At 41.5% G+C, this 57,671-nt stretch carries 52 protein-coding genes and 1 pseudogene (1 of these 53 running past the window's edge); 21 read left to right on the top strand and 32 right to left on the bottom strand.

Annotated features, from left to right (window positions below; translation table 11 throughout):
- Window positions 1-79, bottom strand: partial view of a MacB family efflux pump subunit gene (locus tag A1QC_RS07685; RefSeq protein WP_017025127.1) — the start only. Its footprint begins 1,883 nt before the window's first position; only the first 79 of its 1,962 coding nucleotides appear in the window; the start codon lies at window positions 77-79; its stop codon lies off the left edge, out of view.
- Between the two features lie 2 nt (window positions 80-81).
- Window positions 82-1,266 (bottom strand): efflux RND transporter periplasmic adaptor subunit, encoded by a 1,185-nt coding sequence (locus tag A1QC_RS07680; protein WP_017025126.1) that lies wholly within the window; start codon window positions 1,264-1,266, stop codon window positions 82-84.
- A 157-nt stretch (window positions 1,267-1,423) separates the two neighbouring features.
- Here A1QC_RS07680 and A1QC_RS07675 point away from each other — a divergent pair, with 157 nt between their 5' ends.
- From A1QC_RS07675 to A1QC_RS07665, 3 genes are all read left to right on the top strand, one after another.
- Entirely contained in the window at window positions 1,424-2,260 is an 837-nt protein-coding gene (locus A1QC_RS07675) for a helix-turn-helix domain-containing protein (RefSeq protein WP_026025815.1), read from the top strand.
- Between the two features lie 153 nt (window positions 2,261-2,413).
- Window positions 2,414-2,998, top strand: coding sequence for a GNAT family N-acetyltransferase (locus A1QC_RS07670; RefSeq protein WP_017025124.1), 585 nt, complete (start codon window positions 2,414-2,416; stop codon window positions 2,996-2,998).
- Between the two features lie 292 nt (window positions 2,999-3,290).
- Window positions 3,291-3,812 carry a hypothetical protein gene (locus A1QC_RS07665; RefSeq protein WP_141705985.1) on the top strand — a complete coding sequence of 174 codons (522 nt, stop codon included), beginning with the start codon at window positions 3,291-3,293 and terminating at the stop codon, window positions 3,810-3,812.
- Between the two features lie 58 nt (window positions 3,813-3,870).
- Here A1QC_RS07665 and mglC read toward each other — a convergent pair whose 3' ends face one another.
- The 10 genes from mglC to cpdB all read right to left on the bottom strand — a co-directional run bounded on the left by mglC (window position 3,871) and on the right by cpdB (window position 14,339).
- Window positions 3,871-4,878, bottom strand: a complete 1,008-nt coding sequence (gene mglC, locus A1QC_RS07660; protein WP_017025122.1) for a galactose/methyl galactoside ABC transporter permease MglC — start codon at window positions 4,876-4,878, stop codon at window positions 3,871-3,873.
- Window positions 4,879-4,888: 10 nt separating this feature from the next.
- Window positions 4,889-6,397, bottom strand: a complete 1,509-nt coding sequence (gene mglA, locus A1QC_RS07655; protein ID WP_017025121.1) for a galactose/methyl galactoside ABC transporter ATP-binding protein MglA — start codon at window positions 6,395-6,397, stop codon at window positions 4,889-4,891.
- A 167-nt stretch (window positions 6,398-6,564) separates the two neighbouring features.
- Window positions 6,565-7,539, bottom strand: a complete 975-nt coding sequence (gene mglB, locus A1QC_RS07650) for a galactose/glucose ABC transporter substrate-binding protein MglB (RefSeq protein WP_017025120.1) — start codon at window positions 7,537-7,539, stop codon at window positions 6,565-6,567.
- A gap of 304 nt (window positions 7,540-7,843) precedes the next feature.
- Window positions 7,844-7,948, bottom strand: coding sequence for a hypothetical protein (locus A1QC_RS15810; RefSeq protein WP_084021861.1), 105 nt, complete (start codon window positions 7,946-7,948; stop codon window positions 7,844-7,846).
- A 10-nt stretch (window positions 7,949-7,958) separates the two neighbouring features.
- A complete protein-coding gene (locus A1QC_RS15805; protein WP_084021860.1) occupies window positions 7,959-8,144 on the bottom strand; it encodes a hypothetical protein in 186 nt (61 codons plus the stop codon).
- A gap of 45 nt (window positions 8,145-8,189) precedes the next feature.
- A complete protein-coding gene (locus A1QC_RS07645) occupies window positions 8,190-8,660 on the bottom strand; it encodes a sugar-binding domain-containing protein (RefSeq protein ID WP_017025119.1) in 471 nt (156 codons plus the stop codon).
- A gap of 152 nt (window positions 8,661-8,812) precedes the next feature.
- Window positions 8,813-9,886, bottom strand: a complete 1,074-nt coding sequence (gene galM / locus A1QC_RS07640; RefSeq protein WP_017025118.1) for a galactose-1-epimerase — start codon at window positions 9,884-9,886, stop codon at window positions 8,813-8,815.
- Window positions 9,883-11,049, bottom strand: coding sequence for a galactokinase (galK, locus tag A1QC_RS07635; protein WP_017025117.1), 1,167 nt, complete (start codon window positions 11,047-11,049; stop codon window positions 9,883-9,885). Before galK ends, galM begins: the two co-directional genes overlap by 4 nt.
- Window positions 11,050-11,088: 39 nt before the next feature.
- Window positions 11,089-12,153, bottom strand: coding sequence for a UDP-glucose--hexose-1-phosphate uridylyltransferase (locus tag A1QC_RS07630; protein ID WP_017025116.1), 1,065 nt, complete (start codon window positions 12,151-12,153; stop codon window positions 11,089-11,091).
- Between the two features lie 224 nt (window positions 12,154-12,377).
- Window positions 12,378-14,339 (bottom strand): 2',3'-cyclic-nucleotide 2'-phosphodiesterase, encoded by a 1,962-nt coding sequence (gene cpdB / locus A1QC_RS07625; RefSeq protein ID WP_017025115.1) that lies wholly within the window; start codon window positions 14,337-14,339, stop codon window positions 12,378-12,380.
- Window positions 14,340-14,632: 293 nt separating this feature from the next.
- Here cpdB and A1QC_RS07620 point away from each other — a divergent pair, with 293 nt between their 5' ends.
- The gene (locus A1QC_RS07620) at window positions 14,633-17,425 is read left to right on the top strand and encodes a M16 family metallopeptidase (protein WP_017025114.1); all 2,793 of its coding nucleotides are present in this window, start codon (window positions 14,633-14,635) and stop codon (window positions 17,423-17,425) included.
- A gap of 63 nt (window positions 17,426-17,488) precedes the next feature.
- Here A1QC_RS07620 and A1QC_RS07615 read toward each other — a convergent pair.
- Window positions 17,489-18,247, bottom strand: a pseudogene (locus tag A1QC_RS07615) (DUF6279 family lipoprotein).
- 173 nt (window positions 18,248-18,420) lie between these two features.
- On the opposite strand from A1QC_RS07615, the gene A1QC_RS07605 reads away from it, so the two are divergent.
- The 4 genes from A1QC_RS07605 (at window position 18,421) to A1QC_RS07590 (ending at window position 21,115) form a co-directional block, all read left to right on the top strand.
- Window positions 18,421-19,353, top strand: coding sequence for a M14 family metallopeptidase (locus A1QC_RS07605; RefSeq protein ID WP_017025111.1), 933 nt, complete (start codon window positions 18,421-18,423; stop codon window positions 19,351-19,353).
- A 92-nt stretch (window positions 19,354-19,445) separates the two neighbouring features.
- Window positions 19,446-19,961, top strand: a complete 516-nt coding sequence (locus A1QC_RS07600) for a DUF2301 domain-containing membrane protein (RefSeq protein ID WP_017025110.1) — start codon at window positions 19,446-19,448, stop codon at window positions 19,959-19,961.
- Between the two features lie 115 nt (window positions 19,962-20,076).
- The gene (locus A1QC_RS07595) at window positions 20,077-20,481 is read left to right on the top strand and encodes a hypothetical protein (protein WP_017025109.1); all 405 of its coding nucleotides are present in this window, start codon (window positions 20,077-20,079) and stop codon (window positions 20,479-20,481) included.
- Between the two features lie 112 nt (window positions 20,482-20,593).
- Entirely contained in the window at window positions 20,594-21,115 is a 522-nt protein-coding gene (locus tag A1QC_RS07590; RefSeq protein ID WP_017025108.1) for a CueP family metal-binding protein, read from the top strand.
- Between the two features lie 259 nt (window positions 21,116-21,374).
- On the opposite strand, the gene A1QC_RS07585 is transcribed toward A1QC_RS07590, so the two are convergent.
- Window positions 21,375-22,376, bottom strand: coding sequence for an NAD-dependent epimerase/dehydratase family protein (locus tag A1QC_RS07585; protein WP_017025107.1), 1,002 nt, complete (start codon window positions 22,374-22,376; stop codon window positions 21,375-21,377).
- A 164-nt stretch (window positions 22,377-22,540) separates the two neighbouring features.
- Between A1QC_RS07585 and A1QC_RS07580 the strand changes: the two genes are divergently transcribed.
- On the top strand, window positions 22,541-23,560 hold the full coding sequence (locus A1QC_RS07580; protein WP_017025106.1) for a helix-turn-helix transcriptional regulator: 1,020 nt from the start codon (window positions 22,541-22,543) through the stop codon (window positions 23,558-23,560).
- A 43-nt stretch (window positions 23,561-23,603) separates the two neighbouring features.
- Window positions 23,604-24,005: an MAPEG family protein gene (locus tag A1QC_RS07575; protein WP_017025105.1), complete on the top strand. Its 402-nt coding sequence runs from the start codon at window positions 23,604-23,606 to the stop codon at window positions 24,003-24,005.
- Window positions 24,006-24,053: 48 nt separating this feature from the next.
- Here A1QC_RS07575 and A1QC_RS07570 read toward each other — a convergent pair whose 3' ends face one another.
- Window positions 24,054-24,566, bottom strand: coding sequence for a methylated-DNA--[protein]-cysteine S-methyltransferase (locus A1QC_RS07570; RefSeq protein WP_017025104.1), 513 nt, complete (start codon window positions 24,564-24,566; stop codon window positions 24,054-24,056).
- Window positions 24,567-24,570: 4 nt separating this feature from the next.
- Entirely contained in the window at window positions 24,571-25,491 is a 921-nt protein-coding gene (locus A1QC_RS07565) for a DNA-3-methyladenine glycosylase 2 (RefSeq protein ID WP_158006023.1), read from the bottom strand.
- A 173-nt stretch (window positions 25,492-25,664) separates the two neighbouring features.
- Here A1QC_RS07565 and A1QC_RS07560 point away from each other — a divergent pair, with 173 nt between their 5' ends.
- The 4 genes from A1QC_RS07560 to A1QC_RS07545 all read left to right on the top strand — a co-directional run bounded on the left by A1QC_RS07560 (window position 25,665) and on the right by A1QC_RS07545 (window position 27,538).
- On the top strand, window positions 25,665-26,198 hold the full coding sequence (locus A1QC_RS07560; RefSeq protein WP_017025102.1) for a YaeQ family protein: 534 nt from the start codon (window positions 25,665-25,667) through the stop codon (window positions 26,196-26,198).
- A gap of 161 nt (window positions 26,199-26,359) precedes the next feature.
- Window positions 26,360-26,698 (top strand): hypothetical protein, encoded by a 339-nt coding sequence (locus tag A1QC_RS07555; RefSeq protein ID WP_017025101.1) that lies wholly within the window; start codon window positions 26,360-26,362, stop codon window positions 26,696-26,698.
- Window positions 26,699-26,724: 26 nt separating this feature from the next.
- The gene (locus A1QC_RS07550; protein ID WP_017025100.1) at window positions 26,725-26,982 is read left to right on the top strand and encodes a glutathione S-transferase N-terminal domain-containing protein; all 258 of its coding nucleotides are present in this window, start codon (window positions 26,725-26,727) and stop codon (window positions 26,980-26,982) included.
- Window positions 26,983-27,172: 190 nt separating this feature from the next.
- The gene (locus A1QC_RS07545; protein WP_017025098.1) at window positions 27,173-27,538 is read left to right on the top strand and encodes a glutaredoxin family protein; all 366 of its coding nucleotides are present in this window, start codon (window positions 27,173-27,175) and stop codon (window positions 27,536-27,538) included.
- Window positions 27,539-27,760: 222 nt separating this feature from the next.
- Here A1QC_RS07545 and A1QC_RS07540 read toward each other — a convergent pair whose 3' ends face one another.
- Complete coding sequence (locus A1QC_RS07540) at window positions 27,761-28,627, bottom strand: hypothetical protein (RefSeq protein WP_141705983.1); 867 nt, start codon at window positions 28,625-28,627, stop codon at window positions 27,761-27,763.
- A 105-nt stretch (window positions 28,628-28,732) separates the two neighbouring features.
- The gene (locus A1QC_RS07535; protein WP_017025096.1) at window positions 28,733-29,662 is read right to left on the bottom strand and encodes a DUF808 domain-containing protein; all 930 of its coding nucleotides are present in this window, start codon (window positions 29,660-29,662) and stop codon (window positions 28,733-28,735) included.
- 326 nt (window positions 29,663-29,988) lie between these two features.
- Here A1QC_RS07535 and nhaC point away from each other — a divergent pair, with 326 nt between their 5' ends.
- Window positions 29,989-31,425, top strand: coding sequence for a Na+/H+ antiporter NhaC (nhaC, locus tag A1QC_RS07530; RefSeq protein WP_017025095.1), 1,437 nt, complete (start codon window positions 29,989-29,991; stop codon window positions 31,423-31,425).
- Between the two features lie 75 nt (window positions 31,426-31,500).
- On the opposite strand, the gene A1QC_RS07525 is transcribed toward nhaC, so the two are convergent.
- The 6 genes from A1QC_RS07525 to A1QC_RS07500 all read right to left on the bottom strand — a co-directional run bounded on the left by A1QC_RS07525 (window position 31,501) and on the right by A1QC_RS07500 (window position 37,023).
- Entirely contained in the window at window positions 31,501-32,190 is a 690-nt protein-coding gene (locus A1QC_RS07525; RefSeq protein WP_017025094.1) for a pseudouridine synthase, read from the bottom strand.
- 83 nt (window positions 32,191-32,273) lie between these two features.
- Window positions 32,274-32,627: a YkgJ family cysteine cluster protein gene (locus tag A1QC_RS07520; protein ID WP_017025093.1), complete on the bottom strand. Its 354-nt coding sequence runs from the start codon at window positions 32,625-32,627 to the stop codon at window positions 32,274-32,276.
- A 79-nt stretch (window positions 32,628-32,706) separates the two neighbouring features.
- Window positions 32,707-32,904 (bottom strand): CPXCG motif-containing cysteine-rich protein, encoded by a 198-nt coding sequence (locus A1QC_RS07515; RefSeq protein WP_017025092.1) that lies wholly within the window; start codon window positions 32,902-32,904, stop codon window positions 32,707-32,709.
- A 143-nt stretch (window positions 32,905-33,047) separates the two neighbouring features.
- Window positions 33,048-33,911 (bottom strand): dimethyl sulfoxide reductase anchor subunit family protein, encoded by an 864-nt coding sequence (locus A1QC_RS07510; RefSeq protein ID WP_017025091.1) that lies wholly within the window; start codon window positions 33,909-33,911, stop codon window positions 33,048-33,050.
- Window positions 33,911-34,555 carry a DMSO/selenate family reductase complex B subunit gene (locus A1QC_RS07505; protein WP_017025090.1) on the bottom strand — a complete coding sequence of 215 codons (645 nt, stop codon included), beginning with the start codon at window positions 34,553-34,555 and terminating at the stop codon, window positions 33,911-33,913. Before A1QC_RS07505 ends, A1QC_RS07510 begins: the two co-directional genes overlap by 1 nt.
- Complete coding sequence (locus tag A1QC_RS07500; protein WP_017025089.1) at window positions 34,552-37,023, bottom strand: DmsA/YnfE/YnfF family dimethyl sulfoxide reductase; 2,472 nt, start codon at window positions 37,021-37,023, stop codon at window positions 34,552-34,554. Before A1QC_RS07500 ends, A1QC_RS07505 begins: the two co-directional genes overlap by 4 nt.
- Window positions 37,024-37,172: 149 nt before the next feature.
- On the opposite strand from A1QC_RS07500, the gene A1QC_RS07495 reads away from it, so the two are divergent.
- Window positions 37,173-37,808, top strand: a complete 636-nt coding sequence (locus tag A1QC_RS07495) for a molecular chaperone TorD family protein (RefSeq protein ID WP_017025088.1) — start codon at window positions 37,173-37,175, stop codon at window positions 37,806-37,808.
- A complete protein-coding gene (locus A1QC_RS07490) occupies window positions 37,792-38,310 on the top strand; it encodes a 4Fe-4S binding protein (RefSeq protein WP_017025087.1) in 519 nt (172 codons plus the stop codon). Before A1QC_RS07495 ends, A1QC_RS07490 begins: the two co-directional genes overlap by 17 nt.
- Window positions 38,311-38,424: 114 nt before the next feature.
- Here A1QC_RS07490 and A1QC_RS07485 read toward each other — a convergent pair whose 3' ends face one another.
- Window positions 38,425-39,096 (bottom strand): OmpA family lipoprotein, encoded by a 672-nt coding sequence (locus tag A1QC_RS07485; RefSeq protein WP_017025086.1) that lies wholly within the window; start codon window positions 39,094-39,096, stop codon window positions 38,425-38,427.
- A gap of 382 nt (window positions 39,097-39,478) precedes the next feature.
- Here A1QC_RS07485 and A1QC_RS07480 point away from each other — a divergent pair, with 382 nt between their 5' ends.
- Window positions 39,479-42,661, top strand: a complete 3,183-nt coding sequence (locus A1QC_RS07480; RefSeq protein WP_017025085.1) for a DUF748 domain-containing protein — start codon at window positions 39,479-39,481, stop codon at window positions 42,659-42,661.
- A 450-nt stretch (window positions 42,662-43,111) separates the two neighbouring features.
- Here A1QC_RS07480 and A1QC_RS07475 read toward each other — a convergent pair whose 3' ends face one another.
- A complete protein-coding gene (locus tag A1QC_RS07475) occupies window positions 43,112-45,481 on the bottom strand; it encodes a Lon protease family protein (protein ID WP_039836415.1) in 2,370 nt (789 codons plus the stop codon).
- A gap of 456 nt (window positions 45,482-45,937) precedes the next feature.
- On the opposite strand from A1QC_RS07475, the gene A1QC_RS07470 reads away from it, so the two are divergent.
- Window positions 45,938-48,772 (top strand): FAD-binding and (Fe-S)-binding domain-containing protein, encoded by a 2,835-nt coding sequence (locus tag A1QC_RS07470; RefSeq protein ID WP_017025082.1) that lies wholly within the window; start codon window positions 45,938-45,940, stop codon window positions 48,770-48,772.
- 81 nt (window positions 48,773-48,853) lie between these two features.
- Here the strand turns inward: A1QC_RS07470 and A1QC_RS07465 are convergent, their stop codons facing one another.
- The 4 genes from A1QC_RS07465 to A1QC_RS07450 form a co-directional block, all read right to left on the bottom strand.
- A complete protein-coding gene (locus tag A1QC_RS07465) occupies window positions 48,854-50,461 on the bottom strand; it encodes a glycoside hydrolase family 3 N-terminal domain-containing protein (protein WP_017025081.1) in 1,608 nt (535 codons plus the stop codon).
- Between the two features lie 36 nt (window positions 50,462-50,497).
- The gene (locus A1QC_RS07460) at window positions 50,498-51,490 is read right to left on the bottom strand and encodes an ABC transporter permease (protein WP_017025080.1); all 993 of its coding nucleotides are present in this window, start codon (window positions 51,488-51,490) and stop codon (window positions 50,498-50,500) included.
- Window positions 51,491-51,503: 13 nt separating this feature from the next.
- Window positions 51,504-52,988: a sugar ABC transporter ATP-binding protein gene (locus A1QC_RS07455; RefSeq protein WP_017025079.1), complete on the bottom strand. Its 1,485-nt coding sequence runs from the start codon at window positions 52,986-52,988 to the stop codon at window positions 51,504-51,506.
- A gap of 127 nt (window positions 52,989-53,115) precedes the next feature.
- Entirely contained in the window at window positions 53,116-54,141 is a 1,026-nt protein-coding gene (locus A1QC_RS07450) for a substrate-binding domain-containing protein (RefSeq protein ID WP_431305840.1), read from the bottom strand.
- Between the two features lie 377 nt (window positions 54,142-54,518).
- Between A1QC_RS07450 and A1QC_RS07445 the strand changes: the two genes are divergently transcribed.
- A complete protein-coding gene (locus tag A1QC_RS07445; protein WP_017025077.1) occupies window positions 54,519-55,289 on the top strand; it encodes a LuxR C-terminal-related transcriptional regulator in 771 nt (256 codons plus the stop codon).
- Here the strand turns inward: A1QC_RS07445 and A1QC_RS07440 are convergent.
- Both A1QC_RS07440 and A1QC_RS07435 read right to left on the bottom strand, forming a co-directional pair.
- Window positions 55,286-55,837 (bottom strand): AAA family ATPase, encoded by a 552-nt coding sequence (locus A1QC_RS07440; protein WP_017025076.1) that lies wholly within the window; start codon window positions 55,835-55,837, stop codon window positions 55,286-55,288. The genes A1QC_RS07445 and A1QC_RS07440 overlap by 4 nt on opposite strands.
- Window positions 55,838-55,852: 15 nt before the next feature.
- Entirely contained in the window at window positions 55,853-56,542 is a 690-nt protein-coding gene (locus tag A1QC_RS07435) for an ATP-binding cassette domain-containing protein (RefSeq protein ID WP_017025075.1), read from the bottom strand.
- Window positions 56,543-56,954: 412 nt separating this feature from the next.
- Between A1QC_RS07435 and A1QC_RS07430 the strand changes: the two genes are divergently transcribed.
- Window positions 56,955-57,593: a hypothetical protein gene (locus tag A1QC_RS07430; RefSeq protein ID WP_017025074.1), complete on the top strand. Its 639-nt coding sequence runs from the start codon at window positions 56,955-56,957 to the stop codon at window positions 57,591-57,593.
- Window positions 57,594-57,671 lie beyond the last annotated feature (78 nt).

Genomic DNA, 57,671 nt, shown 5'->3' with positions numbered 1-57,671 from the left:
TATTTAACACGGTTAGCGATTCATCTCCCGCAGCAAAAGAACGAGATAAATTTTCTATTTTCAACAAGGCCTGAGTCATGATCAGAACCTCATTCGTTTGCTACGACGATCCGAAAATGTATTATCCGATGGCATGCCCACCACCACTTGATCGCCTTCGGTTAAACCCGAGGTAATTTCAACATTGACTTTGTTATTAATGCCGACCGTAACTGGTTTATATACCACTTTTCCATTTTCCAAAATCGGCACTTCGAATTTGCCTTTATTACCTTTATGGCCTTTGCCTGTCATGCGCTTCAATACTTGTGCAGGCACTAATAAAGCATCTTTGGATTGATTAAGAAGAATGGAAACTTGCGCGGTCATGCCAATACGCAATATTCCATCAGGGTTAGGCACATCAAATAGGGCATTGTAATAAATCGCATCACTGTCGCTGATTGCCAGATCGCTGTCATCACCATCCATGATGGTCGGGCCCGGTTCAATCGCACGCAAGGTGCCTTTATATTGCTTATTCGGCTGACCAAGAATCGTGAAATAGGCCGCTTGCCCCGCTTTCACATGGATCACATCGGCTTCTGAAATCTGCGCTTTTACTGTCATGGTATCGAGTTGCGCCAGTTCAATAATGGTTGGCGTGGTTTGATTGGCGTTGACCGTTTGCCCAGCTTCCACTGCGGTATACACCACCGTACCATCAATGGGCGCGCTAATTTTGGTGTAGCCTAAATCCACCTTTGCGCTATCTACATTGATTTTGGCTTTCTCAATTTCGGCTTTCAGTTGGTCGCGTTCTGCTTGATAGACCGCCAGCGTAGCTTCAGCATTTTCATAGTCGGCGCGCGAACTGGCTTTGGCCGCCAACATGCCCTTTTGGCGAGTAAACTCATATTGCGCTTGTTTGATTTGGGCTTGCTTGGCGCGATATTGCGCGTTCAAACTATCGAGAGAAGCTTGGGATTCTTTTAAGCTATTTTGTTGGGTCAGGCTATCAATCTGAGCTATCAAGTCCCCTTGTTTTACCTCATCGCCTAACGACACCGCAAGGTCTTGAATTTGTCCCGACACTTGCGCACCCACATTAACAAACTTAGCCGCTTGCAACATACCATTGGCTAAAACGGCATTTTCAATATCGCCTTTCACAACTGGCTCTGTCGCATACACAGGTTTAGATTCGGGTTGTGCGTAGTAATAGGTCGCACCGCCACCAATGAGCAGCAGCGCAGTAACAAGGATCCATCTTTTTTTGATTTTCATGGGAAAAAGGCATTTGAGAAGTGATAAAGGGATGATACCGAGGATAAATGTAAGGAGATAGGGTAAGGCATGTAAATTAAGGTAAAACAGCGTAAATGAAGTATTATTAATGCATGATGTTACCGAATCTTATCCGACCAATAACAGCAGAGATGCCATGATCACTTGGAAACAAACACTAGCAGAGTATGAATGGCTCATCCATCAGATTTGGTATCTGGAAGTTGAGAAAGATGATGTCATTGAAAAGCGGCCTCGGCTCATTCCTAACCCAAGGGCTCATCTGCTATTTACACCTAATGAACAAGATTATTGTTACCTGAATGATAAGCAGCCTTTTATTGGCAAAGGCTGCCATTTACTGCTGCCCAGTGAACAAATGCTGATTTTGGAAGATAGTGCGCCACTGAAGCGTATTGGTATCACATTTCGACCTGAAGGGCTTTACCTATTAAATAAAGCATCGCCTCAACATATCAATCAATGTTCATGGTTTGAATGGTTAAAGCCATTATTTAATGCCCATTTTCAAGACGCGTTATGGCAAGCTCATTCAAAACAGGACATAGGTGATGTCATATTAAAGCACTTGAATACGTTGGATTTAAACCAGAATAAAGATAAAGCTTTCTTCATTACTCAAAAGGCCACTCTTGCAATAGAGGAACTTCACCATAACGTGATTGAAGATTCTATGGATATTGAAAGCTTAGCTAACCATTGCGCTTGCTCACGGCGTACGTTAGAGCGTAGCTTTAAACAAGTGACAGGGCTAACAGTCAAGAAATACCTACAAATGATGACACTCGATCAAATGGTGCTAGCACTCTACAAACAAGATGAAAATTTTGATTGGGCGACCTTTTCTCAGACGTTTGGCTTTTGTGACCAATCACATTTAATTCGACAACTCAAAAAACAACTTGAATGCACGCCTTCCAACTACTTACAAAAACGTGATTTAACTATCGACGTATATGGTGACTTTGAATAGAGGCTTCTTGACATTTGTGGCGCTATTGAATGAATAGTTGGTTAATCCAGAACTGTCGCAAAAGTCCAATTTCTTCAAAGATTGCCGCGTTAACATGCCTTTATACCTAAGTGACTTCAAACGCTCCCAAAGGCGAGTTAAAACGAGATAACCATGACCTATTCAAAATTAAAACAAGGCAAGTCTGTTCCTTTTCATGACGCATTAACGATTCAATTGATCCAACCCGACGATCTGTCCGACATCATCAACATGCTCAACGATGATCAAGTTAACCCTTATCTATTCTTCGCACCTGCGGATGACAGTCTCTACCAAGGTTTTTTCAACCCTATTATTGAAAACACCGCCGATGCGATTCAACAAGGCATTTGGCCAGACAGCCCAACCTTTGTCATTCGTGATCAACAAGGGCGTTACATGGGCATGACCGCCATTACTCAGGTGATGTTCTTACAAGGAAACCATGAAGTTGGTTACCAACTGCCAGTACATGCTTGGAAACAAGGCATTGCCACGAGTGCTTGTAAACTGATGACTGACATTGGGTTTAATCAACTGAATGCCCATAAAATCAGCGCCGATTGCTACGCCGCCAATCTTGGATCATACAAAACTCTGGAAAAGTGTGGGTACCAACGTGAGGGGTGCCAAGTGGATTACTACAAGACTGAGCAAGGTTTTGATGACAAACTTTATTACGGGATCACTGCTGAGCAGTTTGTAAAAAATAAATAGAAAATGGTGTCTTTATCATAATCCACTACCGATTTGCCAACTTGTGCGAGTTGTTCCACCTTTGCCATTGGGCCAAAATCCAACTTGGTTAATGCTAACTTAAGAGAATTGTTCTGATGCGTTGAACTGGTAACTCATGTCATTTTAGAAAAAGTAAGTTCTCGTATCTTCGTCGCAAAAAATAGATGACACACTTCTAAGAACATTAAATTTAAGTATATTGATAGTTAATGCAATTATTGTTCACGAAAAAATAAAAACTAGAAAAATATACTATGAATTTATAATAAACATGAAAAGAGTCAATATAGATGGTATCGACATTGAAATAGGGAATAAAGTCTACACAACTAAGCACTGGTATCTTGCCGGACTTATTTCAGTAGTCTCATTTATATTATTAAATATAGATGCTGCTTATGAAAATAATACTCTTGAAGGTATTCTGATTATATTAACTGTACCATTAATTTTTCTTATTCATGAAATACATAGAATGGTATATAGGCCAACATTACTAGCCATTGGATACGCCGGTATATATAGCCCGAAAACAGGATTAATTGCTTGGAGTAATATTGAATCAATTAATTACCAAATTTCCCCATCAAACTCGTTATTAAAATCTCTTATTATTTATGTAAAGGAACCTAATTTCACTATGAATTATTGGTTTTTTGAACCTATAAAAATGATAGAGAATCCTATTTATATTCGCATGGATCATACAGGTTATGATATAAAAAAGGCCAAACAACATGCCGACATCATGAAATCTTGGTATGAAACTTGGAATTCTGAAGCGAACGAATAAAAACATGTAGCAAAAAAGCGACCAACCAGGTCGCTTCCTTATTTTCTTACATTAACGATTATTTTTTATTGCCGTGTTTCATGGAATCTAATGCAACAGCAAAGATGATAATCCCACCCTTGATAATGTATTGCCAATATGGACTGACCCCAATATAGGTCATGCCGTAGTTGATGACGGTGAAGATAAGCACCCCCGTCACAACGCCCATTACCGTCCCCACGCCACCAGCAAAAGAGACCCCACCAACCACACAAGCAGCGATGGCGTCAAGTTCGTACATAAAGCCAACGTTGTTGGTAGCACTCCCAATTCGCCCGGCTTCTAACATGCCGCCAAATGCGTAGAACACACCTGAAATAGCGTAGATTTTAAGTAAAGTGATTGGCACATTCACACCAGACACTTTCGCGGCATCTGGATTACCGCCAATGGCGTAGATATTTTTGCCGAATACGGTTTTATTCCACATGATCCATACGATGATCATTGCAGCTATCGCATAGAAAGTAATATAGGAAAGTCGGAAGTCCCCTATTCGTATAAAGCCTTGCGCAAAGGTGGAGAAACGTTCATCAAAACCCGCAATTGGAGAAGCGCCAATAGAGTCAAAGTATAACGAGTTAATTCCGTAAACGATGATCATTGAACCTAGTGTGGCAATAAACGGGGTCACTTTCATGTACGCCACGATAATGCCATTCACTAAACCAATTAACGCACCCACCAAACACACCATTAAAATCACCGCAACAATTGGGATTTCCCCTAATTGTGGGAAGACTTTGTTAGCATTATCGGTCGCTTGCAACAAACTCGCAGACAACACGGCAGCTAAGCCGACTTGTCGTCCTGCGGATAAATCGGTGCCTTGAGTAATGATTAAACCCGCTACCCCAAGTGCGATAATAATCCGCACTGAAGATTGCGTTAAAATATTGCTCAAGTTACGTAAGCTTAAAAATGAAGGTTCTTGAATCACAATTATCGCAAGCAGAATAAGAAGCACACCATAAATGCCACCTGCTTTGAGATATTTTAAACTGTATGTTTTTAAATTTTCCATGGGTAATCCCTTACAGATAAAGTGCCGCTAATTCTAAAATTTCTTTTTGGGTGGTATTTTTAGTTTCAACAATGCCCGCCGCACGGCCATTACTCATCACTAAAATACGATCGGTTATTCCCAAAAGTTCTGGCATTTCAGATGAAATAATAATGATACCTTTATCTTTGTTCGCCAGATTTAATATCAACTGATAGATTTCAAATTTTGCGCCAACATCAATACCGCGTGTAGGCTCATCCAACATTAATATTTCAGGACCTGTTAGTAACCAACGCCCGATAATCACTTTCTGTTGATTACCACCTGACAATGAGCCAATAGTTGTGGCATGCGAAGGCGTTTTCACCCTCATCGCATCAATCACCCATTGAGTGTCTGATTTCATTTTCGAATTACTCAGCAAGCCTGATTTGGTTTTGTACTGCTCCACATTCGCGACCAAAGAGTTAAACGTAATATCTAATTCACCATAAATACCGGTGGAACGTCTTTCTTCGGTAACTAAAGCAAAGCCATTTTGAATCGCTTCATGGGCATCTTTATTGCGCATGACTTTATCGTGCAATAAGATTTCACCAGACGATTTTTCACGCACCCCAAAAATAGTTTCGACAATATCGGTACGACGCGACCCCACCAGCCCTGCCACGCCAAGAATTTCTCCTTTACGTAATTCAAAGCTAACATCTTGAATAGACGGTTGATTTAACGCAGTTAAGTTACGGACATGAAGAATGCTTTCTTTCGGCGTGTTGGTTTTTTCAGGAAAGCGATTAGTTAATTCACGCCCCACCATCATGCCGATGATTTTATCCATATCAAGACCAGCTAAAGGTCGGGTTTCCACCCATTGCCCATCTCGTAACACGGTAATGTCATCACAAATGGCGAAGATCTCTTCCATTTTGTGAGAGATGTAAACAATTCCACAGCCTTTCTCTTTTAATTTCTTAATGATTTTAAAAAGGTGACTGACTTCTTTTTCACTTAAAGAAGACGTGGGTTCATCCATGATCACGATTTTAGCGTTGTATGAAAACGCCTTAGCAATTTCCACCATTTGCATTTGAGAAACCGATAAGTTGCCAGCTTTTTCTTTTGGATCAATATCGATGTCTAACTCATCAAATACCGCTTGGGTATCTTGGTACATCTTGTCATGATCGACAAAGAAGCCTTTGGTTGGGTAACGCCCAAGCCAGATATTATCCATAACGGTTCTTTGTAACACTTGGTTTAACTCTTGATGCACCATAGAAACACCGGCTTCTAAGGCTTCTTTTGAAGAATGGAAATTGACTTTTTCACCAAGAAAAACAATGTCACCTTCATCTTGATCATAAATACCAAATAGGCATTTTAATAAGGTTGATTTACCTGCCCCATTTTCTCCCATCAAAGCATGAATAGAGTGAGGTCTCACTTTCAAACTCACTTTATCTAATGCTTTAACACCTGGAAACTGCTTACTAATGCCAGTCATTTCCAATAGGTAGGTGTCTTGTTGTCTGTCCATAAACACACTCAAATTAATTCTGCTAATCGATAAGGCAAAGTAAAGGTATTAACAGTCAGCTTTTGTTTACCTTCACTTTATTTTTAGCGCATTGTTGAATGAGAGGGCCAAGGTGGTTGCTAGTGCTAGCGAATCATTAGCATTTAACCACCTTGGTTTTTTACTCTCTATTTAAGGGTGCTTTTATCTACAGCCACATAAGGAACTCGGATCACTTTACCGTCTAGCTTCCATTTTGTGCCTTCTGTAGCAGGCTTGCCTTCAGCAAGATTACGAGAAAGCTCGAAAGTCGCTTGTGCTTGTGAATCTGCATCATTTAGCACGGTACCGGCCATATCGCCCGATTTGACCAGTGCAATCGCTTCCGCTAATGCATCGACACCAAATACCGGTAATTTAATCCCTGATGATTTTAGAGCTTCAATTGCCCCCATTGCCATGCCGTCATTATTGGCAATCACAACTTCAATATTCTTGCCGTTAGGGCCAGCAAGCCACGCATCCATTTTATCTTTTGCCATTGCCGCGTCCCACATAGCCGTATCCAGTTGCAGTTCTTCGGTTTTATAGCCGGCATCGTTTAAAGTTTTCACAACATAAGTAGTACGTGCTTCAGCATCAGGGTGACCGGGTTCACCTTTGAGTAAAACATATTGGATAACACCATCTTTGTTTAAATCCCAAGCAGGATTAGCTTTCCATTGCTTGGCAATCATTTGCCCTTGGATCACACCAGATTCTTTTGAATCGGTACCGACATAATAAGCTTTATCGTAACTTGCCATCGCTTTTGCTGATGGTTCTTTGTTGTAAAACACAATCGGCACATCATCGAGTTTTGCTTTATTAATGATCGCCGGTGCAGCTGCCGGATCGACAAGGTTAATCGCGAGGGCTTGAACACCACGCGCTAGCATCACATCTACCTGATCATTTTGCATTGATTGGTTATTTTGTGAATCGTTCATTAACACTTTCACATCAGGATCCTTCGCTGCATTGACTTCCAGCGCCTGTCTGACCACCGACATAAAATTATCATCATATTTATAGACGGTAATACCAATGGAAGTGGCAGCGAATACGTTAGTAGCAAACGCTAAACTTGAGGTGATTGCAGCAGCAAGTACGATTTTTTTCATGTGGGTACCCTATTTCTCGTTATTTTTATTGTGAATATACCCTTCTTATTTTGGGGTATAAGTCCATTTCACTTGATTCTGTACATCTTTAAAAAAACATCTTGTGAAAACGTTTACCCAGAAAGAGTAGACGCTATTTATAAATAAAAAAATGAGCAAGTTAACGTTTTGTTACTTTCATGAGTTTGGTGAATGGAATTGTGATCTGCTTGTCATTATCCGCAATAGAAATGTAGGTTTTAGTATCAATACTGCACCAAACCTGAAGGTTCGATGCATTATTTCTATCCGTGAAATCCAATGGCTAAAGTATTTGTTTTAGTATTAACTGATAAAAATATTCATTCTGACTTAATAAATACTCTGGATGGACACTCGGGCTCCATGAGTCATCACCACCAATACCCATGTGCTGTGCATCAATATGAATATAAAGGTTTCCCCTCTGATGAGTTCATCGGTGTGAGAGGCTGGATAAGTTGTATTTGAGAATACTCGCATACAGAAAAATGAAACCATCCTCTGATCTCAATTGAATTGGCTTGTAAATAATGAGCATCACAGCGCAGCCCATTTTCAGATGGAAAAATATAAGGTGTATGCATGTAAGATATTGGTAATTGATAATGCCCAAAATATGCAGAAAACAGTCAGTCTTGTGAATAACCGATCCATTGACCATTGCACCAGACATGACATGCAGAATTGCCCCCTTCAAATACAATACGCATCGATTCATTCATATCTGTCGGCTGCCACTCAAAACAATGACGATAACAACCTGTGGGATTATCTATAGGTACAAAAGGAGGAGTATCAGGAAAGGGATATTTAATATTAGTGTAAATGGGATTATCGTTGACTTGATCATGTAACTGCCAATTGCTTGGTACTGGCATGGCTAACCAAGATATCTCCCCATTGCCCTCGACAACGGCATTGATCTTAGTAGAAAAAACCATATCCAGCACGCTTTCTGGAACCGATTCAGGGGAAGAAAATAGCTGGAATTGCCAGTCACCATTTAATGAAACTCGACTGCCTTGTGTTCCATTTGAGGCATCCGTTTGATGACGATAACTGTGTAACGGAGAATGCGGTGCTAACGTATTGAGCTTCACCACTTTTTCATTTTGCCAATCTTGGCTCTAAATAACGTCATTAAAGGAACGCATAAGATCTCACAAAACATAATTATTACTTATATGTTAATAAGTCATCTTAACTATTTCCGTGATTACCAGCTCAAAATGAAAACGTTAACATCCAACATTTAAGTATTGAAAATAAACCCATACACCGTTTTATGGTGGTAGTCTTCCTTAGTTTCCAACAAACCAGCACTTTTACCCCACTCAAGGTGATTCGGGCCGTCTGGTAAATACTGTGTTTCTAGCGCCAAACCATCGTATTTTTGATACACCTTATTGGCACCGACAGCACCGTCTAAAAAGTTACCCGAGTAAAATTGTACCGAAGGTTTGGTTGTGGCTAATTGCATGATGACATCTTGATTTGGCGAACATAATGTTGCCACCGTTTGTTTTCCATCACATAAGTGAGCATCAAAGAGAAAAGCATGATCATAGCCACCAGCAATCACTTGATCGCTATCTTTCAAGAAATCTAGTCCGACTTGCTTTTCATGATTAAAATCAAAACCGGTTTGTAACACTGAAAGCGTTTTACCTGTCGGGAGCATATCGGGTTTAGTCGGTAAATAGGATTTCGCCACCATCTGTAGTAAATGGTCGGTGCTTTTTTTATCCGAACCTTCACCCGCAAGGTTAAAGTAAGCGTGGTTGGTTAGATTGACAGGACATGCTTTATCAACGTTCGCCCGGTAAGAGATGCTCAACTCGTTGTCATCCGTTAATTCATAACACACCTCAACGTTGAGGTTTCCAGGGTAACCTTGATCGCCATCTTCAGAGAACAACTCAAATATCACCGAGTTGTCAGTCTGTTCATTAATTTTCCAACGCTTTTTGTCGAAGCCAATCTTCCCGCCATGCAAAGAATTGACACCTTCATTGGCAACAATATCAAACGTATCTGTACCAATATGGAACTGGCTGTTGCCAATTCGATTGGCATAACGCCCTACAGTGGAACCAAAGAACGCCGTTTGCTTAATATGCTCTGCCATATTTTTAGACCGCAATAAGACTTCACGGCCTTGTTCATCAATCGGCAACATGCAACTTAGCCACGTTGCGCCAATATCCATGAATGACACCGACATACCATAACTATTGGTTAAGTGGATAATGTTGGCCTTTTTGCCATCTAACCAAGCAGATGACGTCATGTCATTTTCTAGTTTTTGTAAGTATTGGTTTATCATTCTACTTTTCCTGCACCATCCATCGCTCGGCACACATAAATTGTTTCTTTTAATCCGCTTTTCGCTTGATATTGGGCTTCAACCGCAAACTTAACGGCGCTGACTAAAACAGGGGGAACTAAAGCAACGATACAACCACCAAAGCCCCCGCCGGTCATACGAACACCACCTTGAGTACCAATCACTGATTTTACAATATCCACTACCATATCCACCTCTGGGCAAGTGATCTCAAAATCATCACGCATCGAAACATGTGATTGCTCCATCAATATCGCTAAACAAGCCATATCGTCATTTTTCAGTGCTTCTGCCGCTTTAACAGTGCGTTCATTTTCAGTAATAATATGGCGAGCACGTTTAGCAACAACCGGATCAAGTTCTGATTGGCGCAGTTCAAATTGTTCAATTGTCACATCACGCAGCGCTTTTACTTCAAAAAAATCTGCGGCTGCTTCACATTGTAGACGGCGGGTGTTGTATTCGCTTCCGACTAATCCACGCTTTTTATTCGAATTGATGATGACAATCACCATATCTTCTGGCATCGGTACCGCCTGAGTGTTCAGAGAGCGGCAATCAATTAATAACGATTGGTTACGTTTACCCTTAGCGGAAATAAGTTGATCCATAATGCCGCAATTACAGCCAACAAATTGATTTTCCGCTTGTTGGCCATTTAGCGCGATATCTTGTTGCGAAATATCTAAGTTATACAACTCCTTAAAAGTCTGCCCAATCACCACTTCTAATGCAGCAGACGAACTTAACCCTGCGCCTTGTGGCACATTACCGCTAACCGCAATATCCGCGCCATTAAATTCAAAACCACGCTTTTGCAAGCAATCAATCACGCCACGAATGTAGTTAACCCACATGATGTCTTGATTAAATTCAAGAGGCTTAGATATATCGAATTCATTGATCTGATTATCATAATCCACCGCAATCACGCGCACGAGCTTGTCTGTACGCGCTGTCGCAGCAACCACCGTTTGATAATCAATCGCACAAGGCAATACAAAACCGTCGTTGTAATCGGTGTGCTCACCAATCAGATTGACACGACCCGGCGCTTGAATAATATGTTCCGCCGCTTGCTGAAACACGGTTTGAAAGGCATTAGATACCGTTTGAATAAGTTGCTGTGAACGCTCTGTCATAATTACTTCCTAAAATCTGTTCCTAGTACTTAGAAATCTCTAATCTTTATAATGCTTGTCACTCACCGCTCTTAAGCGCTCTGCCGCTTGTTCTGCGGTAAGATCTCGTTGGTTTTCCGCCAGCATTTCATAGCCCACCATGAATTTTTTCACCGTGGAAGAACGCAACAGTGGTGGGTAGAACAAGGCGTGCAGTTGCCAATGCTCGGTACTGTTATCTTGTTGCTGTGCATTATTTTCAAAGAATGGCGCATAGTGCCAACCCATTGAATATGGGAACGAACATTGAAATAAATTATCGTAACGGCAGGTGAGTTTTTTAATCGCCAACGCCAAATCATCTCTCTGAGCATCGGTTAGTTCACTCATGCGTCGAATATGAGTTTTCGGCAATAACATGGTTTCAAAGGGCCAAGCAGCCCAATACGGCACGACTGCGATCCAATGCTGCGTTTCCACCACAGTACGAGCGCCATCTTTCACTTCAGATTGCACATAATCCACCAGCAAATTCGAACCATGTTGCTGGTAATAATCGCGTAGGTGTTTATCTTTGCGCTCTATTTCATTTGGAAGAAAGCTGTTAGCCCAAATTTGCCCATGCGGATGAGGCTGAGAACACCCCATCGCTTCCCCTTTGTTCTCAAATGCCTGAACCCATAAATACTCTTGACCCAATTCTTCTATTTGCTCATTCCATGTATCAACCACATGACGGATTTGCGATACCGGTAGTTCTGGCAAGGTTTTGCTGTGATCTGGTGAGAAACAAATCACACGACTCAACCCGCGTACGCCTTGAGTTTTAAATAATGGATTATCCGACTGCGGCGCATCTGGAGAATCAGACATTAATGCGGCAAAATCATTTTGAAAGACGTAAGTGCCTTTATAATCAGAATTGACATCCCCAGAAATACGGGTGTTGGTTGGGCATAGAAAGCAGCCTTCATCGTACGGCTTAATACTGTCGATCACTGGCTTTTCATCTTGACCACTCCACGGACGTTTAGCACGATGCGGCGAAACCAAAACCCACTGTCCGGTTAAAGGATTATAACGACGATGTGGGTGATCAATCGGATTAAATTTAACGTCTGACATTGTATTTCCTTCAATGAGTACCAGTAAAAAGCCATGTCGCCTTTACTTTATTTGAAGATAATAGCCGTCTATCCGATCTCTTTCTGTGATCTTATTCATGCAGTGTAAACGTTAACACTAAATTATTTCCATCACAAAAAACAAAAAGCACTGACGGCTGCCAGTGCTTCTATTTTTAAGTTTTACTTTTTCTTTTTCTTTTTCTTTTAAAAAAACGAATCAATCTACTGCTTCAAATCGATTTGATAAACCGCAAAACCAACATCATCCATTCCCACTTTAGTCATTGGGTATTGAGCTTTATCTTTAATGAACTTAGCTGCGGTATCGCTTGGTGAGGTTTCAAATTGCACTTTCAAATCCGCTTTAGTTTTGATTGGAGCAAATGACCAGTTGTTATCCGCACTTGGTGTGACTTCGCCCTTTTCTTTACTGACGCGAGAAATGTAATCCGCTACCACTGTGCGGTTTTCATCGGGTGAATCAAACGCAACGTGCTCTGATCCTGTTCCTGAAAATTTACCGCTGTACGCTCGGTAGTTATTAGTGGCAACAATAAAGGTTTGCTTTGGATCAATCGGTTGACCTTGGTAGGTTAACCCGACAATACGCTGGGCATCTTTATTAATCAGTTTGCAATCACCATCGTATTTTGCAGGCTGAGTAACATCAATTTGATAATTAACCCCATCCATCACATCAAAATTATAAGTGCGGAAACCATCCCAGTTGATCAAGGTTTGTGGTTTATTGCTGTTAGGATCAATTTGGTTAAATTGACCAGCTGAACATTCAAGCCATTCTTTTACTTCTGCGCCACTCACTTTCATGGCGACAAGGGTATTTGGATACAAATACAAATCCGCTGCATTACGGAAGGTTAACTTGCCCGATTCCACTTCGGTAAAGTTACCCGGATCGTTTTTGCGACCACCAGCTTTAAACGGCGCTGCCGCAGACAATACAGGCAAGCCGTCTAAATTAGGATCGCCTTGAATAAAACGTTCAACGTAATCTTGTTGAGCCAAGTTAACAATCTGCACCGTTGGGTCGTCTTGCACCAAGGATAAGAAACTGTACATCACATCATTAGCTTTACCGATTGGCTGATTAACAAAATCACGAGTGCCTTGATGATCATGCTCAAGCGCACTTTTTAAATCGTTATCTTCAGCCGCAAGAGATTTCTTATTGTTAACATCATAAATAGGGCGTGCAACCGCTTTACCGTTAGTGACTCCCCACTTACTTTCTTTTTGCTCAAGCACTAAATCAATCACACCAACATGGCTGCCCCAACGACCAGGCATCACCGAAGGCACACCATTGATAGTCCCTTTTGCAATATCGGCTCCTGGCACTTTCGCAAACTCTTTACTTGGGAAAACCGCATGGGAATGCCCAAAAGTAATCGCATCAATACCTTTTACTTGCGTGAGGTAATAAACCGAGTTTTCCGCGCCTTGTTGATACTCATCGGTTGAAATACCGGAATGAGGAATGGCTACGATCACATCCGCCCCTTCAGCTCGCATTTTCGGAATAAAGGTTTCAGCAGTTTGTTTGATGTCGTTAACTTGCACTTTCCCGGTTAAATTTTTCTTATCCCACACCATGATTTGTGGTGGTACAAAACCAATATAACCCACCTTGATTTCATGCGATTGTCCATCGGTATCTTTAAATTGATACTTCTTGATCACGTATGGATTAAAATAGTTTTTACCCGTTTTGGCATCCATCACATTAGCATTTACATAAGGAAACTTGGCATCATTGGTCGATTCTGCTAAAAAATCCAACCCATAATTAAACTCATGGTTTCCAATATTACCCACGTCATAGTCAAGCAGGTTCATCGCTTTATAAACAGGATGGACTTCACCCGGCTTTAACCCTTTCGATGCCACATAATCGCCCATTGGGCTGCCTTGAATTAAATCGCCATTATCGACTAGTACGCTGTTTTTCACTTCATCGCGCGCTTGTTTTACTATCGTCGCGGCACGTACTAAGCCAATTTTTTCAGACGGTTTATCTTTGTAATAATCATAATCCATCACGTTTGCGTGAATATCAGTCGTTTCAACGACACGCAGGTTAATGGTGTCGGCAAACGCTGGATTGGCGATGCTGATCATCCCGACCAGAACCGAAAGAGAAAGAGGGTGACGAACGATTTTCATTAAGCTCTCCAAAATGGGGGAAAAAGAATGAGAGGTATGTATCAAGTGGTGGTAATTCTATGATCACTTTCATTAAATTTATGTGATATACAACAGCTTATTCAATTAATGAATAATACCTCGAATGCCTGATGCACCATTTTGCAATTGTCGAATCATGTTAATTTACACATTTATGAATTACATACTTTGTTTATTTTCTTCTCAAAAATAAAAAACATCATCTGTAACCATTTGAAAAAAGACACCATCACGTAAGTTAAGGCCACGTTTAACTTTTAAGTGGTTTTTATATGCAAAGGATCAAGATTGCGTTCACATCAATTATTTCACTTCTGTTAATGGTGGCGTGCGCCTCCACTTCTCAGATGTCACCCCAACCCATAAAAAATGATCCCGATTGGATTTCCAATCAACTTCCCAATGGTTTGAAATACCACATCTACCATGATGGTAAATCCCCCGTATCCATTCGTTTTATTGTTCATACTGGAAGTATTAATGAAACCATAAATCAACAAGGTTATGCCCATTTTTTAGAACATATGGCATTTAACGGTAGTCAACATTTTAAAGAAAACCAAATCATTAAAGATTTTGAAAAAGCGGGTGCCTCATTTGGGGCGGACATCAATGCCAGCACCGATTATGTGCAAACCACGTATAAATTGGATTTACCCAATCAGGATACGCTCGATCAAGGCATGTTGTGGTTTAGAGATATTGCAGATGGTTTAACGATCTCAGAAACAGAAGTGGAAAAAGAAAAAGGTGTCATTTTAGGTGAGTATCGACTCCGTCGACCGGAACATAAGCCATTCTATTTTAGTCTTTATAATCATTTAATCACCGACACTGCATTGGCTCAGCATGATCCTCTAGGAACCAAAGCGTCGATTCAGGCAACCACAGCGCAAGGCTTAAAACAATTTTATCGAACCTGGTATCAACCACAACGGACCGAAATTATCATCAGTGGCAATCTTTCAACATCAGATGCCGATGCCTTAATTAGCAAACATTTTTCAAATTGGGCATCAACTACTACCGAATCAGATGCCAAGGCAGAAGCCATCGTTAATATCGATGACCTTCATTATAATAACCAAAACTTTGTGGCTCCAATTGGGCCTTATGATTCCGCGAGCTTCGGCTTGTTAATTCCACGCGGAAAGAGCCGCTGGGTAACATTAGGCGATCAAACCTTCTATTGGAGAGATGATGTTGCTTACCAATTGATCTATCAGCGCCTTAACAGCACATTCATTGATCATGGTTTGGCTATCCAACAAACCTACACCGGTGATTACTGGCTGGAAGGTCAACGCTATTCGCAGATCCAAGTCAGTTTTGCAGAGCAAGATCGCCAAGAAATACAAGCTCAATTAATTTCTGTTATCACCTCACTGCGAGATCACGGTGTCAGCCAAACCGAACTGAATAATATTATGAGTGGCTATCAACAAACATTAGATACTGCAGACCAAAATTGGGAAAAACAAACCGCAACCGAGCATGCGAATGGTATGGCTCATTCCATTAGAATGAATCAAATGCCACAATCAAAAGCCGATTATAAAAATAACCTTACTTTATTTATTGCCAATACTGATGTCTCTGTGATCAATACGCATTTAGATCAGTTGTTAGCACAACCAAAAATATTAACGATTGGCGCAAGTAAAACCGAAAACGTCACCGCGCTTAACGCCACATTACCTACCCTAACATCACAATTAGCCCAAGCAGGTGAAAAGCCGTTATTTACTGAGAGTGATAAGGATTTCAATCAGCCTAAAACCATTGGGACTATCACTCACGAGCGTATCGACCCTCAAAACCCTAATATGACAATTTGGACCTTAAGCAATGGCTTAGAAGTGTGGTATTTACGCGATAGAAATGCTGGTAAAGAGGTGAATATCGCGTACTCAGGTTTAGGCGGAAAAGCGGCATTGCCACCTGAATTATTCCCAACCTTTGAAGTATTTATTCCAACGATCATCCGAAGTGGTATTGGGCAGTTAAATGGTTCCCAATTACAATACAAACTACGTAGCCGTAATATTGCCGTCAGCCCTTATTCGACCTATACCTGTCAAGGTATAACCATCTCAACACCTCAAGATTCTCTCGCCGATAGTTTTGCTACTTTATACACTGCGCTAACCGATATTCGAGTGTCTGACGTTCAACTAAAAGCAGTGAAGCAACAAAGCATTCAAGCAAAAAAAATAATGTTTCAATCTCCGGCCGGTCTATTTGATATAGAGTTTGAAAACCATGTTTTTCCCAAGGAAAGTTACCGACATCTCGTCTCATTCGAGGATATATCTACTATAACAGCAGAACAAATCAAACAGACACACCAGATACTATTCACCCAAAATCGCAATAACAAGCTGGTGATTATTGCCGATCTTGATAAGAAACAATTAGCGCCTTTATTGCGCCAATATGCGGCTAATTTTCCTTTAGAACCATCCAAAGACGTTAGCTATAACCCAAATTATAACCAACACTCTAGGCTTTTAACGATCGCCCCTTATAACAATGAGAATAGCTCGCTGGTACTGCTAAGAACACTCAGTAATCAGCCTTTAGCAAGAAGCACCAAAGATATTTTCATAAATGACATGCTGAGCCGTATTATTAAGCAGCGTTTAACCCAAAGCTTAAGAGAAGATCTAAGTTTAGATTATTCACCGAATGTGCTCGCCTTCTTTGCTGATGAGGAACAATATCAAGACTGGGCATTTCTCGTTTGGGCTGCTCCTAAACAAGTCACAAACATTCAACAAGCATTTAAAGATGTTATTGAACAATTACATCAAGGCATTACCACACAGGAAACGAGCAGCGTGGGTAAGCAATTGGCTGCCGATTTAGCGCCATTGGTTGCCGATCAAAAGCAATATACCGCCTTTATTCAACGTTATTTAATTCATGGTTATGATTTTCATGTCTTACAAGATCCCAACTCGTTTATTCAAACCATAAGCGCGAGTGATTTATCTCAAGCATTTGAACAGCAATTTGGTGAAGGTAGTTTGTCGCTTGAAGCTCTATTAACACCAAAGAAATAAAAGGGCTTAATATTAAATACCATTACCCAAGTAACCCAAATGTTCATGGTGTTACTTGGGTATTCATTTGCTATTTTCTTGTAACGCTTCAAACGTCTCACGCCACTCTCGTAGTTTTTCGTGATAGTGCTTAAGTTGTTTATCTGTCATACCTTGAATCACCTGAGCAAACATTGCATAAGTTAATGCTCGATTTTTTTGTAATTTGCGGTTCAAAGCCTCGGGATAAAACTGTTCTGGGTGGAGTAATGTACTCGTGAATTTCTGCTGAAACGCCTTGGAATCATTGCGCTGTAGATACAATACCTGCAATTCGGATTTATTGATCAGTTGCTGTTGATACCAGTCTTGCCTCATTAATGGGCGAGATAAGCTCCATTGTTTAACCAATTCCATTTGTTCCGGTGTTAAATCCCCTATCCAGTCTTCGACTCTTTCTGTCATTCTTTTTTGGGACTTTTTGCGGCTATCCGCCTCTGAAAGGTCTTTATCATCCTCGTAATCTTCTTGATATTTTTCTTGAAGAGAGGTGAACAACTCATCGGCTTGGTCTTGATCTAACGTGAGAAAGAGTTGGTATAAGTGTGGCATCGATTGAGTGGCGATCTGTGTTGAAAAGTCCTTGATGGTTTGATACTACTGTTGCACTTTTTCAGCATTGGCCTCGGATGGCTTAAGGGTAAGTAAGTGATCAATATTGTCGATATATTGAGGTAATTGATGTTCACGATGCCACTGTTTTACATCATTAACCGACTGCTTTAACTGGCTCTCTTGATCATCATTTAAAGTCACGTATCGATCAACATATTGTGCCACCATCCAATCTAAACGGTCATAAAAAAACTGTGTTGAAGAACAAGCACTCAAGCTCATTAAAACCACGACTAATATCCATCGTCTAAACATGATTTCCCTTATATACCCAAGTGACTTCAAAGTGCTAAGATTGGCTGATACTAATAGAAATATCATCACTCTAAAAAGGATACTCCATGAACGTCGAAAATGCATTTCCAATTGGTATTCCGGGGCAAAAGTGGGGCGCAACAGAAAAGCGTCAATGGCTTGAGCAAACCACGGTTAAACGCTCTTACTTTGAAGAAGTGGTGCCAAAAATTGAAGCATTGAAAGCCAATTTTGATGTTTTCCAATATGGGCAATTGCATTACGACAACAACCCTGTGGGTGAAGACCGTTACCCATTATTCGCATTAAAAACTCGTTCATGGAGTGCCGATAAACCGACCGTTTTAGTCACCGGTGGCGTGCATGGTTATGAAACCAGTGGTGTTCATGGCGCATTGCTGTTTGCTCAAAGTGAAGCAGCGCACTACCAAGATGCATTCAATATCGTCATCGCGCCTTGTGTTAGCCCTTGGGGATATGAAACCATCAACCGTTGGAACCCGGAAGCGCTTGATCCTAACCGCAACTTTATTGCCAATAGTCCCGCCCAAGAATCGGCAGCTGTCATGCAAATGGTTGCAGATTTAGGCATGTCTATTCTGGCGCATATTGATCTACACGAAACCACCGATACTGATGAGCTTGAGTTTCGCCCAGCACTGGCCGCTCGTGATGGCATCGAGTATGTAAAAGGCTCAATTCCAGATGGTTTTTACACCGTTGGCGATACCGAGAAAGAAGATGATGAATTGCAAAAAGCGATCATTGATTCGGTGCGTCAAGTCACCCACATTGCGCCTGCCGATGAAAACAATCAAATTATTGGTTCTGATGTGACTCAAGAAGGCGTGATTAATTATCCACTGGTTCAATTAGGCTTGTGTGCAGGCTTTACAGATTGCACGTATTGCACCACCACAGAAGTGTATCCAGACAGCCCTAAAGTGACCGATGATGAGTGTAACCGCGCTCAAGTGGCGGCGATTACAGGCGCATTGGATTTCATTCAACGTCTATAATTAACCTAAGTGAAGGTCGCTAACAAGAGCCGATGTTTATACTGAATATCGGCTCATCAATATTCCTAATTCACACCTAATCGAGAACTCGCATGGCTGATATTCATATTGAAGAAAAGTTAGATCGCATCGACTACACCACGGTGGCGTTGTACCGCTTTAGCTTTTTAGTTTCAGCCTTCGCCGTTGCATGTTTAGGCTTTGGCTTACTTCAATTTGGTATTCCACTTTTAATCACTAGCGCGCTGATTGCCAGTGCCTGCGTTCACCTTTATGACAAAACCATACGCTGGTTTATTCAAGGCTGCGCGATCTTCGCGGTGTGCTTATTCATGGCAAACCTCTTTCCTGAAATTGCCATCGGAGCAAGTTTGGTGTCTTGGTGTGGATTGTCGATTAAAGAATATTATTGCTTCCGTATTCGATTAATTCGTATCACCCCTTTTGTCTTAGTCCTTTTCTGGGTATGTTTCGCACTGCCTATCTGGATACCTTTGCTCTACTTAAGTTCAGGATTGTCAGCACTTTTGCTTTTTACCATTGGCATTGCCAAGTTCCGCCAACCCTTTCACTTTGATATTGGTGATAAAAGTAAGTTTCAAGTGTGATGCTTAAAAGATAGCCCCCATCAATTAATATTCAAAAAAACATTGACCTTACCCTAGTGGCAACCTTTATACTTGAGCAACTTTTATCGTCTTACTTCATAAACTTAGATTGAGTATGCACAAACCATTTCAACAAATATTCATTTCGCTAGTAACCATTCTGACACTGATGTGGTCAGGGGTCGGTTACACGCAAAATATCGTGAATGGTCTCGGTGCAAATGCTCAATCAGGTTGTCAAAACATGCAGAGCCCACCGCTCAAAAAAGTAGAAAAGTCGAGTTCAAAGCCAGAACAGGCCTCTAGCTTGGATGCGAACGCTATAGATTGTCACAATACACAATCGATAAAAGGCAACCATTGCCCATCTTGCAGTACCAGTGTTATCGCAGTATCTTCGCTTGATGCGCTTTCACTTGAATTAAATAAGCCAATTTTGAACCCTACGTCAGAGCCAAGCTCTCACTCCATTACATCGCCACCACTTTCAAGACCTCCCATTCAATCTTTTTCATTTTAAATCAAATTATTAAATCATTTTGTGGTTGAAAGAAAACCGCGTGAAAACAAGCACCACAAACGTTAATTGAAACGTTTACTGGTCATCAATTTAGATTATTTAGGAAAAAGCCATGAAAGTACTTTCATTATTCGCTCTATTGAGCGCTGTTATTTCTGTTTCTGCATTTGCAAATGAAGCAGACTCATTTAAAAACTTAACGGCTCCCCAAGCCTTAGAAAAAGCACACAGCTATCATGGTAAAGGCACGGCTTCTATTCAGGTTTTACCGAATGAACTGGTTGCAAAGTTTGATGATGGCAGCCAAATCAAAATACCTACCAACGATCAACATTTGTTGTCTATTGCGCCGTACGAGTATCAAACCCACGGTTGCACTTACCATGTTCCAACAGGTTGCCAAGGTGAAATGGTTGAAAAAACCATGCAGGTTAAGATTGTTGATTTAGAAACCAATCAAGTCTTGAAATATGGCCAAGTCACTACTCAAAAAGATGGGTTTATTGATCTTTGGATGCCAAAAGATCGCCAAAGGTTACAAGTCACCTTTACTTATAATGATAAAACCAGCACCCAAGTGTTGAGTACCGTCGACAATGCTCCAACTTGTATCACAACCATGAAGTTAAGCTAATCACTTGATCAAAAAAGGTTCATGGTGTCCGTTGAAAGACATAAACCATGAACCTTTTTACAACGCTAATTTAATATAGCACCTGAATCAGGCTTTTCACGGTAAGAAAAGAACTACTTTTTTCAACAAACTACCCCAAACAAGCTATACATTCTTATCTAAGAATAAACCTGTTAAAATAAGCAGAAAAATGAAGAGATCTCATCAAGTAGCCTCTCTTTAATATTAACAATAAACATCAAATTATTGAGATGACATGCTAAGTATCATTATTTGGATTTTTTGCGAAATAAGCCTCTAGCTCTTTCATTGAATCATCAAAACTCATAACTGGGCGATACCCCAATTCACGTTCTGCTTTCGCTATTGAAAATTCATTCGGCCCACCCACTAATCGAAATGATTGGCGAGTCATTAATGGGCGCTCTTTACGCTTAGTCACATGCCCAAGCCATTCTAATGTAGGGGCTAATATTTTAGCCAACCATAATGGTACACTCTTCGGTGCTGGTACATTTGCCGCTTTAGCCAAGCGTGGCATGTATTCTTTCCACGTAATACCAAACCCATCAGCAGCATTATAGATTTCTGCGCCAGTGCTTTTAGAACGTGCAGCTGCAATCAGCATCGCCACCAAGTTGTGTACATTGACTAACCCCGCGTCCCAGTCACCATTGCCTACCATGCATGGTTTTTCTTCACGCATCATACCCAATAAGGTGTTTACCCAAGGGCCACTTTCGACTCCGAATACATTACCAGGGCGAATGATCGAAGCTTTCAGCCCACGAGCAACTGCTTCTTTTGTGACACGCTCTTGTTCTTGCTTGCAGAACTCATAAGGTGAACTTGGAATACCAACCGCATCAGTTTCATCCAATTTACCTTTTGCTAATACGCTGGCATAAGCACACACACTGGTTGTGACCACAAAGTGTGCATCCCATGCTAAAGCAAGTTCTATCGCTTGCTCAGTACCCTTCACAGTAATATCAATGTGCTCTTGTCTTGCACCCCAATCACCCACTACTGCAGCAAGATGAAAAATGGCATCAACCGCACCAATTTCTGGTTCTAATTCAACCAAACGACGAACATCACCCGTTACGGTTTTGACATTATCGCCCCAACCTTCCGGAATTGGTTCACCTTTCATCATTAATGCCGTTACTTGAACATTTTCTTTCAACAGTTGGCGCACTAAGTGTCGTCCAATAAAGCCACCTGCCCCAGTAACAAAGGCTGATTTAAGTTCACTCATGATATTCGTCCTTTCTTAATGTCTTGTGATGCTATCGAGCACCACTTTATTTGTTAACAGATTGTAGACGGTCACTGATTACAAACTTGATTTTTTACGAACTTTTTTTGACTTTTTACGAAAGTGGCGTCATCTTTATTAAAATATGTGAAGGAAGCATGACAATGTACTTGGTCAGAAGTGGCGCAATTGAAGGCTACGAAAAATTGGTTCGCCAGTTTGATTTAAAACCCAACCAACTCTTAAATCAGGTAGGGTTAACTTCAGCGCAACTAAAACAACCCAATACTTACATTTCCTATTTGAAATTAGCCAACCTACTCGATTACACGGCTGAAGCATGTCAGCACCCAACCTTTTCGCTGCAACTAGGTATTGAGCAGGGCGTTATGGCGGTAGGTGAATGGGTGCTCTCCATACCTCAGCAGCCAACAGTATTAGATGCCATTTTATTTGCTGATCAACATGTTCATATCCATGCTCATGGGGCGCATGTCAGCTTGCAAGCCAAATCCTCACGCCTGAGTCAAAAAGCCGAAGTACACTTCACCCATGATTTCACCAACTCCGATCATATCTGGCAACTTAAGCAGCTCAGTGTGATGCAAGGCTTCAATGTTTTAAAGTTTTTGACAGGTAAAGACAACACTGATATTCAAATACACTTCAAGCATTCACTCCCTAATAAAATTCAGGCTTTAAACCACCAGCAATTTGGATTATTAAAACAGAATATTATTTTCGGCAGCCATTTCGATGGTTTAGCGTTTCCGATCCAATGGTTAAATGACAAGCCAAGTAACGATCAAAGCTTAATCCAAGAGTATTTCCAACATCGTATTCGGTTGCTCGAAGCTTTATACCCAAATAACTTACAAGAGCAGACTCGCCACATCATTAGCCATCTACTTGCCAGTGGAGAGTGCAGTATTCATGCGGTCAGTGCCGCTTTAAACTTTCACCCAAGAACCTTTCAAAAACGTTTAAAAGCAGAAGGGATCCGTTTCTCTGAACTATTGCAAACAGTGAGGCTAGAAATCGCAGAGCAGCATTTAAAAGACAGTAATATTAGCATCACCGATCTGGCGTTAAATTTGGGTTATGCAGAAGTCGCGATTTTTAGTCGAAACTTTAAAAAATGGACAGGATGTACACCGCTCCAATGGCGGAAGTTACAAAATTAACAACGTTCTCAACAAATCGATTCAAACTCAATAAGGATGCAACATGATTTATGCAATGGCAGCAATGATATTACTGGTTTTTCTTGTTGCTTGTTTTACCTTTAAAGTGCGTGTGGCAAGCATAAAAAGTAAACAAGTGAATTTGCGTTACTTTCAACTAATGCAAGGCGAAAACTTGCCTGAAATAGTGATGAAAACCAATCGACACCTCACGAATTTATTTGAAGTTCCTGTGTTATTTTATGTGGTAGCAACACTGTATGTCAGTTTGCACATTGATAGCCAAATCGGTATCACATTGGCGTGGTTGTTTGTGGCACTTCGTTATTTACACACCTTCATTCATTTAAGCAGCAACCACCTTATGTACCGCATGCTTTCTTTCTGGGCATCATTTCTTTGTGTAATAGGTTTGTGGATCAATCTTTTGATTCAGATGCCCTAAATTAACCGACTTAACGTGCTTTGAATGTTCACTTACTCTTCAAAGCACTTAAAAGCTCACCCCTTCCAAATTCAACAAGGTTTGTTTCATCGGTATACCATGAGCAAATCCGGTTAAGCTGCCGTTTGCACCAACCACTCGATGACATGGAATGATCACCGGAATCGGGTTTTTGCCGATGGCTGCGCCGACTGCGCGAACCGCTTTTGGGTTATGTATTTGGTTCGCTATGTCCATATAACGACACGTCGAACCTGTCTGGATTTGATTTAAGGCATGCCACACACTTTGCTGAAAGGGTGTCCCGATTGGCGCGAGCGGTGTGGAAAGGTCAAAATCTTGCCGGCTTCCAGAAAAGTACTCTATCAATTGCTGTTTAACATCAGAAAAACGAGCATTGTCTTCAATCCAATCTTGCTCAATGATAAAGCCGTCTTTTTTCCCTTCTCCGGTTTCTAAATGAAGAATATGCAGCCCTTCATCACTGCCAACTAAAGTCACATCACAAGCTTGTGTTGCGAAAGTATTAAAATACCAAGGTTGATTATTTTGCTTTTTCATTTGGCTAATGTCCTAATCCATTCCATAAACACAATGTAGCGTAAGCTCGGTAAGGTTGCCATGCTTTGGCTTGCTCTAACACCACTTTGCGTGATGGATAAACACCATCGACCGCTAACGCTTTTAATACCCCTAAATCTTTATCTGGGAAGCTATCTTGAATGCCCAGCCCTCGCATAGCCAGATAGTTCGCCGTCCAAGGCCCCACACCTGTTAACGATGTCCATTCGGTTAAGTAATCTTCAAATATCTGGTCTTTTTCCAAGCTAACTTCTTTTACCTCTAACGCTTGAATGACGGTTCTCAATGTTGCCATTCTCGATTGAGTGAGCCCCAACCCTTCAAACGATGCTTCAAGCAAGTCTTCAAACTGAGGAAAAAAGCAATCGATCCCATCGGGAAAATCATGGGGGACAGGTAAGTTCGCGGCATAAGCCACTCTTGATGCTAATGTCGTGGCAGCTTTGACCGACACTTGCTGTCCAAGCACCGCGCGAATACAAAATTCGAAGGGATCAAACGCCTTCGGCATTCTTGGCACTCGGCCATTCTCAAACCCACGTTGTAAAATAAGATCGGCTTTCAAAACCTCTTCTACCTGCGATAGATCCGTTTGCAGATCGAACATAAATATCACTCGCTGCAATACATAAGCAGCAGCCGAGGCTTGATTCGAGACTGTCGTCAAGGTTAGTTGGTTGGTATGCGGTAAATAAGCCACTTTAAAGTACCCTAAATAAACCGTTGCTGAATCTTTAGGGTCAAAAAATCGAAAGCTTCTTGAATAAATATTATCCGCTACCACTTCCACACCTTTGATCATGCGCGGAGCAATGAAAGCCAACATAAAGGCATAATCAAAACCTTTAGGGCAATCGAGAGTGTCAGTGCGAGTGTGAGCACAATCCATGTCTGAATGTTCCATGTGACAAACCATAACGACACCTGATTAAAAATGAATGAACAGAAATAGGCTATCTTACTCTTTTCCACTGACAAACACCGAGTTACCGATCAAGCCGAATGAAAATAAAAAGATCCCCTCCACAGTAAGGAATCACGTACAATGACGGCAACTTTCATCACAATAGAATTCTCATGGCACTAAAACCAACCATCTATAAATTTCGTATCGCACTCACCGATATGAATCAAGATTATTACGACTCATTAAATCTCACCATTGCCCAGCATCCTTCCGAAAGTGACGATCGTATGATGGCGCGAGTGCTGGCTTTCTGTCTTAATGCGCAACCTGATCTACAATTTACCAAAGGGCTTTCTAGCATTGAAGAGCCTGACATTTGGCTAAAGTCGTTAGATGATCAAATCCAACTTTGGATTGAGGCTGGTGAACCGGATCCAGAGCGCATCAAAAAAGCGACTCGTTTAGCAAAGCAAGTCAAAGTGTATACCTTCAACACTAAGTCAGATGTTTGGTGGAAACAAAATCAAGCTAAATTTGTCCAATTAAAAGCAGAAGTGGTTCGTTTTGATAATGCTGGCATTCAAGATTTCAGTAAAATGATAGCTCGTACGTTAGATATTGGTGTCATGCTTTCAGGTAACAGTGCTTATATTTCAGCCGATGACAGTCAATGTGAAGTTAGCTGGGAAATCCTACAAGAATAGAGGAATAAACTGATACCGTTTTAGCGATTTATTGCGATAGGGTTGTTCATTCACCAGTTGTGTACTGTGAATATAGTGTTTATCCCTATTTGTTTGTTATGATGAATTTACTCATTTGGATATAACACTGTTCAAATTCACACTGAATGTAAGGAAGACGGATGCTTCGCTTAATCACACTTTTATCAGCTCTTTTTTTTGCAGTTTCTGCAAGTGCTGAGCCAAAAACGTTATCTGATCAAGATGTCGCTCGTTACTTTGTATGTAGCTACTTACATACCGAAGACAGTTATAAAATTGGATCATATCTCATTCAAAATTATGAGATCCAATGGTACACCTACTCAGATACGTTCAAGGCATTGGTCAGTGATAAATTATCTGAAATTGCTCGCGAGCAAAACGTTTCAAAATTTAAAGCCGAAGACGAGTTATCAAACAAATACCAATGCAACAGTGCTTATATCGAGCTCATTGGTTTAAAGAACATCAAAATTTAAACAATTCACACTCAAAGGAGATACCCATGGCAAACGCTAAAACTGAAGGACTTGCTCTTTATCATTTCGAAACATGCCCATATTGCCAAAAAGTACGACGTACTATGTCTGAGCTTGGTTTGGACATTGAACTACGTGAAACGCGCCAAAATCCAGCGTTTCGTGAAGAGCAACTAGCTGGCGGTGGTAAAGGTCAAGTTCCTTGTCTTCGTATCGAGAAAAATGGCACTGTGACTTGGATGTATGAATCTGATGCCATCATTGATTATTTAAAAGCATTATAAGTCTTGCTTAAAATATTCCCTAAAGGCTGATTGTTCAGCCTTTTTTGTTTTTCTGAGCCCATCAAATAATACCAATACTTAATACGCCTAACATTCTTCACTATCTGCACTACACCTACTAGCAACATTCCTTTATCATTCACATTCGTTCAACTCATTTACGTTTTCGTACATTAATACAAGGATTAACATGGCTATCATACGCTGGGTCTTAGGCCGTATCATTTTGCTTCTAAATTTCATTTTTTCACCATCAGGCACGAAGCGTTCTCTTGAAGAACAACAAAAACTCGATGAGCAAACACAAGGTTTCACTTTATACCAATTTGAAGCTTGCCCTTTTTGCGTCAAAGTTCGCCGTGCTATCAAGCGTAACAGCCTCAAGATTGAATTAAGAGATGCCAAAAATAATCCTGAACATCGTCAGCAATTATTAGAAGGTGGTGGCGCGATTAAAGTCCCTTGCTTACGCATTGAAAAGCAAGGGGAAGTCACTTGGATGTATGAATCAAACGATATCATTCAATATTTAGAACAAGATATTGTTGGTGCGTAATTCTGTAAATCAACATTGTGATCAACGTATCACTCGGTCATATTTCTTTCCCGCTTCACTAAAATATTCAATAGATACCCAAAATAATTGAAGTGGTAGTGAAGCGGCAAGTAAAGGCTGCCCATGAGCATAGTTTTCTTATGTGATTGGAATAAATGAGCGTCCTCATTCAAGTAGGAAATGTATAACGGTAAGGCAATGAACCAACCCAAATAAACTGCTTCATATTATTTTTTCTTGCTTTGCCTCTAATTCAACGTCTTTCTTGTCATCAATAGGAAACCATTCCGTTTCACTAAAACCACCACAGTGAGTCACTTTTGCTAAATTAAAACTCGGCACTTCCATTAAATACAGTGCATCACCATACTGCTTTAATCCCGCACGGCAAAACTGCTTAATCGCTTTACTCATCGGTGTGTTAGCACTCTGGTCTACATCATTCATGCTAGCAAAACTGAGCACCAACACGGGCACATCCTCAAACCAATCCACTATACAAGAAAACCCCATTGGCGGTATGGCTTGGTCACTCTGGCAAGATAACGCAAACTGAGCAAACGGCGATAATTGCTCGCTATCAACACTTTCCCATGCGCTCCAATTATTCTCATGGCAAGAGTAATGACGCTGGATCTGGGTATCATAAATAACCACGGTCACTTCACCATTCTGTTGATATTGATTGGCAACATAGCAATAAGGCACGATCAAGCTTTGAGAAAAGACCGTTATGTAATGGTGAGAACTATCAAAGTGTCCAAAATATAAAACCAATTCAGAGTGTTTCTCTCGATAACTCAGTTGACAATTCACTGGTAATGAAGTCTCACCATCAATCAATTGGCAGTGCCGCTCAATCATTTGCATTGCAGCAAGTTCAGGGGAACGTGGAATGGTGTTTTTTTGATAGGTAGATATCGGTTGGGTCGTCGCAAGATCACTGTCAGAGGAAGAGATCACCATATCTGATGCAGATTGTGAAGTATGCTGAGAAGACGCCTGGCTGCAACCTGCAATAGGCAACAGCCAGAGAAACCACAATAAATACCAGCTTTTCATGAGGAAAAACGAGGAAGTCTGCTTCATAACGGCCTCCCACCCAGATGAAGAGCAATACTTAAAGCATAGCCCTTGTTTCGATGTTTGCCGTTTTAAAGCTTGAAAAGGTAGCCTTTTATTATGCGAATCGTATCAATGCTTCAGCTTTTGCTTCACTGAGCTTAGTGTCGTAAAGAGGCCAACTAATAAAGTACCGGCGACTAAACCTAGTACACCCGTTAACAGATAAGGTACCACCGTTCCTAATATAGGTTGTCCTTCGAGCGGTGACAGCAAGCCTTGGGTAAAATGATGCACGGCAGGAATGGTATGCTCAATAATGCCACCACCAACTAAAAACATGGCAACTGTACCCACAATGGTTAATAACTTCATCAATCTAGGCGCCGTCGCAACCAAGCCGTCACCCATCACATTCAGTATGCCTTTTCCTTCACTTTTACGTTGTAAGTAAAAGCCTAAATCATCCAACTTAACAATTCCGGCAACCAATCCATAAACACCACAAGTCATAATGAAGGCGATTAAACTCACCACCACAATTTGCGTTACCTGCGGGTGCCCCTGAACAATACCAAGCGCAATAACGATGATTTCAAGTGACAAAATAAAGTCGGTACGAATGGCACCTTTCACTTTCTTCTGCTCGTATTCCAAGAGATCTTCTGGTGTTTTCTCTTTCGTGTCGGCATCTAATTGCGCGTCATTTTGCTCATGACCGTTATGAGGTAAATACTTTTCCAGTACTTTTTCGGCACCTTCATAGCACAAGTACAATCCACCAATCAGCAATACAGGCATAATAAGCCAAGGCGCGAGCGCACTCACAAGCAAAGCAGAAGGGACAAGAATAAGTTTATTTCTAAATGAACCTTTAGCCACAGACCAAACAACGGGAATTTCACGCTCGGCACGAACACCACTTACTTGTTGAGCGTTTAACGCTAAATCATCCCCTAATACCCCTGCCGTTTTCTTTGCTGCCACTTTAGACATCAATGCCACATCATCTAAAACAGATGCAATATCATCTAATAATGTTAATAAACTCAAACCTGCCATGTTTTGCCTTACCAAAATAAAAAACTATGTTTACTTTAGCATTGAATATGATCGTTGGACTAGCAAGATGGCACTTATCGCAGAAAGTGTTAAAAATCCATTATTAATCAGAATATTATTTGGAGAAAAGTAACAAGTTAAAACAAAGTATTTTCAAAAAATACACACCTAAGCAACACAATATATCGATAAAATCATAAATTAAAGATAATAATCACAATATAAACATAAGGTTTCGATATATACCTATTCATAATGTAAAGTGCGCCTCGGTTATTTATAAGGATAAAAAGCTCCTTAGCCCAATAAACTAACATGAGGCTCAAATGAAGCATAATACACCAAGACTACCCAGCTTAACGCAGGTCATGATATCTTTAGGTCTGTTTTTATTATTAGCATTTTCTTTTACTGCAAAGCTGGATTTACCAATACAACTGGCTTTGTACATTGGTTGGTTCATCATCATTGGCCTTGGTATCTACCTAGGTCACCAATACAAAGATCTCGAAAAAGCAGCTTTAAATGGCATTTCAAATGGATTAGGTGCCGTTTTAATTCTACTTGCGGTTGGCGCTTTAGTCGGAACGTGGATCTCTGGCGGTATTGTGCCAACCATTATCTATTATGGCCTTAAAGCAATTCACCCTTCTATTTTCCTACTTGCGACCATGATTATTTGTTCTCTTACGGCGCTAGCAACTGGCACTTCTTGGGGTGCTGCTGGTACCGCTGGTATCGCCATGATGGGTATTGGCCATGGTCTAGGCGTTCCACCACCTGTAACAGCTGGTGCCGTTCTTTCTGGCTGTTACTTTGGCGATAAAATGTCACCATTATCAGATTCCGTTATCTTGGCTTCTTCCATGTCTAATGTTGAAGTCATGGAACACATCAAAGGCATGCTTCCAATTGCGCTTATTAGTTACATTATTACAGGCATTATGTTTACTGCATTTGGACTCCATTACGCCGGACAAGTCGATATGTCGCAAGTACAAGGTGTGATTAGCTCCATGGAAGTGCAATTCAATATTACGCCATTATCCTTTGTACCTGTGATCATTGTATTAGGTCTACTGGCAATGCGTATGCCTTCTTTTCCTGTGATCAGTTTTGGCTCTTTATTGGGTATTATTTGGGCGGTTACCATTCAAGACATCGATTTTTTGCAAGCTTTTAATACAGCGTGGGCGCCATACAGCATCCACTCTGGTGTAGAATTTATTGATTCAATACTCAATCGTGGCGGTATGTCATCCATGCTTGGCTCGGTAGCTGTGATCGTGTTTGGCTTGGGTTTTGGTGGCCTTTTAGATAAAGTTGGTTTATTGGAAACCGTTGCTAAATTATTCGAAAAACGTATTCAAAGTTCAGGTTCTCTCGCAACCAGCACCATTGCAACCGCCTTTATGGGTAACGTGTTTGGCTCTGCAATGTATGTTTCTTTGATACTAACGCCTAAAATCTGCGCAAAAAACTACGACCGTTTAGGCTACAAACGTAAGAATTTATCGCGAAATGCAGAATTTGGTGGAACTCTCACTTCAGGTATGGTGCCGTGGAGTGATAATGGCATTTATATGGCCAGTATTTTAGGTGTAGCGACGTTATCTTACGCTCCGTTCATGTGGTTAAGTTTTGTGTGTATTATCGTCACGATAGTCACATCTTATATGGGTTGGTTTGTGGATAAATGCGAACCTATCCAACACAACACACAAGAAGAACAGCAGGCTGAGTTAACACAACAATCCGCTTAAGTTTTTTTTTCATAAAGCTCAAAATGCCGCTGTATACACAGCGGCATTTCTGTAAATAATAAACGTCTACTTAATCTAATGAGCTAATCGCAATACTTCTTCTGCCGTCAAATAACGCCACTGCCCAACGTCGACATCCAAATAAACCTCACCAATAGCTTCACGATGCAGTGATACCACTTTATTACCAATGGCTGAGAACATTCTTTTTACTTGATGAAACTTGCCTTCCGTAATAATGAGCAACACTTCATGAGCCGTAATCACGTCTAGGGTTGCTGGTGCCGTTAATTCCGACTCTCCTTGCAATTGAATGCCTTGTAAAAACTTATCAACCACATCATCAGAAATCGGGCGAGACAAGCCCACTCGGTATACTTTGGCGCATAGCTTAGTTGGGGTAGTAATGTTATAAGACCAATGTCCGTCATCGGTAATCAACACCATGCCAGTCGTATCTGCATCTAAACGCCCGGCAATATGTAACTCAGAGACATGATCAACATCAAGATGCTTGAAGAGTGACGGATAAACCTCGTCCACATTCGAACAAATGGTACCCGTAGGTTTATGCATAAGGATATAGCGAAATGGTCGCGCTTGAAGCAAGGTGCCGTTCCACAACACCGTGTTGTTTGCATGCACTTGGGACGATTCATCATTAACAACATCGCTATTAACCTGAAACTCACCTTGCTGTATCTTCGAAATGGCTTCGCTTCGGGTTAACGATGTGCTTTTACAAACAAATTTATCAAGGCGCATAAGGAGAGCCTACATTAAGGAAAGATTATTCATGGAGAATAAAGAAAACGAACAATAATCAAAAGAAGTAATCTTCCTTCTCTTTACACCAACACCTGACGAGTATTCTTGATGTAATGATGGATTTGTTTCTCGACTTTTGGCTCAATCATCTCATTTGGCTTACAACCATTTGGGCAAGGCATATTTGGCGTGGTGCCAAACAATCGGCAAATTAACGGCCTTTCATCATAAACCGTACACCCTTTAGGGCCTAAGTGTACGCAATCGAAATTTTCTAATGCGGCATCATGCGCGGCATCGGATTTCACCGGCAAGCGTGACATTTCTTCAGAAGAAGTCGTAACCGGCCCACAACAATCGTGGCAACCGGGCTTACATTCAAAGGTTGGGATACGTTCGCGTAAATACGCAATGACTTCTCGATTATCGTTCATACAAACCTAAACTTTGTTTAATTGGCACGGATTATACGCTGATTAAAAAATAAAAAGGGCAGAAGTTAATATCTGTACCTTAGAAACTGTCATCGTCACTATAAACCGTCACCATCAATTCCCCATCCATCCCTTCAGAAACCAAAAAATTGATAGGTTTACAGCAAACTTGGCAATCTTCGATATATTGCTGATCGCAATCGCTGGGGTCGATAAGCACGTCAAGTCGCTCACCACAATATGGACAGCCAATGGATTTTTCTGATAGTTGATTCATTCAAACACTCTCTTTACTTAAACTGCATACGAACAGTATAGCGATTAAGAGTGTTCTATTTTTAGCTGGTATTCATAAAAACAAAAAAGCCCGAACTTTTCAGCTCGAGCTTTGGCGTTAGATTTTGATTTAAGCTAATACAATTAAATCAAACCAAAAGTAAAGTGCATGCCGTAGAACACGCCACGACCGAAGATTTCAGCAGCGATTAAGGCAAATAACGCAAGGATGCTATAAAAGCGTACTTTATTGTTGGTTTGATGCGCAGAGACTGCCCACAATACTGCAGCAATCAGCATTAACACACACTGTGTCATGATCATTGCTGAGTATTCATCTAACGCTGTAATGCCTTGGTGAATCGACGTGACTACACCAGAGAAATCCAACACGCGAGCGATCATCACAATAAAGTGAATCGCAATCAGCAAGATACCTGTAACCGCAATCATTTTGTTCGCTTTGATTGAACTGCCGTTGAACGCATTCAATAGCACATAGCCGAACAATAAACCGGCGGTGATCACAGTGAACGTAAACTCAATTGGTGTAAAGATCGTATCCCAAAGTGGCACAGTATTGATTAAGTAAACCTTCACCATTGCTGCCATGAAGATCACACCTGAAATTGCGCCAAGGTAGCGTAATGCGGTGCGTAAACCTTTACCAATCCATTCTTTACCTAAAGAAGTCAGTACTTCACTAAGCCAATAAAAACCGGCAAACGCAAAGAACACCGAACCGGTTAAGATTTCATTGGATAGGCCCGATGCACCAACACGGTTTAACGAATTAAATGCACGTAATGGACTGCCTAAGTGCATGGTCGATGCGCCAAAGCCAATCGCCATGAAACCTAGAACAAAGAATAAACTTTTAATCGCCAGATCGTTCAGTGCCAATTCATCTTTCACGCACGCCAAACGGGTGGTGATCAACAAATAAGCCCCTACCGCACACTGTGCGAGAACCGTGAAGATAACTAATGGAAATTCTAAAAAGTGCATTAGATTACCTCCTTCGGATTTTGTAAGAAGCCTGATGTATCACCCAATGGGCGAGCATTCGGGTTCAATTTCACAATTAAGTTCGGGCTAGTTAAACGAGAGTCTGGTAATGGTGCACAATCGGCATTGGTGCCGTATTTAGCACGTAGCTCATTGATGTCACCAAATTCAATCGCACGTAATGGGCATGAATCCACGCACACTGGCATTAAGCCTTCCGCAACGCGCTCATGGCAACCATCACATTTCGTCATGTGACCTTTTTCTTCGCTGTATTGAGGTGCGCCGTATGGGCATGCCATGTGGCAATATTTACAGCCAATACACACTTCTTCGTTTACAACCACCAAACCATCTTCTTCACGCTTATGCATCGCGCCAGACGGACAAACCTTAGTACACGCAGGGTTTGAACAATGGTTACACGCAATCGACAAGTAGTATGAGTACACGTCTTGACGGTATACGCCATTATTCTCAGACCAGTTACCCCCTACGTATTCGTAAATACGACGGAAGTTACGCTTAATGTCTAAGTCTTTATTATCTTTGCACGACAGTTGGCATGTTTTACATCCTGTACATTTACTCGAATCAATGTAGAAGCCGTATTGTTTTTTCACTTTTACTTGCTGGGTACTCATGCCTTAACTCCCATGCTTTTCAGTAGCGTAATTTCAACTAAGTTTGTGTGTGATGGATTCGCTTTCGCCAAAGGCGTGGGACGTGCGGTAGTCAATACGTTGATTGAACCGTTCATGTCGGTACCTTCACGGTTGGGTGCATACCATGCCCCTTCACCTAACGCTGTGGTTTGAGGAATAATCCGAGGCGTCACTTTTGCACAAACTTGCAGTTTACCAAACTCACTTTCCACCAAGACTAAATCGCCATTTTTGATGCCACGAGGCCCTGCATCCATTGGATTGATCCAGATTTCTTGTGGGGCAGCCGCTTTTAGTAACTCAACATTACCGTAAGTCGAATGCGCACGAGCTTTGTAATGGAAGCCGGTCATTTGCAATGGGAATTGCTTACGCTTTGGCGAATCCCAACCATCAAACGTTGGGTGATATTCTGGGATTGGCGTGATGTGTTCGTCTTTATCTAACTCCCACGTTGCCGCGATGTTGGCTAACTGTTCAGAATAGATTTCAATCTTACCTGATGGTGACGGTAATGGATTGGCAATCGGATCTTTACGGAAATCTTCTAACTCCACATAAGGACGATCAAACTGTTTCTTGTAGATACCTTTTTTACGCATAGTGTCGTAATCCGGTAAATCTGGATCGTTGTTTTGCTTAACCGTTTGAGCGTACATCCACTGTAGCCATTCTTCTTGAGTGCGACCTTCTGTAAATTCTTTTTCTACGCCTAAACGCTTAGCCAAATCAGACATCATGTCGTAAATAGGACGACATTCAAAACGCGGTTTGATCGCTTGGCTAGCAAAAATAAAGTAAGGCATTGAGCCTGCAGCACCATCCATACAGAAATCTGACTGTTCAGACGTTGTACAGTCTGGTAGGACGATATCGGCGTATTTAGCAGAAGAGGTCATGTGATTATCGATCACCACAATCATTTCACAGGCTTGTTCATCTTGCAGAATTTTATGGGTGCGGTTGATGTCAGAATGTTGGTTAATAATACAGTTGCCTGCATAGTTCCAAATAAACTTAATTGGATTTTGTAAGCGCTCAACCCCACGAATACCATCGGTTTTATCGGTCATTTCATGGGCGCGGTAAATGGCATCCGTCCATAAGAACATAGGTATAGACGCTTTAATTGGGTTTGCTACTTTAGGGAAACGTTGGAATGGGTAACTATGATCGCCTTCACGCAAGCCAGTACCACCGCCTTGTAAGCCCACTTGGCCACGAAGTAGAGACAACATACCAATCGCTTTACACGCCTGCTCACCACTGGCGGAACGTTGTAACCCCCAACCTTGTGTAATGTAGATACGGTTAGCATTACCAATTTCACGGCCTAGCTTGATAATATCTTCTGCTGGAATGCCGGTAATAGGTGCCGCCCATTCTGGCGTTTTAGGCGTTTTATCATCACCACTTCCTAGAATGTAATCTTTGTAGCTGCCGTTTTTCGGTGCAGATGCGGGAAGCGTTGTCGCATCATAACCCACGCAGTAAGTGTTTAAGAATGCTTCATCTGCTTTACCTTCTGTGATGATCACATGAGCAAGGGCCGCACATAACGCAGCATCGGTTCCATGACGTAATGGAACCCATTGATCTTCACGGCCACCAGCGGTATCGGTATAACGAGGATCAATAATGATCGTGCGAGTACGGTTCTTTTGTTGGCCTTCTACATAGTTATGGGTTTGGCCACCACCAGACATGCGAGTCTCGGCAGGGTTGTTGCCAAAGAAGATCGCCAAATCCGCATTTTGAATATCGTCCATGCTGTTGTTGGCAACCCAACCACCATAAAAGAAATCGGTCATGCATTCGATGGCAGCTGCAGAATAGTCACCATAGTGATTTAAATAACCACCTTTAAGATTCATTAATCGTGCAATCAATGTCGAGCTTGGATCCCAGCTTTTGGTCACTGTTCCGCCAAGCGTACCCGTGCCATAGTTAAGATAAACCGCATCATTACCATAGTTTTTAATGGTGTCATTCAAGCTTGCTGCAATGGTATCTAAGGCTTCATCCCAGCTAATACGTTTGAATTTACCTTCACCACGTTTACCAACACGTTTAAGAGGATATTTGAGTCGATCAGGGTTATAAACACGACGACGCATTGAACGGCCACGAAGACACGCACGAACTTGGTGGTGATCATTAAATTCATCTAAGCCCGTATTGTCAGTTTCTATCCATGTGATTTCACCATCCACCACATGCATGCGCAATGGACAACGACTACCACAGTTGACGGTACAGGCCGACCAAACGATCTTTTCATCAAGTTTCGCTGGCGTTTCTTTGGCAAGCGCTTTTTTACTAAATGGTAGTGTTAAGCCGCTAGTGACGGTAGCTAACGCACCTAATGCCGCACTGCCTTTTACAAAGCCACGGCGTGTTACCGCAAATGCGTCGTTATTGTTTGTCTGTTTAGAATTAACTGACACGACATATCCTCATTATATTGCTTTTAATTATGGGGAGGATTATGTGCCTACCTCGTTAGAGGTACTTTGTTTTAAATCAAAGTCGAGTGAATCAATTCACCGTATATTACGTGCTAGTTAACGCACTCAAGCTAGAGAAACTGAACCTTATGACAAACCTTTATGCAGAATCAGCCCTTGTTAGCAAAGTCCTTGGTGCTTTGTTTTATTATCGCCCGACTGATTATGCAGAACACGGCATTGAGCACGTTCTAAATTACCAATCAGGCGCAAAAAATTGCTCAGAATTACTCGTTCAATTCGGCAAGACTCTGGCACAATTTAAACAAAGTGATATTGAATCATTAAGCATGGTGCATGATGAGTTTTTCGCAGGTATATCAGACATGCCCGTGCCGCCTTGGGGCTCCGTTTATCTTGATCGTGAATGTGTTTTATTTGGCGAGTCGACGACACAATACAAGCAATATTTAACCGAGCTTGGGTTTGAATTCAACACACACAACAATGATCCGTTAGATCATATTGGCTTAATGTTAATGGTGTTAGGTGAAGTGTTAGAAATGCAATTAGAGCAAGACACTAAAAATGAACTGCATCGCTTATTAGGTTTTCACTTACTGCCTTGGTCAACTCATTATTTGGCACAACTAACCCCTAGAATTCCATCCGGAGCTTATTCATCGTTAATAGGATTAACGCAATCATTACTCAGCCAGCTTCAAAATGAATTGAATGTGCAAGTTGAAGTGAGGAAGGTATATTTTAATGTCCAGCCGCACTAAGCAAATCGATGAGCCAGAGCCCAATCGTCGTGGCCTATTCACTGGTTTTGCCAAACGAGCCAATTCGATTACCGTTCATCACGATGAAAAGGTATTAAGAACACAACCTAGACCACCGACAGCGGTCGATGAAGATATATTTCAACGATTATGCAATCAATGCGGTGAGTGTGCCTTGGCCTGCCCAGAATCAATTATTCGCATGGAGAATGGTTACCCAACTTTGGATGTGGAGTATTCCCACTGCACTCTATGCGGTGAGTGTCAATCAGCCTGCCCAACCATTGCTCTTTCTGGTACACAGCAAGACACAGGTTTACGCGCTAATGTTGCAGATACCTGTATTAATTTATACGGCTATTGTGATGCTTTCCGCCAGTCTTGCTCAACTCAAGCCATTGAATGGAAAGATAATGCAAGCCCTAGAATTAGGGTCGACCAATGCACCGGGTGTGGAGCTTGCAAGCCTGATTGCTTTATTGGTGCCATTTACATGGTGTAATACACCTTTAGCCAACCAATAAATAAACAAAAAAACACCAATCTTGATAGGGCAAGATTGGCGTTTTGTTATCCAAAATCCATTCAACATAAAATATTTGAATGAGATCTTAAATTATTTGCTCATTGGGCTAAGAACGATTTCTACACGTCGATTTTGAGCTCGGCCTGCAGCGGTTGAATTTGAAGCAATCGGGCTAGCTTCACCTTTACCTATGGTTTTCACTCGTGTGGATTTCACTTTGTTATCCACTAAGAACTGACCTACCACACCTGCGCGAACTTCAGATAAACGTAAGTTATATGAGTCTGAACCTGAGCTGTCGGTATAACCTAAAACATTGATATTGGTTTCGTCATATTCATTAACAACGGTCGCAACATTAAATAATGCTCGTTTTGCCGTGTTATTCAGTTCAGTTTGGTCAACATCAAACGTAATGGAATTGGGCATATTCAAAATAATATTGTCACCACTACGAGTCACACTAATACCGGTCGAACGTAATTCTTGTTCTAACTTCTTCGCTTGTGCATCCATGTAATAACCAATGCCACCACCTAACGTTGCACCCGACGCCGCGCCAATCAGTGCGCCTTTACCGCGATCACTTTTGCTTGAAGACGCCACACCAATTGCTGCGCCTGCTGCAGCACCAATAAGTGCGCCAGTCGTAGTATTCGATGTTTTGCTTTCGCCAGTGTATGGATTAGTCGATTCACAAGCTGTAACAGAAAGAACCACACCAACAAGCACTAAAGCTTTTAATTTCATTTTATTAGACATAAATGGTTAACTTCCTTTTGATTTAATTTCAATACCATTTTCAATCGGTAAAGATTAACAAATATGTACATTACGGCAATACAGAAGCTTGTATTTTTACAAGAATAGAACATACATTCAGAATATCCCCACAGAATTGGCGCAACCCTGCATTCCACCTGACATTTCGATAACATTAATGATCAAAGTTGCAACAAATTAAATATAAAAAAACGTCCATTAGAAACTATTAATATAAAAAGGAACAAATAGCACTGTGTTGTTGTCATTCAAGGGATATAATAAAAGCATCTATTTCTTCCCTAGTGTCGAAATAAACCTTTTATTTTTCCACCAATGTCCACCCCCTATTATGACATCCCCATAGAGGTGTAACGTTAATATGCTGTCTGCTTTAAAAAAAACTTACCAACGCTTTAAGCAAGCACCCACAACCGTTCGTGTACTAACTTACCTAGGTTGTACTTATGCTGGTTACGCGCTGATTTTAGGTTTAATCATTCCTGCAGTGGCTCAATCTCAAGCCCCTAAAATGTTAAGTGAGTTGCTAGGCAGAAATGTTAATGTTGAAAAAGTCAGCATCAATCCATTCCTATTACGCGTTCGTATCGATGGGTTTGATATTCGTGAGTCAAATATTAAGCATTCTTTTGTTCGATTCGATCAACTAGACGTACAAGTTGGGTTTTGGCAAAGCCTATTGAACTTAACACCGACCGTGGATCATCTTTACTTGGTGAAGCCTCAAGTCAACATCTCTCGTTTAAACCATTCAGCTGGGTTTAACTTCACCGATATCTTGAACACCCTGGCTAAAAACAGCACACCAGCCCCACAAGATGAGCCTCAAACCGAAAGCTCTGGCCTTCCCGCTTTTCGTGCCAACGACATCCAATTAAGCCAAGGCTTATTCGATTTTCGTGATGAACCCACAGGCGCGCATTTAAAGTATCAAGGCTTAAACATCAATCTACCAAAGCTGGATTCTCAAGCGCTAGTCACTCAAATGGCTCCCGTTTCAGCACAGGCTGATAAAGTGGTGTCTGCGAGCGCGTCAAATCTTCAGAAAAGCACATCGGATAACCATAAAACGACCAGCAATCAAAACCATTTTGCTATCAATGTTACCGGGGCTGATAACGGCAAGTTAAGCTTAGAAGGTCAATTTCAATTACAACCATTTGCTATCAATGGCAAACTGGCAATGAACAACATCACGCTTGCTAATTTCTGGCCATTTGCAGAAAAGCAGCTCCAAGCAAAATTAGTCAGTGGTAAGATCAATTTTGCCACTCATTTCAAGGCATCAGAAGAACCTAATCAATTTGATTACTCCACGGATAAAGGAAGCTTTGAATTACTCAATTTAGCGTTTGATGCTGACAACCAACCAAAGATAAAACTGCCCCGTTTAGCGTTGGATAACATCGCCTTAAACAGCCAAAAGCAAGTTGTCGATATCGATGCGTTGAATATTGAAGGGTTATGGGTGGATGCACTACTGAATAAAGATGGGATTGATCTACAATCTTTATTTACGCCAAAAGAAGACGCAACGGCAAGTAATGCGAATAGCCCCAAAAAATCAACTGAATCGGATGAAGCCAGTATCGAAACAAGTAAAACTACCGATACAAACTCAGCTCAAAACAATCAAGCCCCTTCTTGGTTGGTGCGTTTACATACGTTTTCAATGAAAGACACGGACATCAATGTCAATGAAAAGATGGTCAGTAATGGCGTTCATTGGCGCGTGTACCCTTTGTCTATTTCAACTGATGAAGTACTCAGCGATCTTAGTAAACCGATAAAGTATAACGTCGATTTATCCGTCAATTCATGGATAAAAGCTCAACCAGAACAACCGAGAGGTAGCTTTTCAAGTTCGGGCAGTATTGATGCGAAAAAGTTAACGTTCAATGGTGATGTAAACTTATCTAAGCTGGATTTAAGCCAGTTTCAGACTTATCTCGACCCTTATTTGAATGTGAAACTGCAATCAGGTTTGCTCTCCACCAAGGGTAATTACGCTGCAGACACTAAAGGGAATGCTACGTATAGCGGGCAAGCCAATATCAGTAATTTGTTAGTACGCGACCGCTTAGAGAACCAACCTTTAGTTAAATGGGCCGACATGGGTATCAGCAGCCTTCAATTTGACTTAGCTAAACAGCATCTCAAAATCGGCACCATTGCTTTTAATGCGCCATACAGCAAAGTGTTGATTGATAGAAACCGCCAAACCAACATTGGTAGCCTTGTTAAAGCCCAACCAAACACCGCCAAGGGAAACAATGCAAAGAAAGCTAACGCAAGCTCGAAAACAGCGAGCAAACCATTTGCAGTGGATATCGGTCAGATCACGATTAAAAATGGTTCAACTTACTTTGCCGATTATTCTCTGACGCCAAGCTTTGCATCTGGTATTGAACTGTTAAACGGTTCCATCAAAAATTTATCGTCTACACCTGGCACAAAAGCCACGGTAAACCTGAACGGTAAAATCGACAAATACGCTCCAGTGACATTAAAAGGCGCAGTGAACCCATTAATAAAAAATCCGTACTTAGACTTAGACCTCATCATTAAAAGTGTTGAGCTGACTTCAGTAAACCCTTATTCCGGTACTTATGCTGGGTATTACATCGACAAAGGTCAGCTTTCATTAACGCTAAAATACCAACTGGAAAATAACCAATTGGTAGGTGAAAACCATGTAGTGATTGACCAGTTAAAATTAGGCGAGCCTAGTAAGTCAGATTTAGCCACCAGCTTGCCGCTGTCACTCGCGATTGCCATCCTTCAAGATCGCCATGGTGTTATTGACCTTGGGGTTCAAGTTTCTGGCGATGTCAATAAACCAGACTTCAGTTTTGGGAGTGTCATTTGGGGCGCGTTTGTCAATGTGCTCACCAAAGCCGTCACTTCACCATTCTCAATGTTGGCGAGTTTAGCGGGCAGCGACCAAGAGCTAAACCGCATTGATTATGAAGTAGGAAAATCCACACTTAGCGATACTGAAAAAGATAAACTCGCTATGTTGGCAAAAGCCTTAGATGATCGTCCAATGTTAAAACTTAGCATTGTCGGTTCCGTTTCAGAAGCTGAAGATAGCCGCGCTATCGCAGAAGAGAAGTTACAAAACCTTCTCCTAAAAGAAAGTGGCGATGCGGCATTACCTGAGAACTTAACCGCCAGTCGCTTCCCTCAAGACGGCGATCTAGTGGATGCATTAGAAGATTTATTTGAAGACCAACTAAAGAAAGATGTGGATGACGAGCAAGATAAAATAGAAAAACAAATTCAAACAGAAACAGGTAAGAAAGACGTGGATGACACTCAACTTACCACTGCGCTGCATATCAGTATGTATAATCAACTAGTAGATGCGCAAAACGTTATTCCTGATGAGCTAGGCAGCCTTGCAGAAGCACGAGCCAGAACCATTAAGGCTTACCTAGTAGATGAGCAGCAAGTCGACCCTGCGCGTGTTTTCATTTTGGATAGCACCACCAAATTAAAAACCGAAGCCAGCGCCGCTGAACTGACTTTAGATGCTAATTAACCACGCGCTATCAATATATCTCAGTAGACACTGGCAATATATTCATTTTAATAGCCATACTGAAAGACTCTGAACACCATAAAATAAATAGCCACAAAGTTCATTATTATTGGATTTTGTGGTTTTTTTTCAGGTAAATTCCCATATCGCCTATCCAAATAACACGACAATGAGCAGCACAACAACAATAATAATACCAAATACTTTCATAGCGAGTTTTAAGTCTCCCCCGCCTTTTGGTGCTTGATTACAACAACCCATTATTAGCCCTCAATTTTATAACTTTCATATTTTATGGCTATTAGACGATTACTATAAACCTTACAGCTAGTGGAAGGTAAAGAACAGATATCAGTGACATGCAATAACAGGCTTAGACAATACAAAACCGCAGATAAAATTCAGGCCCTAACTTTTAGGGCCTGATTGACTATTAGCTATTAAGTCATGTTATTTTCGCAATGCATTCAGCTTAGCTTGAGTAATGCCAAACACACTGCCAACTGGGTAAGTAAAATCATCCTCTAGCTCACCGGCATGAATACCAGTGAAAATTTCAATAGCTTGAGTAACATGCTCAATCGCCCAAATATGAAACTCCCCTTTATTCACTGCATCAACAATGTCTTTACGCAACATTAAATTATGAACATTGGATTGAGGGATGATAACGCCTTGTGTTGATTGACGGCCTTTAATTTTACAGACATCAAAGAAACCCTCTATTTTCTCATTTACCCCACCGATAGGTTGAGATTCGCCAAATTGATTCATTGAACCTGTAATTGCAATATCTTGCCTGATTGGTAGCTTTGAATATGCCGAAACAATGGCGCACACTTCAGCCATCGATGCGCTATCGCCATCAACCCCACCGTATGATTGTTCAAAAGTAATGTGCGTTGTAAGCGGTATTTTGGCATTTCGACCTAAAATAGACGCTAAATAAGCCGATAAGATCATCACGCCTTTCGAGTGAATGCTGCCCCCTAAATCAACATTACGTTCAATATCTAAAATATGACCATCACCAAAGGCTGTGGTTGCCGTAATACGATTTGGTGCGCCAAACATATGATCCGTGGTGGATAAAACCGACAAGGCATTAACCACACCAACTGCGCTTCCTTCCGTTTTAATGAGCGTAGTGCCATTAGAGAACGTCTCCATCACGCTATCTTGCAGACGGCTGACTCGCATGGTTTGATTATCTAGGGCTTGCTCTACATGGGAAGCACGAATCAAGCTCGATTTAGCGCTTCTAGCCACATAGTTCGATTCCCTCAATAGATTAGCAATATGCGCTGAATGAAGGGATAGTTTCTTCTGATCACCCGCCATTCTTGAGCTGTGTTCAATGATCTTGGCAATGGCTTTCTTATCACAATGCAACATGCCGTTATCGTGAATAATACTCGAAATAAAACGCGCATAATGCATTTCAGCATCAGCGGTTCGCTTCATTTCATCTTCAAAATCGGCGGTTACTCGAAATAGCTCGCTAAACTCTGGATCGTAATGCTGCAATAACTGGTATGTTCGGTAATCGCCAAACAAGATGATTTTCACATCTAATGGAATAGGCTCTGGATCCAAAGACACCGCACCAGTTAACGTCACCTCTTTTTCTAATGACGTTAGGCTTAACTGCCTAGCACGTAATGCGCGTTTAATGCCATCCCAAACATAAGGCTGTTCCAGTACTTTAATTGCATCCATCAGCAACACGCCGCCATTGGCTCGGTGCATGCTCCCTGAACGTATTAACGAGAAATCTGTGAATACTGTGCCTTTATAAGTGGCGGTTTCCACACACCCAAATAGGCTGTGATAATTGGGGGTTTCTTCGACTACAATAGGAAACGTATCTTGAGCTTGGCTCACTAAGACATTAATACTGTAACGGCGAGGCAATTTGCTATCTAACGAAGCAGAGGCAATTTCATTTTGTTCCGTGGGTTCTTGCAAAAACTGGTCAACATTTTCAACAACATCTTTTTGAAGATCAGTTAAGTGTTGCTTAATTTCTGGGAATTGTTGGTAGGTTTTCTTTAAATCTTTAATTAAATGACGAAATACTTCCAATGCAGTTTCATCATTCAACTTTTTCATTTTCTCACTGAACGCTTCTTCCCATTCAGTCAACTGACGTACCATACCGCGCAAGCCTATTTCTAGCTCATCAATAGTACGTTGAAAATAATCTTGTTCTTTACGGCTCAATGCATCGTAAGTTTCTTCGGTATGCATATCTTCATCATTTTGCATGGCGATAAATTCATAATCACCTTGCAAGGTCACCGTTAGGCTTACTTTTTTCTCTTTAGCAACTTTGCTGATATCTTCTAATGCACTTTGTTGCTTCTGGCTCAGTTGGTTTTTCAGTTTATCCGCTCGAGTAAAATACACTTCATTATCAAAGGCTAATGGCAGCGCTTTTACTAATTTAGCTAATAGCTTTTCTATATCTTGGCGAAACGTTTTGCCCACTCCAACAGGCAGTTTTAATACCTTAGGTTGTCGAATATCTTCAAAATTCGCAACATAGCACCAGTCAAACAGTTGCATATCGTCCGGTTTATGACGGTTTAAATAACGCAATATCATGGTGCGCTTACCAAGCCCATTCTGGCCAGTGGCATAAATATTATACCCTTTGTCTTTAATCGACATGGCAAATTCGACCGCTTTCTGCGCCCGTTCTTGCCCAACAATTTCATCAATTGGCGGAATATCTTTGGTTGATTTACAAGGCAATTGATCAAGCTCAGCAGCATGATAAAGCTTGTCACTGGTTAAGCTGAGGGAGGAAGAATACATCGTCATAAGCAATCCCTACTTTAAGGTTAGTCGTTTGAGAATAGTTGATTTTTGTATCTAATTGAGTGATTTAGGTTGTATTACCGTTTAAGTGCTTACAAAACGAACAGCACGCATAGCCACAAACTAAGGTATTACCATGCAACCACGTAGGAATAGGCTTATTTTAAAGCAGATCCGAACTCATTCCTCCCTTTTATAAACTAAATGGATAGACTTAGCCTTAAATAAGGGTATTTACCCAAAAATAAATCATCTAAAAGGAAGCAGTGATGAAAAAACAACCCGATACTTTAAAATCAATATCAAATCTCGCCAGCAAATTTTGCTGGCATTTTTGTGTTCACAATAAACTAAAGTTATACCTAACATTGCTGCTGTTTCGGATAGAAGAGTATATACTTTCAAACTAACACCCTTTCCTAATTCACTGATAATAAATATAAAGCAGGAAGCATGGACAATTATTCTCAGCTCGAGCAAGCTTTTTCACAACGTATTCCAACTGAACGTATCATTACTCAGCAAGACAAACGCCTCGCTTATGGCACTGACGCCAGCTTTTATCGATTGGTGCCGAAAATCGTTTTGCGGCTTAAAGATCTTGAAGAAGTTTTATATGCCATCCGTTGTTGCCGAGAACACCAGCTTCCTTTTACTTTTCGCGCAGCCGGAACTAGCCTTTCAGGGCAAGCGGTATCCGATTCCGTATTAATCACCTTAACTGACGATTGGCGCACTCATCAGATCCATGAAAATGGTCAAAAAATCACGCTGCAACCCGGTGTAATTGGTGCCGATGCCAATAAATATCTCGCCCCCTTTGAGCGTAAAATCGGCCCAGATCCGGCTTCTATTAATGCATGTAAAATAGGTGGTATTGCCGCAAATAACTCCAGCGGAATGTGTTGTGGGACCGCGCAAAACTCCTATCAAACGTTAGACAGCATGAAAATTGTGTTTGCTGATGGCGCTATTTTAGATACCGGCAATCCACAAAGTGTCGAAAGATTCAAAGATACGCATGCTGAATTTATTAAACACATTGCTTTACTCAGCCAGCAAACTAAAAATAATCACGAGTTAGCACATCTTATTCAGCATAAATATCGCTTAAAAAACACTACAGGTTACTCGATTAATGCCTTGGTTGATTTCACCGACCCGATCCAAATCATCCAACACTTAATGATTGGCTCAGAAGGCACACTCGGTTTCATTGCCGAAATCACCTACCACACCGTGATTGAACATAAACATAAAGCCTCTGCTTTATTGGTGTTTTCCGATATTGAACAAGCCAGCCAAGCGGTGACAATATTATCCAACACCCCTGTTGCAGCGGTAGAAATGATGGATGGTCGATCATTACGATCGGTTGCCAATAAGCCGGGCATGCCAAGCTTTATTAAGCAATTGGATTTAGAAGCCGCAGCATTATTGATTGAATCACACGCCACCGACCAAGAACAACTTGTCACTCAATGCGAACTGATTTTAAACCGCTTGGAAGGCTTCGATATTATGGAGTCTGTTCCCTTTACTTCAGAGCCTAAAACGGTTGCTAGCCTTTGGGATATTCGTAAAGGCTTATTCCCAGCAGTGGGCGCAGTAAGAGAAGCCGGCACAACAGTTATTATTGAAGATGTGGCTTTTCCTATCGAGCATTTAGCTCAAGGCGTGCGCGAATTACAGCAGCTTTTTGAAAAATACGATTACTCCGAAGGCATTATTTTTGGCCATGCACTCGATGGCAACCTTCACTTCGTGTTCACTCAAGGCTTTGAAGCGCAAACTGAAATTGATCGCTACGGTCAGTTTATGGATGAAGTCACTCAATTGGTGGCGGTGAAATATCAAGGTTCACTTAAAGCAGAACACGGTACTGGCCGCAATATGGCGCCGTATGTTGAACTGGAGTGGGGGAAAGAAGGCTATCGCTTAATGCAGCAGATCAAGCAACTATTTGATCCACAATGCTTGCTCAACCCTGGAGTGATTATTAACGACAACCCACATGCGCATCTTAGTCACTTAAAACCCATGCCAAAAGCCGATGACTTAGTCGATCGTTGTATTGAATGTGGTTTCTGTGAGCCAGTCTGTCCTTCTCGTACTCTGAGCTTATCTCCTCGCCAACGTATTGTTTTGTATCGTGAATTACAGCAACAAAAACGAGAAGGCAAAGCCACTGCACCCGAGCTTGAAAAACTGTTTAACTACCAAGGCATTGAAACCTGCGCTGCTACAGGCTTATGTGAGCAGCGCTGCCCTGTTGGGATCAACACTGGCGATTTGGTTAAAAAACTGCGCGCACAACAACACGATCCTAAGCATTTACCGTTGATTGCACGATGGACAAGTGAACACTTTTCTACCAGTGCGAAAGTGATGAAAACAGGCCTCACCATTAATAACATAATGACGAAGTTGATCGGCCGTAAAGCCATGTCCACTATGGTTAACGGTGCTCGAAACCTGAGTCAAAACTGCACACCCATGTGGTTAGCCGAAATCCCTAAAGCAAACCATCATGCCTTACCGATGAATACGCTCAAGCAAGCAGAGCAAGATCGAGGAAAAATCGCCGACGTTCAGCATAAAAAAGTGGTGTATTTCCCATCTTGTGTCAGCCGTACCATGGGCTCTAATACCGATTCACCATCGCTAACTGAAACCACCATGTCACTGCTAACCAAAGCCGGTTTCGACATTATCTTGCCTAAAGATCTCAGCGAGCAATGCTGCGGAATGCCATATAAAAGCAAAGGCCTTGATGAGTTAGGCGATAAAAAATCGCAACAGCTAGAGCAAACCTTATGGCAAGCGAGCCAGCAAGGGTTGTATCCGATTTTGATCGACACGAGTCCATGTGTAAAACAAAGCGTAGCCCAATTTACTAAGCCTTTGTCCTTGTTTGAGCCTTCAGAATTCGTGATGAAACATGCGTTAGATCATCTTGAATTATCACCCATCAATGAAACAGTTATGCTGCACATCACTTGCAGTTCACGCACCATGGGTTTAGAAAACACCATGTTGGAACTTGCGAAACAGTGCGCGAAAAAGGTGATTGTGCCGGAGCATATTCAATGTTGTGGTTGGGCCGGCGATAAAGGCTTTAATACCCCGGAATTAAATGAAGCGGCCTTGCACCCTTTAAAACAGCAAGTACCCACTCACTGTACACGTGGCTTTAGTAATAGCTTAACTTGTGAAATTGGTTTATCTCACCATAGCGGTGTTCCTTACCAATCGATTTTGTATTTGGTGAATGAGGCGGCAAGGTAAGGCGAATCACCGTCAATCGGTGAAATAGAAAAAAGGCTACCCGCTTGAATAAAGAAGGCAGACTTAACTTTATTTATAAGCTTAACCCACCAAACTCACTGCGCGACTTTGTGCTCCAGCCACTTGCCTTGCAAGTAACTTCGCCGCCGCAATGGCAGATTCTGGTCTTGATGAGTGAGCACATAAATAGTGATGAATATTAGGGTAATGTAGAAGATCATATGGACTACGCAGACCAACCACCACCAGCTGTTCGAAATCTTGACTGAGTTGCTGCACCAGTTTCTGGGCTTGGGTTTGGTCAAAATCTTCACCCGGTAATGGATGATTTTCCGTTACGACGACCAAATAATGATCCTTAATATCGCTAGGAAGAGTATCTAAGGTGACGGCTTGCCAATTTAGCGAAGTGTTTGATAACGCGTTAATGAATACGTCATAAGCTGGTTGGGACTGATTTGGACCAATCCCTCTTGGATTAATCAAATTGTGGTAGCTTTCTGGTGGAGTCGCATTCATAACATAAAGCCTCTGATTCTGTAGATCAATGTCTCCGCGCACCCAGCTCACACCACACTCTGCTGATTTCAATGCAACCTGTTGATTATTTTGAATATCGATATGTTGATACAAAGAAATAGGCAATAATTTTTCTAACTTAAACACCACCACTTTTAATAGCGCTTGATCAATCACATATTCTGGCAACTCACCAGATTGCACCGCATCAATCAGCCCATGGATCATCGCCAACTGCTTATCAATATAGGCATCACTATGATCATAATGCTCTTCTGAAAGCATCAACATCGTGATCCCCGCTTTCATCGCTTTTATTGCCGCATCTACCGGTTGATAGTGATTCATTATCGCGCCCATGTTCATGCTATCTGAAATAATGATGCCTTCAAATCCCATGTCTTGACGCAAGACTTGCTGCAAAATGGTGGAAGATAACGTCGCAGGATGAACCGAATCCAGTTGTGGGTAAAGTATGTGGCTGGTCATAATAAGATCCACTCCAGCATTGATCGCTGCTTGAAATGGCATTAAATCATTAGCTTTTAGCTGCGCATACGATTTATCAACTTGTGGAATTTCTCGATGAGTATCTGCGTGGGTATCACCATGCCCCGGAAAATGCTTCGCACAAGCAATGATTTCGCCTTGATGTAACCCACGCACCGCCGCAGCTGAATGTAGGCTCACTTTATCGGGTTGATCACCAAACGAGCGAGTATCGATAATGGGCGATTGTGGATTAAAGTTCACATCACAACATGGACCTAAAATGCAATTAAAACCGGCAAAGCGCATCTCATCAGCCATCACTTGGTACATGTTTTCAGTATTCTCTGCCGTGTCGCTGACACCAAGCGCAAGGTTTCCCGGCCCAGTGGTCGACTCTCCAACTAACACGCCCCACGCACCTTCTTGGTCAACCCCTAACAATAACGGTAATCGTTGATTAGCATCTAGAATATTTGTTAATTCTTTATTGAGTTTCTGGGCTTCACTAAAAGTTTCTGCGTTATCTTGGCTTAAGTAACACCCGCCTAAATTGTATTCTTCAATCATCTGGCGAGCAGTTTCAGCCGATTTACCAGGGAAGGCTAAAATAAATAACTGGCCTATTTTTTCTTTTAACGACCACGTTGAGATCAGCTCTCGTGCTTGTTGTTCCATCATAACTTTCGTCCTATTTCCCATCACTATTTAGATACATTACTTTTTGCGTAACTGACGGATTTGTCCCATGGTAAAGGTCACCGCAACAATCACGATGATGCCGCGTAGAATCAATTGTTGATCCACATTTAGTCCCATCAGTAATAATCCGTTATTCACCATTCCCATGATCAACGCACCAATCACTGAACCAACGACCGTGCCACGACCACCAAATAAATTCGTACCACCGATGATCACCGCTGCAATGACCAACATCAGATCATTTTCACCTAAGGTATAACGAGCGCTGTATAAACGACCGGAATACAAGATCCCTGCAAGAGCAGCTAAAAAACCATTCAGCATCAACACATACAATTTAATTCGATTGATATTAATGCCGGAATACATCGCTGAAACTTTATTGCCTCCTGTAGCTAATACGTGTTTACCGAAGGTAGTATTACGCAAAATAAAGGCACCAATCACCGTCACCACTAACGCCCAAACAAATAGGATAGAAAAAGGACCAATATCCCCCGAACCGAAGATAAAAGCATAAGTATCATTATCAATTGGAATGGATTGAAGTGAGGTTGACCAACGAGCAATACCGGTGATGATCCCCGTAGTGCCAAGTGTTACTAAGAAGGATGGAATACCAACCTGAGTTACGAAGATACCATTAATGAAACCAATCATGGTGCCTACTGCCAACGCCGCAGATACCGCGAGTAAGATGCTATCGGTTTCTTGTAACGTTAATGCTGACACAATCGCGGCAAGTGCTACGGTTGCGCCGAACGACAAATCAATTTCAGCGGCGCTGAGCACAAACGTCATTCCCACAGCCATAATGGCGATAGTTGCGGTTTGACGAGCAATGTTCATCAAATTGACCGAGGATAAGAATCCTTTGTCGTGCAGCATGATGGAAAAAAAGACAAAAATACCAATAAAAACAAAGTAGATAATATAATCTCGCCACTGTATTTTTGGTGCATTTGATTTAGGGGCTTTTGGTGTCGCCAGCGTTTTCTCATTCATCATAAATTCCTTTTTATTGCACCGCGGCTAGTAATTGGTCTTCTGTCATTCTCTGTCCACTATAGTGGTTAACAATTCTGCCTTTATTGACGACATAAATGACATCGCAGAAACTGCCCACTTCCGCATATTCACTGGAAACAAAAATGACACCATTACCTTGAGCGACATATTGATTCACAATTTTCATAATTTCGTATTTCGCATTAATATCAATGCCGAAGGTTGGGTCGTCTAACAACAAAATTTTGGCATCGGTAGATAAACACTTACCTATGACCACTTTTTGCTGATTCCCCCCCGATAAAAAGCGTACCGACTGAGAAGCACCAGTGGTTTTCACGCCCAACTTTTTAATGGCATTTTCAACGATCAATTGCCCCTTAGATTTGTCCAAAACCATCGAGCGGGATATACGGTCAAAAGAGGCCATTAACACATTATCTTCCACTGAAAAATCCAATACCAAACCTTGAGAACGACGATCCTCCGGAACCATATTGATACCGGTTTCGATGGCGTGCCGAGGAGACGATATTTTCACTTCTTTGCCATTTACCAAGAGTTTTCCTTTGGTTAATGGCGTTAGTCCATAAATGGCTTCCAAAATTTCTGTCCGACCACTCCCTAACAACCCCGCTAAACCTACCACCTGGCCTGGCATGACCGTTAAAGACACATTATCCAGTTCAGCTGTACTGACATTTTGAAGTTCTAGCAAAGGCACTTGCTCATTAGCTAATGCTTGCCTTTCCCACGTTAAATTGGTGCTGGTTTTATTGCCCAACATGGCTTCAACCAATTCATCTATGGTCGTATTTTTGGTTTGAGTTTCTAACACGGTGTAGCCATCTCTCAACACCGTCACAGCATCACAAATCCTCATAATGTCACTGAGGTAATGCGTGATATAAATAATCGAGATGCCTTTCTCTTTTAAGGTTGTGATCACTTTAAACAAATCATTGATTTCATTATTTGAAAGCGATGCGGTCGGTTCATCTAACACTAAAACTTTAGCGTTCATTGCCAGCGCTTTAGCAATCTCAATAAATTGCTGCTCACCGACACTTAATGTCTCTACTTTTTGGCTTGGAGAAATATCCACATCTAACATATCGAGGAATGGCTTAGCCCGTTTAACTCTTTCTCGATTAGAAATCAGCGCCGATTTTTTCGATTGTTCGGTTAGAAAAATATTATCTGCAACGCTTAAGCTCGGGATCAGGCTTAAATCTTGATAAACCATCGATATTCCTTCCAACTGAGCTTGTTTAGGGCTAGCAAACCGACTGGCCTTGCCGAATACTTTAATATCACCACCATCACGTTGATGATAACCATTGATCAGTTTCACCAAGGTTGATTTTCCCGCACCATTTTGTCCGACTAAGGCATGTACTTCGCCAGCTTTAAGCGTAAAGTTCACATCTTTTAATACCGGGTTACCATCAAATCCTTTCTTAATTTTTCTGACTTCGATTGCTAGAGTATCCATACCTCAATCCCTATTGAATCTGTTTGGGTCAATGCTGCCTTCCATAATGAAAAGCCGCATTGCCCTTAATCACTAACCGTTTTATTCTGTTTATCACGGTTAGTTTATGAGCGACTTAGCCCATTGTTTACTTAGCTAATGCTTTTACCACTGAGCTAGGTGCTTCACGGCGTAATGCTTTTTGCCACGCGCTCGCCAAGTTATCTCTAGTCACTCCACTTGCGCTCACGGTGACAAACGCCGGGATATCAACCCCTAATTTTGATAATGCCCCCATTCGAGCCAAGGTTTGCCCAAGGTCATAAGGTAAATCAGTCACAATGCCAGCAACGTTACGCCCTTTTGCCATATCCAGCGCATTCGCTGCTCCTAAATCCATCGTTACCACTTTAATATCTTTACGCCCAGCCGCTCGAGTGGCGGATACCACACCTTCTGCAATGCTGTCCCACGGGGCATAAATCGCATTAATATCTGGATATTGAGTAATTAAGGCAGAGGAAATCGCTTCACCATCATTGGCATTGGCGATGCCACGCTGTGCCACAATTTCAATCTCTGGATAATTGTTTTTAAGATTGGTAAGCACCGCTTGATCACGTTGATTGGTCACATAGTAGCTAGCATCATGATAAATAAAGCCAATTTTTCCTTTTGGTCCCACTGCATCTGCAATCAAATCTGCCGCAATTTTTCCCATTTCGAAAAGGTCATCGGTGACAATGCCAGCGTAATCTTTACCGTGAACAAACCCTGTTGGTAAGTTGCTGATCAACACTAATTTACTCCCTTGCTCTACCGCTGGCCTAAATGCGGCAGCGCCAGAAACCGGATCCACCACCAAAGCGATTAAAATGTCGGGCTTCATCGCCATAATGGTTTCAACATCGGTTTTTTGTTTATTTGCGTCAAACTCAGCATCAGTGACGGCCACAACCTCTACATTCAAACTGCTGAAAAGATCTTTCGCGCCAGCCACTAAAGCGTTCGACCAATCCGAAGTACTGTGCATCAAAATGGCTGCAGTATAATTTTTCGACTTCACTTGATCTTGCTGCTCTTGAGTCAATGACACTTGCGTATAAGGGATCGCTTGCTCTCCATTAGGCCCTTTTGTTTCATTACTCGCTTGTACTAATGATGAACACCCCATCGCCAGTAGCGCAAAAGTCCATACTCGGCTTTTATGTAATATCTTGGTAACACTCATACTCATGTCCTCATTAGGTATTATGTGAGTATTAATATAGGCATTACATAGGTATTTAGCGAATGTCTTTTTTTGATCTAACTCGCATTATCAATAAGACCTGTTTATTTTTTGGGCTAAAACATAATGAAAACACATAAATAAGCCGCCACTTTCTTTTAATGAGGCACTAAAAGATCGGTATTGAGTCGCTCTCATCATCCTGATTTGAGTTCATAGGTATTTATAGGTGTTAAATAGGTAAAATAACGATATTATAGGTGCGTCATTTATGCGCCAAACTCTAAGGTATGGCTCCAACAGGGATAAAGGTGGGGATATTGTCACAGCTATCATCAGCAACTTATCGTCAGTTACTGTCACATCATGCCATTTACTTTATTGCCTTTGACCAAAGTGAAAGTGTCATCGACAGTAACTATCCAGTAGCCAATCTCAGTTTAAATAAATTAGATGATTTAATTTTCTTAATTGGTCAGCACAATCTCGAACTGGTTCGTGGTTTTATTCTTCATCCATCGACTGCAACCCATTTTTCCGTTGCCAACCTAAGATTTGAAATGATTTCTCTGCCTAGTGATGCAGGTCAAACCACCTATTGCTTAGCAATTCAATCTCTTGATACCGCTCAACCGGAAACCAAACTTTCTTCTATCGATCAAGATTATAAAATCATCAATGAGTTAGCAGACTCACTCACGATTTTATCCACGGCTTCAGAAAATCATTTTCCAGAGCATTTACAACGAGAAATCAAGCAGACTCATCTGCCAGAAGTTGAAAAACGCTTACAGCAGATCCAAGATCCTATGCTCAAAATGTGTTTAGAAATCGTCAAATCCAACATGGAAAACCTACTGCACGATAACTCCACAATGAACAGTGCTTTACTGCAAGTATTAACCCCTTCTGAATTGCAAGTAGCTGAATTTATCCGTGGTGGTATGTCGAGTCAAGAAATTGCTAACACATTGAATATCGCTAAAAAAACCGTAGAAAACCATAGGAACAGCTTAAGAAACAAACTGGGGATTACCAATCGAAGTGTTAACCTAAAAAATTATTTGTTGAGCCTAGAAAAAACGAATTAATTACACTGAAACGATAACTTCGACAATATAAACTCAACTCTCTCTTCAACCGGTAACAGTGGCACTTCTATTAAGTGATACCCAAGACTATGATAAGTCTTTTTCATGATCTCATAGGTGGCAACGGCTTCTTTAAAGTCTTGTTTTCGCTCTCTATCATTGGTGAAAATAGCTTCCCAAGGTGGAAAGAGAAAGACACTTTTTGCGTATTGATACGCCCTACACGTTGCAAGAAATTCAGTGCTTACCGTTAAGTGTTCTAACGCCGAATAACCAAGAGTATCCACAATACTGCGATCAAAAAACACGATTTCACCCAACTTGCTATATTGCTGATGCAACTGCTTATCTTGAGCAAACATCGCATCACGAAAGGCTACTTTATCGCGCCAAGGCAGTGCATTACCCCCCGATTCCACTTGTGATTGAATAATCGCGCGCCCCACCTCTGGCGCACAGTGATAACCTAACTTTTCCAACGCGTTAAGCACAGAGGTTTTGCCAGAACCCGGCCCGCCTGTAAATACATATAATTGAGATTGATTCATAACGTTTTCTTTATATTAATCTAATGAAAGAACACGGTTAATACCGGATTCGTGGACAAATTCTTCATCGTGACTCACCAAAATGAACGCACCTTGATAGTGATACAACGCATTAGCCAGTAAGGCTTTAGACGATAAATCCAAGTGATTATCGGGTTCATCCATTAACCATTGCTTTGCTTGTCTATCCAAATGATTCGATGGTTCATCTAAAATCAACACATCAGCATTGGATTGAAATAACTGCCATAGCTGCAACCTCGCCAGTTGCCCACCACTGAGTAAAGCGCAAGCCATATTCGGATCGCTTGGTAACCCTAATTGAATGAGTTGTGCTTCTAGCTCACGCCTTAATCGCCAGCGCTCGCCAACCAATTCGAACCATTTAAGATCGCAGCTGCCTTGCTCAATATGATCAAGCGCACTTAGGATCCCATCAACTTGCAAAAACTCGGCAATAGTGGTGCTTTCATGCAAGAGGTTAGACGGAATTTGACGATAAATAGCAACCTTCCCATTCAACACCACCTCACCTTGGGTGAGCACAAGATCCTTGGTGAACAAGCTTGCTAATATCGATTTCCCCGAACCATTGCGCCCGACTAAACCGGTGCGATGCTCCGTTAAACTCACGGATAAGTTGTTGAATAAGGTCGTACCGTTATCCAGTTGATAAGATAAATTTGAGATGATTATTGCTGGCATTATGCCTCCTAGTTCAGGGACATAAGACGTAATAATGGCCGGATGGTGCTTACTTTCTTATATGAAAATAAATATAAATCAGAAAGATAAAGCGGATTTTAAATAAACCAATCGATTCAGAGAAATGATTGGTTATTAAAGGTAATTTGGCAAACACTACGCCTACTAACCCTGTAGTTCGAAATTAAAAAGAAAAATTCGTTACAGGCATTAGTTATTCATCGTGGCGTAGTCTCCTAAAGAAGTGATGAATGAATAATAATCGATGTGAAATTTCAGCACAACGATTTGTTAATCAAACCATAGCTCGATACACTCATCAGCACTAAACATTGCACTAGAGTCATCACCTTAAACACTCGCACTTAAGATAAATAGCCAAAACGAAACAACATTGCGGAGCGGAAAATAAATGAAATTATTGCTTGTAGGCGCAACCGGATTAGTCGGTCGCCATGTTTTGGAACTGGCACTCAAGGATCCTCGCATTACTTCGGTGGTGGCGCCGATTCGTCGCACATTACCGGTTCATTCGAAACTAATATCGCCTATTGTAGATTTTGATGACCTACCAGAAAGCCAAATATGGTGGCAAGCGGATGCCGTGATCTGCACCTTAGGCACCACCATTAAAACCGCAGGTTCTAAAGACGCGTTTAAACGTGTGGATCATGATTACCCACTCATGGTGGCACGTTTAGCGTATCAACACCAAACACCCACTTATGTGCTTAATTCTGCAATGGGTGCTAATGCGCAATCAAAGGTTTTCTATAACCAAGTGAAAGATGAATTGGAACAAGATTTACAACGTATTGGCTTCCATTCATTAACCTTTGTACAGCCCGGTTTGATTGGTGGAACGCGTGATGAATTTCGATTGGGTGAGCGCGCGCTGGCGCTGGGTTTAACTCTGTTTCAACCAATATTACCGAAGCGCTGGCGCATTAGCCCTGCGGAAAATATTGCAAAAGCCTTGCTTGATTCGGCTATAGAATCCAAACGAGGCTGTCATTGTATTGGTTCTGAAAAGTTGGCGAATGAGGCTTAAAGCTTGTTTGCACTAAATGACTTAGTGACCCAACATTTTAGCTACTCTCAGCTCGTCATCCCAGAAACGAGGCACGAG

It is taken from the genome of Vibrio rumoiensis 1S-45, assembly GCF_000286955.2.
GTDB lineage: Bacteria > Pseudomonadota > Gammaproteobacteria > Enterobacterales > Vibrionaceae > Vibrio > Vibrio rumoiensis_A.
The sequence above is the reverse complement of the archived record's forward strand: the minus strand, read 5'-3'. Positions and strand labels throughout refer to the sequence as shown.

What these genes read in the sequence shown, in the direction of transcription:
- galK (WP_017025117.1), bottom strand. Translation starts at nt 11,049, where the DNA reads ATGACAGAGCGTTCACAGCAACTTATTCAAACGGTATCTAATGCCTTT.
- A1QC_RS07470 (WP_017025082.1), top strand. Translation starts at nt 45,938, where the DNA reads ATGGACAATTATTCTCAGCTCGAGCAAGCTTTTTCACAACGTATTCCA.
- A1QC_RS07620 (WP_017025114.1), top strand. Translation starts at nt 14,633, where the DNA reads ATGCAAAGGATCAAGATTGCGTTCACATCAATTATTTCACTTCTGTTA.
- A1QC_RS07565 (WP_158006023.1), bottom strand. Translation starts at nt 25,491, where the DNA reads ATGGAACATTCAGACATGGATTGTGCTCACACTCGCACTGACACTCTC.
- nhaC (WP_017025095.1), top strand. Translation starts at nt 29,989, where the DNA reads ATGAAGCATAATACACCAAGACTACCCAGCTTAACGCAGGTCATGATA.
- A1QC_RS07590 (WP_017025108.1), top strand. Translation starts at nt 20,594, where the DNA reads ATGAAAGTACTTTCATTATTCGCTCTATTGAGCGCTGTTATTTCTGTT.
- A1QC_RS07675 (WP_026025815.1), top strand. Translation starts at nt 1,424, where the DNA reads ATGATCACTTGGAAACAAACACTAGCAGAGTATGAATGGCTCATCCAT.
- A1QC_RS07510 (WP_017025091.1), bottom strand. Translation starts at nt 33,911, where the DNA reads ATGCACTTTTTAGAATTTCCATTAGTTATCTTCACGGTTCTCGCACAG.
- A1QC_RS07520 (WP_017025093.1), bottom strand. Translation starts at nt 32,627, where the DNA reads ATGAACGATAATCGAGAAGTCATTGCGTATTTACGCGAACGTATCCCA.
- A1QC_RS07490 (WP_017025087.1), top strand. Translation starts at nt 37,792, where the DNA reads ATGTCCAGCCGCACTAAGCAAATCGATGAGCCAGAGCCCAATCGTCGT.
- A1QC_RS07580 (WP_017025106.1), top strand. Translation starts at nt 22,541, where the DNA reads ATGTACTTGGTCAGAAGTGGCGCAATTGAAGGCTACGAAAAATTGGTT.
- A1QC_RS07540 (WP_141705983.1), bottom strand. Translation starts at nt 28,627, where the DNA reads ATGAAGCAGACTTCCTCGTTTTTCCTCATGAAAAGCTGGTATTTATTG.
- A1QC_RS07495 (WP_017025088.1), top strand. Translation starts at nt 37,173, where the DNA reads ATGACAAACCTTTATGCAGAATCAGCCCTTGTTAGCAAAGTCCTTGGT.
- A1QC_RS07475 (WP_039836415.1), bottom strand. Translation starts at nt 45,481, where the DNA reads ATGTATTCTTCCTCCCTCAGCTTAACCAGTGACAAGCTTTATCATGCT.
- A1QC_RS07480 (WP_017025085.1), top strand. Translation starts at nt 39,479, where the DNA reads ATGCTGTCTGCTTTAAAAAAAACTTACCAACGCTTTAAGCAAGCACCC.
- mglB (WP_017025120.1), bottom strand. Translation starts at nt 7,539, where the DNA reads ATGAAAAAAATCGTACTTGCTGCTGCAATCACCTCAAGTTTAGCGTTT.
- A1QC_RS15805 (WP_084021860.1), bottom strand. Translation starts at nt 8,144, where the DNA reads ATGCATACACCTTATATTTTTCCATCTGAAAATGGGCTGCGCTGTGAT.
- A1QC_RS07485 (WP_017025086.1), bottom strand. Translation starts at nt 39,096, where the DNA reads ATGTCTAATAAAATGAAATTAAAAGCTTTAGTGCTTGTTGGTGTGGTT.
- galM (WP_017025118.1), bottom strand. Translation starts at nt 9,886, where the DNA reads ATGATAAACCAATACTTACAAAAACTAGAAAATGACATGACGTCATCT.
- A1QC_RS07465 (WP_017025081.1), bottom strand. Translation starts at nt 50,461, where the DNA reads ATGATGGAACAACAAGCACGAGAGCTGATCTCAACGTGGTCGTTAAAA.
- A1QC_RS07600 (WP_017025110.1), top strand. Translation starts at nt 19,446, where the DNA reads ATGGCTGATATTCATATTGAAGAAAAGTTAGATCGCATCGACTACACC.
- A1QC_RS07535 (WP_017025096.1), bottom strand. Translation starts at nt 29,662, where the DNA reads ATGGCAGGTTTGAGTTTATTAACATTATTAGATGATATTGCATCTGTT.
- A1QC_RS07440 (WP_017025076.1), bottom strand. Translation starts at nt 55,837, where the DNA reads ATGAATCAATCTCAATTATATGTATTTACAGGCGGGCCGGGTTCTGGC.
- cpdB (WP_017025115.1), bottom strand. Translation starts at nt 14,339, where the DNA reads ATGAAAATCGTTCGTCACCCTCTTTCTCTTTCGGTTCTGGTCGGGATG.
- mglC (WP_017025122.1), bottom strand. Translation starts at nt 4,878, where the DNA reads ATGGAAAATTTAAAAACATACAGTTTAAAATATCTCAAAGCAGGTGGC.
- A1QC_RS07575 (WP_017025105.1), top strand. Translation starts at nt 23,604, where the DNA reads ATGATTTATGCAATGGCAGCAATGATATTACTGGTTTTTCTTGTTGCT.
- A1QC_RS07545 (WP_017025098.1), top strand. Translation starts at nt 27,173, where the DNA reads ATGGCTATCATACGCTGGGTCTTAGGCCGTATCATTTTGCTTCTAAAT.
- mglA (WP_017025121.1), bottom strand. Translation starts at nt 6,397, where the DNA reads ATGGACAGACAACAAGACACCTACCTATTGGAAATGACTGGCATTAGT.
- A1QC_RS07525 (WP_017025094.1), bottom strand. Translation starts at nt 32,190, where the DNA reads ATGCGCCTTGATAAATTTGTTTGTAAAAGCACATCGTTAACCCGAAGC.
- A1QC_RS07665 (WP_141705985.1), top strand. Translation starts at nt 3,291, where the DNA reads ATGAAAAGAGTCAATATAGATGGTATCGACATTGAAATAGGGAATAAA.
- A1QC_RS07460 (WP_017025080.1), bottom strand. Translation starts at nt 51,490, where the DNA reads ATGAATGAGAAAACGCTGGCGACACCAAAAGCCCCTAAATCAAATGCA.
- A1QC_RS07455 (WP_017025079.1), bottom strand. Translation starts at nt 52,988, where the DNA reads ATGGATACTCTAGCAATCGAAGTCAGAAAAATTAAGAAAGGATTTGAT.
- A1QC_RS07550 (WP_017025100.1), top strand. Translation starts at nt 26,725, where the DNA reads ATGGCAAACGCTAAAACTGAAGGACTTGCTCTTTATCATTTCGAAACA.
- A1QC_RS07515 (WP_017025092.1), bottom strand. Translation starts at nt 32,904, where the DNA reads ATGAATCAACTATCAGAAAAATCCATTGGCTGTCCATATTGTGGTGAG.
- A1QC_RS07505 (WP_017025090.1), bottom strand. Translation starts at nt 34,555, where the DNA reads ATGAGTACCCAGCAAGTAAAAGTGAAAAAACAATACGGCTTCTACATT.
- A1QC_RS07560 (WP_017025102.1), top strand. Translation starts at nt 25,665, where the DNA reads ATGGCACTAAAACCAACCATCTATAAATTTCGTATCGCACTCACCGAT.
- A1QC_RS07605 (WP_017025111.1), top strand. Translation starts at nt 18,421, where the DNA reads ATGAACGTCGAAAATGCATTTCCAATTGGTATTCCGGGGCAAAAGTGG.
- A1QC_RS07435 (WP_017025075.1), bottom strand. Translation starts at nt 56,542, where the DNA reads ATGCCAGCAATAATCATCTCAAATTTATCTTATCAACTGGATAACGGT.
- A1QC_RS07450 (WP_431305840.1), bottom strand. Translation starts at nt 54,141, where the DNA reads ATGGGGTGTTCATCATTAGTACAAGCGAGTAATGAAACAAAAGGGCCT.
- A1QC_RS07680 (WP_017025126.1), bottom strand. Translation starts at nt 1,266, where the DNA reads ATGAAAATCAAAAAAAGATGGATCCTTGTTACTGCGCTGCTGCTCATT.
- A1QC_RS07670 (WP_017025124.1), top strand. Translation starts at nt 2,414, where the DNA reads ATGACCTATTCAAAATTAAAACAAGGCAAGTCTGTTCCTTTTCATGAC.
- A1QC_RS07630 (WP_017025116.1), bottom strand. Translation starts at nt 12,153, where the DNA reads ATGTCAGACGTTAAATTTAATCCGATTGATCACCCACATCGTCGTTAT.
- A1QC_RS07555 (WP_017025101.1), top strand. Translation starts at nt 26,360, where the DNA reads ATGCTTCGCTTAATCACACTTTTATCAGCTCTTTTTTTTGCAGTTTCT.
- A1QC_RS15810 (WP_084021861.1), bottom strand. Translation starts at nt 7,948, where the DNA reads ATGGGTATTGGTGGTGATGACTCATGGAGCCCGAGTGTCCATCCAGAG.
- A1QC_RS07570 (WP_017025104.1), bottom strand. Translation starts at nt 24,566, where the DNA reads ATGAAAAAGCAAAATAATCAACCTTGGTATTTTAATACTTTCGCAACA.
- A1QC_RS07595 (WP_017025109.1), top strand. Translation starts at nt 20,077, where the DNA reads ATGCACAAACCATTTCAACAAATATTCATTTCGCTAGTAACCATTCTG.
- A1QC_RS07585 (WP_017025107.1), bottom strand. Translation starts at nt 22,376, where the DNA reads ATGAGTGAACTTAAATCAGCCTTTGTTACTGGGGCAGGTGGCTTTATT.
- A1QC_RS07430 (WP_017025074.1), top strand. Translation starts at nt 56,955, where the DNA reads ATGAAATTATTGCTTGTAGGCGCAACCGGATTAGTCGGTCGCCATGTT.